The organism is Bradyrhizobium sp. McL0616 (assembly GCF_049993385.1).
GTDB lineage: Bacteria > Pseudomonadota > Alphaproteobacteria > Rhizobiales > Xanthobacteraceae > Bradyrhizobium.
In genome coordinates, this window is sequence record NZ_CP188255.1 from 3881767 (window position 1) to 3938481 (window position 56715).

At 63.1% G+C, this 56715-nt stretch carries 52 protein-coding genes (1 of these 52 only partly in view); 36 read left to right on the forward strand and 16 right to left on the reverse strand.

All coding sequences use genetic code 11. The features are described from left to right. The first annotated feature begins 94 nt into the window (after positions 1-94). Entirely contained in the window at positions 95-2710 is a 2616-nt protein-coding gene (locus tag ACPPVR_RS18785) for a tetratricopeptide repeat protein (protein ID WP_426615642.1), read from the forward strand. 532 nt (positions 2711-3242) lie between these two features. Continuing rightward, positions 3243-4844, forward strand: coding sequence for a porin (locus ACPPVR_RS18790; protein WP_426615643.1), 1602 nt, complete (start codon positions 3243-3245; stop codon positions 4842-4844). 177 nt (positions 4845-5021) lie between these two features. On the opposite strand, the gene ACPPVR_RS18795 is transcribed toward ACPPVR_RS18790, so the two are convergent. Beyond that, entirely contained in the window at positions 5022-5840 is an 819-nt protein-coding gene (locus ACPPVR_RS18795; RefSeq protein ID WP_426615644.1) for a YkgJ family cysteine cluster protein, read from the reverse strand. 279 nt (positions 5841-6119) lie between these two features. On the opposite strand from ACPPVR_RS18795, the gene ACPPVR_RS18800 reads away from it, so the two are divergent. After that, positions 6120-6791, forward strand: a complete 672-nt coding sequence (locus tag ACPPVR_RS18800) for a recombinase family protein (RefSeq protein WP_426616136.1) — start codon at positions 6120-6122, stop codon at positions 6789-6791. 578 nt (positions 6792-7369) lie between these two features. Here ACPPVR_RS18800 and ACPPVR_RS18805 read toward each other — a convergent pair. Both ACPPVR_RS18805 and ACPPVR_RS18810 read right to left on the reverse strand, forming a co-directional pair. Next, the gene (locus ACPPVR_RS18805) at positions 7370-8794 is read right to left on the reverse strand and encodes a hypothetical protein (RefSeq protein WP_426615645.1); all 1425 of its coding nucleotides are present in this window, start codon (positions 8792-8794) and stop codon (positions 7370-7372) included. Between the two features lie 343 nt (positions 8795-9137). Beyond that, on the reverse strand, positions 9138-10700 hold the full coding sequence (locus ACPPVR_RS18810) for a tyrosine-type recombinase/integrase (RefSeq protein WP_426615646.1): 1563 nt from the start codon (positions 10698-10700) through the stop codon (positions 9138-9140). 274 nt (positions 10701-10974) lie between these two features. Between ACPPVR_RS18810 and ACPPVR_RS18815 the strand changes: the two genes are divergently transcribed. After that, on the forward strand, positions 10975-12567 hold the full coding sequence (locus ACPPVR_RS18815; protein WP_426615647.1) for a porin: 1593 nt from the start codon (positions 10975-10977) through the stop codon (positions 12565-12567). 471 nt (positions 12568-13038) lie between these two features. Here ACPPVR_RS18815 and ACPPVR_RS18820 read toward each other — a convergent pair whose 3' ends face one another. Continuing rightward, complete coding sequence (locus ACPPVR_RS18820) at positions 13039-15414, reverse strand: transglycosylase SLT domain-containing protein (protein WP_426615648.1); 2376 nt, start codon at positions 15412-15414, stop codon at positions 13039-13041. A gap of 295 nt (positions 15415-15709) precedes the next feature. Here ACPPVR_RS18820 and dapA point away from each other — a divergent pair, with 295 nt between their 5' ends. The 4 genes from dapA to ACPPVR_RS18840 are packed head-to-tail and all read left to right on the forward strand — an operon-like array spanning position 15710 to position 18179. After that, positions 15710-16600, forward strand: a complete 891-nt coding sequence (dapA, locus tag ACPPVR_RS18825; RefSeq protein ID WP_426615649.1) for a 4-hydroxy-tetrahydrodipicolinate synthase — start codon at positions 15710-15712, stop codon at positions 16598-16600. A gap of 46 nt (positions 16601-16646) precedes the next feature. Beyond that, the gene (mscL, locus tag ACPPVR_RS18830) at positions 16647-17060 is read left to right on the forward strand and encodes a large conductance mechanosensitive channel protein MscL (protein WP_426615650.1); all 414 of its coding nucleotides are present in this window, start codon (positions 16647-16649) and stop codon (positions 17058-17060) included. 59 nt (positions 17061-17119) lie between these two features. Beyond that, complete coding sequence (smpB, locus tag ACPPVR_RS18835) at positions 17120-17593, forward strand: SsrA-binding protein SmpB (RefSeq protein WP_426615651.1); 474 nt, start codon at positions 17120-17122, stop codon at positions 17591-17593. A 4-nt stretch (positions 17594-17597) separates the two neighbouring features. Further along, the gene (locus tag ACPPVR_RS18840) at positions 17598-18179 is read left to right on the forward strand and encodes a peroxiredoxin (RefSeq protein WP_426615652.1); all 582 of its coding nucleotides are present in this window, start codon (positions 17598-17600) and stop codon (positions 18177-18179) included. A 55-nt stretch (positions 18180-18234) separates the two neighbouring features. Here ACPPVR_RS18840 and ACPPVR_RS18845 read toward each other — a convergent pair whose 3' ends face one another. Both ACPPVR_RS18845 and ACPPVR_RS18850 read right to left on the reverse strand, forming a co-directional pair. Beyond that, entirely contained in the window at positions 18235-18912 is a 678-nt protein-coding gene (locus ACPPVR_RS18845; protein ID WP_426615653.1) for a uracil-DNA glycosylase, read from the reverse strand. Next, positions 18893-19537: an NYN domain-containing protein gene (locus ACPPVR_RS18850; RefSeq protein WP_426615654.1), complete on the reverse strand. Its 645-nt coding sequence runs from the start codon at positions 19535-19537 to the stop codon at positions 18893-18895. The genes ACPPVR_RS18845 and ACPPVR_RS18850 overlap by 20 nt, the downstream gene beginning before the upstream one ends. 329 nt (positions 19538-19866) lie before the next feature. Between ACPPVR_RS18850 and rpoZ the strand changes: the two genes are divergently transcribed. From rpoZ to ACPPVR_RS18920, 14 genes are all read left to right on the forward strand, one after another. After that, the gene (gene rpoZ / locus ACPPVR_RS18855) at positions 19867-20259 is read left to right on the forward strand and encodes a DNA-directed RNA polymerase subunit omega (RefSeq protein ID WP_014494742.1); all 393 of its coding nucleotides are present in this window, start codon (positions 19867-19869) and stop codon (positions 20257-20259) included. A gap of 208 nt (positions 20260-20467) precedes the next feature. Next, positions 20468-22756, forward strand: a complete 2289-nt coding sequence (locus ACPPVR_RS18860; RefSeq protein ID WP_426615655.1) for a RelA/SpoT family protein — start codon at positions 20468-20470, stop codon at positions 22754-22756. A gap of 44 nt (positions 22757-22800) precedes the next feature. Then, the gene (locus ACPPVR_RS18865) at positions 22801-23553 is read left to right on the forward strand and encodes a pyridoxine 5'-phosphate synthase (RefSeq protein ID WP_426615656.1); all 753 of its coding nucleotides are present in this window, start codon (positions 22801-22803) and stop codon (positions 23551-23553) included. Then, positions 23550-23969, forward strand: coding sequence for a holo-ACP synthase (gene acpS / locus ACPPVR_RS18870; RefSeq protein ID WP_426615657.1), 420 nt, complete (start codon positions 23550-23552; stop codon positions 23967-23969). Before ACPPVR_RS18865 ends, acpS begins: the two co-directional genes overlap by 4 nt. A 249-nt stretch (positions 23970-24218) precedes the next feature. Further along, positions 24219-24983 (forward strand): signal peptidase I, encoded by a 765-nt coding sequence (gene lepB / locus ACPPVR_RS18875; RefSeq protein WP_426615658.1) that lies wholly within the window; start codon positions 24219-24221, stop codon positions 24981-24983. Further along, positions 24980-25816, forward strand: a complete 837-nt coding sequence (gene rnc / locus ACPPVR_RS18880) for a ribonuclease III (protein WP_426615659.1) — start codon at positions 24980-24982, stop codon at positions 25814-25816. The genes lepB and rnc overlap by 4 nt, the downstream gene beginning before the upstream one ends. After that, positions 25806-26732, forward strand: a complete 927-nt coding sequence (gene era, locus ACPPVR_RS18885) for a GTPase Era (RefSeq protein WP_426615660.1) — start codon at positions 25806-25808, stop codon at positions 26730-26732. Before rnc ends, era begins: the two co-directional genes overlap by 11 nt. 21 nt (positions 26733-26753) lie before the next feature. Next, positions 26754-27134, forward strand: a complete 381-nt coding sequence (locus ACPPVR_RS18890) for a hypothetical protein (protein ID WP_426615661.1) — start codon at positions 26754-26756, stop codon at positions 27132-27134. 43 nt (positions 27135-27177) lie between these two features. Beyond that, positions 27178-27930 (forward strand): DNA repair protein RecO, encoded by a 753-nt coding sequence (recO, locus tag ACPPVR_RS18895; RefSeq protein WP_426615662.1) that lies wholly within the window; start codon positions 27178-27180, stop codon positions 27928-27930. A gap of 125 nt (positions 27931-28055) precedes the next feature. Continuing rightward, positions 28056-28334: a hypothetical protein gene (locus tag ACPPVR_RS18900; RefSeq protein WP_426615663.1), complete on the forward strand. Its 279-nt coding sequence runs from the start codon at positions 28056-28058 to the stop codon at positions 28332-28334. A gap of 60 nt (positions 28335-28394) precedes the next feature. Further along, positions 28395-30656 (forward strand): DNA topoisomerase IV subunit A, encoded by a 2262-nt coding sequence (parC, locus tag ACPPVR_RS18905; RefSeq protein WP_426615664.1) that lies wholly within the window; start codon positions 28395-28397, stop codon positions 30654-30656. A gap of 254 nt (positions 30657-30910) precedes the next feature. Further along, entirely contained in the window at positions 30911-32458 is a 1548-nt protein-coding gene (locus tag ACPPVR_RS18910; protein WP_426615665.1) for an ABC transporter substrate-binding protein, read from the forward strand. A 4-nt stretch (positions 32459-32462) separates the two neighbouring features. Next, positions 32463-34013, forward strand: coding sequence for a GMC family oxidoreductase (locus tag ACPPVR_RS18915; protein WP_426615666.1), 1551 nt, complete (start codon positions 32463-32465; stop codon positions 34011-34013). Positions 34014-34877: 864 nt separating this feature from the next. Beyond that, complete coding sequence (locus tag ACPPVR_RS18920; RefSeq protein ID WP_426615667.1) at positions 34878-35306, forward strand: nuclear transport factor 2 family protein; 429 nt, start codon at positions 34878-34880, stop codon at positions 35304-35306. 154 nt (positions 35307-35460) lie between these two features. Here ACPPVR_RS18920 and ACPPVR_RS18925 read toward each other — a convergent pair whose 3' ends face one another. After that, positions 35461-35946 (reverse strand): hypothetical protein, encoded by a 486-nt coding sequence (locus ACPPVR_RS18925; RefSeq protein WP_426615668.1) that lies wholly within the window; start codon positions 35944-35946, stop codon positions 35461-35463. A 358-nt stretch (positions 35947-36304) separates the two neighbouring features. Between ACPPVR_RS18925 and ACPPVR_RS18930 the strand changes: the two genes are divergently transcribed. Beyond that, positions 36305-36706 (forward strand): DUF1622 domain-containing protein, encoded by a 402-nt coding sequence (locus tag ACPPVR_RS18930; protein WP_426615669.1) that lies wholly within the window; start codon positions 36305-36307, stop codon positions 36704-36706. 63 nt (positions 36707-36769) lie between these two features. Then, positions 36770-37516, forward strand: a complete 747-nt coding sequence (locus ACPPVR_RS18935; protein WP_426615670.1) for a hypothetical protein — start codon at positions 36770-36772, stop codon at positions 37514-37516. Between the two features lie 105 nt (positions 37517-37621). Here ACPPVR_RS18935 and chrA read toward each other — a convergent pair whose 3' ends face one another. Further along, positions 37622-39007: a chromate efflux transporter gene (chrA, locus tag ACPPVR_RS18940; protein WP_426615671.1), complete on the reverse strand. Its 1386-nt coding sequence runs from the start codon at positions 39005-39007 to the stop codon at positions 37622-37624. Next, positions 39007-39825 (reverse strand): chromate resistance protein ChrB domain-containing protein, encoded by an 819-nt coding sequence (locus ACPPVR_RS18945; protein ID WP_426615672.1) that lies wholly within the window; start codon positions 39823-39825, stop codon positions 39007-39009. The genes chrA and ACPPVR_RS18945 overlap by 1 nt, the downstream gene beginning before the upstream one ends. A gap of 194 nt (positions 39826-40019) precedes the next feature. On the opposite strand from ACPPVR_RS18945, the gene dmeF reads away from it, so the two are divergent. The 3 genes from dmeF to ACPPVR_RS18960 all read left to right on the forward strand — a co-directional run bounded on the left by dmeF (position 40020) and on the right by ACPPVR_RS18960 (position 42866). Next, positions 40020-40979 (forward strand): CDF family Co(II)/Ni(II) efflux transporter DmeF, encoded by a 960-nt coding sequence (gene dmeF, locus ACPPVR_RS18950; RefSeq protein ID WP_426615673.1) that lies wholly within the window; start codon positions 40020-40022, stop codon positions 40977-40979. A gap of 88 nt (positions 40980-41067) precedes the next feature. Next, positions 41068-41904, forward strand: coding sequence for an N-acyl homoserine lactonase family protein (locus ACPPVR_RS18955; RefSeq protein ID WP_426615674.1), 837 nt, complete (start codon positions 41068-41070; stop codon positions 41902-41904). An 83-nt stretch (positions 41905-41987) separates the two neighbouring features. Beyond that, complete coding sequence (locus tag ACPPVR_RS18960; protein WP_426615675.1) at positions 41988-42866, forward strand: DMT family transporter; 879 nt, start codon at positions 41988-41990, stop codon at positions 42864-42866. Here ACPPVR_RS18960 and ACPPVR_RS18965 read toward each other — a convergent pair. Further along, the gene (locus ACPPVR_RS18965) at positions 42863-43054 is read right to left on the reverse strand and encodes a hypothetical protein (RefSeq protein WP_426615676.1); all 192 of its coding nucleotides are present in this window, start codon (positions 43052-43054) and stop codon (positions 42863-42865) included. The two genes, ACPPVR_RS18960 and ACPPVR_RS18965, sit on opposite strands and share 4 nt — an antisense overlap. Before the next feature lie 31 nt (positions 43055-43085). Then, entirely contained in the window at positions 43086-44243 is a 1158-nt protein-coding gene (locus ACPPVR_RS18970; RefSeq protein ID WP_426615677.1) for an MFS transporter, read from the reverse strand. Between the two features lie 163 nt (positions 44244-44406). Here ACPPVR_RS18970 and ACPPVR_RS18975 point away from each other — a divergent pair, with 163 nt between their 5' ends. Further along, positions 44407-45666 carry an adenylate/guanylate cyclase domain-containing protein gene (locus tag ACPPVR_RS18975; RefSeq protein WP_426615678.1) on the forward strand — a complete coding sequence of 420 codons (1260 nt, stop codon included), beginning with the start codon at positions 44407-44409 and terminating at the stop codon, positions 45664-45666. Here ACPPVR_RS18975 and ACPPVR_RS18980 read toward each other — a convergent pair. Further along, positions 45663-46907 (reverse strand): MFS transporter, encoded by a 1245-nt coding sequence (locus ACPPVR_RS18980; RefSeq protein ID WP_426615679.1) that lies wholly within the window; start codon positions 46905-46907, stop codon positions 45663-45665. The two genes, ACPPVR_RS18975 and ACPPVR_RS18980, sit on opposite strands and share 4 nt — an antisense overlap. Positions 46908-47076: 169 nt before the next feature. Here ACPPVR_RS18980 and ACPPVR_RS18985 point away from each other — a divergent pair, with 169 nt between their 5' ends. Continuing rightward, positions 47077-48441, forward strand: a complete 1365-nt coding sequence (locus ACPPVR_RS18985) for an Nramp family divalent metal transporter (RefSeq protein WP_426615680.1) — start codon at positions 47077-47079, stop codon at positions 48439-48441. A 21-nt stretch (positions 48442-48462) separates the two neighbouring features. On the opposite strand, the gene ACPPVR_RS18990 is transcribed toward ACPPVR_RS18985, so the two are convergent. The 4 genes from ACPPVR_RS18990 to hemB all read right to left on the reverse strand — a co-directional run bounded on the left by ACPPVR_RS18990 (position 48463) and on the right by hemB (position 51667). Further along, positions 48463-48897, reverse strand: coding sequence for a hypothetical protein (locus ACPPVR_RS18990; protein ID WP_426615681.1), 435 nt, complete (start codon positions 48895-48897; stop codon positions 48463-48465). A 90-nt stretch (positions 48898-48987) separates the two neighbouring features. Further along, complete coding sequence (locus ACPPVR_RS18995; RefSeq protein WP_354137805.1) at positions 48988-49764, reverse strand: arginyltransferase; 777 nt, start codon at positions 49762-49764, stop codon at positions 48988-48990. A 119-nt stretch (positions 49765-49883) separates the two neighbouring features. After that, the gene (locus tag ACPPVR_RS19000; RefSeq protein WP_426615682.1) at positions 49884-50435 is read right to left on the reverse strand and encodes an RDD family protein; all 552 of its coding nucleotides are present in this window, start codon (positions 50433-50435) and stop codon (positions 49884-49886) included. Between the two features lie 170 nt (positions 50436-50605). Next, a complete protein-coding gene (gene hemB, locus ACPPVR_RS19005) occupies positions 50606-51667 on the reverse strand; it encodes a porphobilinogen synthase (RefSeq protein WP_426615683.1) in 1062 nt (353 codons plus the stop codon). A 136-nt stretch (positions 51668-51803) separates the two neighbouring features. Here hemB and ACPPVR_RS19010 point away from each other — a divergent pair, with 136 nt between their 5' ends. From ACPPVR_RS19010 to ribD, 7 genes are all read left to right on the forward strand, one after another. Beyond that, a complete protein-coding gene (locus ACPPVR_RS19010; RefSeq protein ID WP_426615684.1) occupies positions 51804-52307 on the forward strand; it encodes a DUF6163 family protein in 504 nt (167 codons plus the stop codon). Between the two features lie 435 nt (positions 52308-52742). Beyond that, positions 52743-53261, forward strand: a complete 519-nt coding sequence (gene ldtR / locus ACPPVR_RS19015) for a transcriptional regulator LdtR (RefSeq protein WP_007603420.1) — start codon at positions 52743-52745, stop codon at positions 53259-53261. A gap of 197 nt (positions 53262-53458) precedes the next feature. After that, the gene (locus ACPPVR_RS19020; RefSeq protein WP_426615685.1) at positions 53459-53692 is read left to right on the forward strand and encodes a hypothetical protein; all 234 of its coding nucleotides are present in this window, start codon (positions 53459-53461) and stop codon (positions 53690-53692) included. Positions 53693-53729: 37 nt separating this feature from the next. Then, a complete protein-coding gene (locus ACPPVR_RS19025; RefSeq protein ID WP_045007971.1) occupies positions 53730-53951 on the forward strand; it encodes a hypothetical protein in 222 nt (73 codons plus the stop codon). A gap of 271 nt (positions 53952-54222) precedes the next feature. Further along, the gene (glyA, locus tag ACPPVR_RS19030; RefSeq protein WP_426615686.1) at positions 54223-55521 is read left to right on the forward strand and encodes a serine hydroxymethyltransferase; all 1299 of its coding nucleotides are present in this window, start codon (positions 54223-54225) and stop codon (positions 55519-55521) included. Positions 55522-55550: 29 nt separating this feature from the next. Further along, the gene (nrdR, locus tag ACPPVR_RS19035; protein WP_007603426.1) at positions 55551-56033 is read left to right on the forward strand and encodes a transcriptional regulator NrdR; all 483 of its coding nucleotides are present in this window, start codon (positions 55551-55553) and stop codon (positions 56031-56033) included. After that, a protein-coding gene (gene ribD, locus ACPPVR_RS19040) for a bifunctional diaminohydroxyphosphoribosylaminopyrimidine deaminase/5-amino-6-(5-phosphoribosylamino)uracil reductase RibD (protein WP_426615687.1) crosses the window boundary here: on the forward strand, positions 56030-56715 show its 5' portion. 463 nt of this gene lie beyond the right edge of the window; the window shows 686 of its 1149 coding nt (coding positions 1-686); the start codon lies at positions 56030-56032; its stop codon lies beyond the right edge, outside the window. Before nrdR ends, ribD begins: the two co-directional genes overlap by 4 nt.

The window sequence follows — 56715 nt, forward strand, 5'->3', positions numbered from 1 at the left end:
CCTGGCCGGGGAGGCCGCGTTCCTATGCCTCCGCCGAACCGGTTGCTATGATTGACCAAGTGATCTGAGCGAGTGATCTGAGGGAGAAGCAGGCTTGGCGGGTGAATTGCAGACCAAATTTCGACGGGCTGTCGATGCCTTTCACGCCAATGATCTGGTCAAAGCGGAAAGAATACTGCAGCAGATCGCAAAGTCGGCCGGGAACATCTTCGAGGTCCAGCATCTCCTGGGCGTCATCAAGCTCGTGCAAGGTCGATTTTCGGACGCCGAACTCCATCTCAAGGCGGCGGTCGCGCTGAATGGAAGCAGCGACGAAGCGCTCAGCAATTATGGATATGCGCTCAAAGCCCTGAACCGACCGCAAGAGGCGCTCGCGTATTTTACGCGCGCATTGGCGGTCAATCCGCGCAATCCTCTGTCGTACTACAACAGGGGGTCGATACTTGCCGAGTTCGCGAGAAACTATCCGGAGGCGATCGACCAATTCGACAAGGCGATAGCCTTCAATCCGAACTTTGCCGACGCATATTCGAGCAAGGGCAATTGCCTCGAGAAGCTCAGGCGTTACGAGGACGCCCTCATTGCCTACGACAAGGCGTTGTCGATCAAGCCCGATCTTGAGGCTGCATGGCTTGGTCGCGGCAATGTCTTGCGCAATCTCAAGCGCTATGACGAAGCGTTCGCGACATACGACAAGGCGTCGTCGGTCAAGCCCGGTTTCGAGAATGCGTGGGTTGGTCGAGGCGATGTTCTTGCCGATCTGAAGCGACATGACGAAGCGTTTGCGGCGTACGACAAGGCGCTGTCGATCAAGCCTGATCTCGAGAACGCTTGGGTTGCCCGGGGGCATGTCTTCTGGAGCCTCAGGCGTTATGAGGAGGCATTGGCTGCATACGACAAGGCGCTGTCGATCCGGCCTGATCTGGAGAACGCGTGGCTTGGTCGGGGCAACGTGCTCTGTGATCTCAAGCGCTATGACGAAGCATTTGCTGCTTTTGACAAGGCACTGGCGATCAGGCCCGACCTTGCGGAAGCGTGGCTTGGCCAAGGCAATGTCCTGACCGAGCTCAAGCGTCATGACGGAGCGTTTTCCGCTTATGACAGGGCGCTGTCTATCAAGCACGATCTGGCAGAGGCATGGCTCGGTCGAGGCAACGTATTGTGGGGTCTCAAGCGCTATGAGGAGGCTCTTGCGGCCTTCGACAAGGCCCTGTCGCTCAAGCCCGATCTGGATGGCGCGTGGGTTGGCCGAGGCAATGTCTTCACCGATCTCAGGCGCTATGACGGAGCTCTTGCCGCTTATGACAAGGCAGCGTCGATCAGGCCTGACCTGGAGGGCATCGAGGGGTTGCGTCTCTATGCAAAGATGAATCTTTGCAATTGGGATGATCTCGACGAAGAGATCGGTCATTTGACGGCGGCAATACGGGCCGGGAAGGCCAATAGCTCTCCCTTTGCGTTGCTGTCGTTGACGGATTCGCCTGATGATCATTTGCGGTGCGCCAGGGCATGGGTGGCCGCAAAGCTCCCGCAATCATCGAGAGCGCATTCAAGAGGAATACCCCATCAGCACGACAGGATCCGAGTCGGATATGTTTCGCCGGATTTGCGCGAGCATCCGGTCGGGTATCTGACGGCCGGGGTCTTTGAGAACCACGACACTGATCGATTTGAGACCTACGCCTTTTCCATTGGTCCGGGCGACGACAGCGATCTGCGCAAGCGGCTTGAAAGGTCCTTCCATCGCTTTATCGATTGCCAGCACATGAATGACAGTGAGGTGTTGGAGGCGATCAGCGATGCGCAGATCGACATTCTCGTCGACCTTGCCGGTCATACGCAGAACGCCATGCTGCAATTATTCGCCTCCAACCCCGCTCCGATCGTCGTCAATTACCTCGGGTTCGCGGGAACCCTGGGGAGCAGGGAGCTGTCGAATTACATCATTGCCGATCACGTCGTGTTGCCGGATTCGAACAGCCAGTACTTTGAAGAGAAAGTCGTTCGGTTACCCGGCAGTTTCATGCCGCGCGACAACAAGGGGCAGGCAATTGGCGAAGCGCTGCCCAATCGGGCTGATCACGATTTGCGGCCGGAATGGACGGTGTTCTGTTGTTTCAACAATGCCTACAAGATCAATCGGTCGGTCTTCGGCTGTTGGCTGAATATCTTGAGGAACGTTGGGCAGTCGGTTCTTTGGCTGTCCGATGTCGGGGAAATCGCAAAATCGAATCTGCGAAAGGAAGCTCAAGCGGCGGGCGTTGATCCGGACCGTCTGGTGTTTGCAAAGCGCGTTGCATCATCGTCCGACCATCTGGCGCGCCATCGCCTTGCCGACCTTTTCCTGGATACGCTGCCATACAACGCGCATACAACCGCGAGCGATGCGTTGTGGGCCGGACTGCCCGTCGTAACGCAGATTGGAAATAGCTTCGCAGGACGCGTCGCGGCGAGCTTGCTCACCGCTGTCGGCTTGCCTGAATTGATCACGCGAACATCTGAGGAATATGAAGCCCTCGCCATCGATCTGGCGCTCGACAAGCAAAAGCTTCAGGGCATTCGCGAGAGGCTGCATGGGAACCGGCTGACGACGCCATTGTTCGATGCGGCGCTTTATACGAAGCACCTCGAGGCGGCCTACGAGGCAATGTATCGGCGATATCAAGCCGGATTGCCGCCGGATCATATCGACATTCAAGCTCTCCGGTGACGAAGGCCTTGATCCGAGCAGCCATCAGGCTTGACCGGCTGGTTCCGCGGCCGGGAGACGACAGACCGGTCGCATTGATCCTCCCTGCATCGATTCTCTGAACGGCGGCGCGCAGCGGTGAATCCCTCGGCGATTCCACGATTCGATCGGATCAGAACCGCCATGCCGCGTCTCCGCGCCGGCGGGACGATCGAGCCGGGAATTTCGCGAGCAAATGGAACTGGTTCTAAAACATTAATTAATTCAACGGCTTGCGCGGCTCGTTCGATCACATCTGCGTGTTATTTGTGCAACACCCGTCGGAAAACACGTTTCATTGGCCCGTTTCGGAGCGTTCTGTTGTTGTGTGTGCAAAGACGTTCGGTAATTGTGACCGGGCGACGGAGGGGGGCATCCCAAGGTCGTCCCGTTTAGGTCTTTCGCTTAAGTAGACCATCGTTACGAGGATGCGTTGATGTTCAACGTCTTTTCGCGGGTAGCTCAAACAGCTTTGTACGAAGGTTTGTACGGGGCTTCAACTTGGAGGTTTATCATGAAGTTTAAGGGCCTTTTGCTCGGTTCTGCGGCAGCACTGCTCGCCGTCGGCGGGGCACAAGCGGCTGATCTTCCCGTGAAGGCCAAAGCGGTCGAATACGTGAAGATCTGCTCGCTCTACGGTGCTGGGTTCTACTACATCCCGGGCACTGACACCTGCATCAAGCTGGGTGGTTACTTGCGCGCTGAAGTCGCGCTGGGCACCAACTCGGACTTCACCCTGAACCAGAACGTTTCGACTCAGGGCGACAACGGCGGTCGCAACCGTCTGACGAACTACTACACCGGTCGCGCTCGTGAAGACTTCAACATCGACACGCGCACCGCGACCGAATACGGCGTGGTCCGCACCTTCTTCGATGGCGTCTTCTCCTGGACGACCGGCAACTACGTCGGCACCGGCAGCGGCACCGGCACCACCGCCTACAGCGGCACGCTGGCTGCTGCCACGACTCCTGGTGCGACCACCACGTCGCTCTTCGGCTCGGGCGGTGGCTCGGTGAACGGCACCGACGGCAACACCTCGGCCGGTTCGCTCGGCGTGTACTACGCCTTCATCCAGTTCGCCGGCTTCACGATGGGTAAGGCCGTGTCGCAGTTCGACGCGCCCTGGACCAACTATCCCGGCAACAACTTCGACGGTCTCGTCGGCGGCAGCGGCACGGTCACTGGTATCCTCCAGTTCACCTACACCGCTGACTTCGGTCAGGGCATCACGGCGTCCTTCTCGGCGGAAGATCCGACCTCCTACATGCAGGCCGGCAACCTCAACATGTCCGGCGCGACCGCGTCCAGCGTCCTCGGTGCCTCCTACGGCTCCAACGCCATCGGCGGTTCGCGCTCTCCGAACCTCGTCGCTGCGCTCCGTGTTGACCAGGCTTGGGGTCTGTTCCAGGCGTCGGTCGCTGCGCATGACAACCACGTTGCCTACTACGGCCCGACCGAGCCGACTGGCCACCCCGACGACAAGTGGGGTTGGGCAATTCAGCTCGCTTTGTCGATCAAGAACATCCCGACTGGTGCGGGTGACACGATCAACATCTCGGGCGTCTACACCGACGGCGCGACTCGCTACAACTTCCAGAACCTCGCGGGCAGCAGCTACGTGATCTTCGGCGGCTCGAGCACGGCCTACCAGAGCCTCACCTACGCCTCGGCTCCGGACACTGTGTTCGTCACGGGTAGCTCGCAGGAAACCGTCAAGACCTGGGGCTTCCGCGGTGCTTACACCCATAACTGGGATCCGTACTGGAACACCTCGATCTACGGTGCTTACGCTGCTGCGCAGTTCGGCACCTTGGCCAAGACCACGCTTTGCGGCGCTGGTGGCGTGATCAGCTCCGGTGTCGGTGTTGTGGCTGGCGTGACGGCCTGTAACCCGGACTTCGCGGTCGGCCAGGTGGGTATCATCACCCGCTGGACCCCCGTCAAGAACCTGACGTTCTCGGCTGACCTTGCTTGGACCAATATCGACCAGAAGTATGCCGGTACCGTTACCCCGGCCGCTATTACCCCGGTTCCCGCCAAGCCGATCGCGACCTACGAGCTGAAGGATAACAACTCACTCGTTCTGCTCCTCCGCGCTCAGCGCAACTGGTAAGTTCGGTCTAACGACCTGACCTCCAAGGCCCTCGGCAGGAAACTGCCGGGGGTTTTGCTTTTCCGAAAAGGGGCTACAGACCTCCAAGACGCTCTCATTCTCGCACCGAGGCTTAACAACTTGGCCGTGGGTCGAGCGGCATACCCCGACTCACGGCGCGTTGGCCCCCGGCGAAGTTCATGCGTGATTGGACAAGCGGAGAAGGGCTGGGCGATAGGGCGGGTAGGGATCGTCATCCTGGTCCTCAGGAATAGCGCAAGAGCCAAATTCCTGCCTGATCCGATTGATCTCAGCGATGCGCTCGTGGAGCCGCTGCAAGTGCTCCGGCGAGCTCGCCCGCCAGAATCGGAACGTGTCGGCCGTGAGCGGCAGGAACGCCGTTCCTGATAGCGTCGGGTCGGGAACGACGGTGCGTCCGAGAAGCAGGAGCCGGTTGGCGCCGGAGACGACGAGGGTCGCGTATCCGCGGTTTCCGATCCGCCTGATCCCGTTCAGCGACCATTCGGCGAGCTTGCTGAAATACGGCTCCTCGCGCCAGCGATCAGGGCAATGGTCATCGACCGTCACGTTCACGGCGTCCTGGCTGAAATGCACGATGATGCCCGACTTCGCCGGGAACCAGTCGTCATCGAGATGGCCCTGCAGCCAGGCGCAGACGAATGAACGGCACATCTGCGGGCGGCGCTCGTAGATGGTGCATCCCGTGCCCGCCTGCCAGTGTTTGCAAAGCTGGTTCACCGGCTTGTCGACGGCGGCCACCTCGAGAATGTCACAGCAGGCATTGCAAGATCCGCACTGTCGGGTCGGCAGTGCCGTCTTCGGCAGGCCCGTCGCGCGAAAACCCTGGCCGTAGCGGACCAGCAGCTTCTGCTTCTCCAGCGCGTTTAAGGCGCGCTCAATCTTGAGACGGGACAGTCCGGTGGCGTCAATCACGCCCTTCATCGTCGTCGCGCCCGACTCCAGCGCCCGGACGACGCTTAGCATCGCCTGATCCATTTTTGTTGTTCTTTCTACTGTTATTGCTGAGCGCTCGATCCGCCTTGCACCATCCATGTGACCAACGAAAATCGCGAGTTTCTCTTTGAAGAAGCGCTCAACGCTCTATGCGGTAACCCGCCCCTTCTTTCGAAAAGTAGGCTACTTCCTGTTTCCCACAACTGAGCTATGAAGCCGTCAGCCATGCAAAACGGAATCGCAGGGATTCCTAAAGGCGCGTTGTCTATATCCTAAACGGACGTATAGGTCTTATACAAGCATCGCTTGGAGGACCCCGACGTGCCCGCAGCTCCCCTCATCACCTACATCCGCGTATCCACATCAGGCCAAGGCCGCTCAGGCTTGGGCATTGACGCCCAACGGCAAACCCTCGCCCATTTCGCGACTACCGAGGGATACGAGGTGGCCCGCGAGTTCGTGGAGGTCGAGACAGGCAAAGGCTCGGACGCGCTCGACCGCAGGCCGCAGCTCAACGCCGCATTGGCCGCCGCACGGAAGCTCAAGTGTCATTTAGCCGTAGCCAAGCTCGACCGCTTGAGCCGCGACGTGCACTTCATCTCCGGCCTAATGGCCCACAAGGTGCCCTTCGTAGTCGCTGAGCTTGGCCCCGATGTAGACCCGTTCGTCCTTCACCTGTTCGCTGCACTGGCAGAGAAGGAACGCGCGCTAATCTCGACTCGCACCCGGCAAGCCCTCACGGCGGCCAAGGCTCGCGGGGTCACCCTAGGCAACCCGAAGCTCCAAGTGGCCCGGAAGCGCGCCGTGGAAGCGGTTCAGTCCGAGGCAAACCGATATGCAGCCAACGTGCTCCCTATCATCCGAGAGGCGCAGAAGGCAGGGGCGAGCACGCTCCGGCAGATTGCCGATGCTCTCAATGCGCGGGGGATACCCACGGCGCGCGGCGGGCAATGGTATGCGCAATCGGTAGCGAACATTCTTGAACGAGCGTAGCCGGACCGGCGATCCGTCGTAGCCACCTCGGTGTTCAGCGCGCTTCCGTTCTGCTGTGCCGGAGACGGCGGCGGGCGCCCTCGGGTTGGTGGGCGAAAAAAAGGGGCCCCAATTTCACACCGGACCCTAAAGTCCCGATGTCCCCCACCCTGGCTTCGAAAATCGCGGCTCAAGGCCCGCAGACGTCTTCAGCTCGGGACTGCGGTGAGCCGAATGGGACCGCTGGGGCTCCGGAATGAGACGCCGGTTTCGGGGGCTTCCCGCTGCCCCAAAGCGCCTAGGGAGTCCACTGAGGCGACTTCGAGCCGACGCTAGAGCAAGTAGCCCTGACCCATGAAAAGGCACCAATGGACTCCGCTGAGTCACCTAGGGCCTTTTTTTGTCCGGTCGGGCCTACATCAGAGCACTCTGGGACCTAGCGATAAACTTTATGTGACGTATATCACACACACGGCCATCGCCAAACATTCATTCCACGTTACGGCATCGAACCCCGATGGGTATAGCTCAGGGGATGATCACCATAGAGGTACACCCACCATGGATATCCATGGGTACTATTTAGAGCCACGGGAGACCTACCAGTCCTCTGGGTCCACCTCGGGCTTCACTCTGGGTACCTTCCCAGTCTGAACACGGAAGTGATGGATCAGACTTTCCCTCGCCACCTTGTACTTGGAAACTGGGACTATGAGACTATCGTGCACGGGATAGCTCGGTGTCTGATGGTCGTGCTTGAGCGTCAGCATCGCTCCGATGATGGCTTCGCTCTCATGGTACATCAAATCAGCCCAGCTCATGGTCCGTCCTCTGATGGGACCGCTCAACCTGGCAAGCAGGGGGTGACGTTGCAACACTCTCTCGCCAATAGATTTCATGGAATACCTCTTTCTATCGAAGCCCGTCAGTTGCTTCGTCGCGAGCTGGTTCTGTAGGCTTTCGATCAAGTCTTCGCTCCACTTCCGAAGCGGCCTTCCAATGCTGAGAGAAGCGTTGATCCAGAACTTGGCTACCAGTCTATCGAGGTCCGTGGGCCCGAGGATGCCCCTGTAGGCGTCTTGGCCGAGGTCCAGTTGCTCATCGCACAAGGCGTAGAAGATGGTCAGGTAGGACGAGGATATGTCGAGTTCGACTACCCGCTCGCCGTCAATTCTTAGGTCTTGGCGGCTTGGCGTCTTCGATGCGGACAGTGACTGATAGCACGCCACTCCTTGGGGCTGCGAGTAAAGCCGACCGCCCTTGTCCCATTTGAAGCCTTCGCCGTAGTGATGGAATATCCTAACCCAGCCGAGGTGCTTGATGTTGCGCATGGGGTGCGTGAGCGTGTGCTTGGTGGAAAATGCGTTTAGTTCGGCGACCTGTTCGCGGAGCCTCGCAACACGTTCCGTGTTCGGTGTCAGCTCGAACGGCTGAGTGAGCTGGATCAGCTCGGAAGGCATCCTGAACTCGAACTTGAAGTGTTCCAGCACATTGGCGGGTGTGATGCCGTGTTCAGCGGCAATCTCAAGGAGCTTCGGTGTCGCTCGGTAGCGGGTCAGCTTGCCCGAGGTCGGGCCGGGGTTACCCATGGCCAGCATGCCGGGATAGCCCTTTTTCTCATCAATCAACTCCGCCTCAAGCCATGCCTTACAAACACCATCGAACATCGCCCACGGGACATCTTTGCGCCCAGTGTAGTCGCTCTTCCTCCGCGAGCACCTGATCCAGCCCTCGCTTCGCTCCGCTTCGACGGCGGCGAGTAGTTCGGCAACGAAGGCGCCACCTGTATTCGAATAGGGCTCCAGCGTCTTCTTGCGCACATAGCCTTTGCCTTTTGCCGATTGTGGCCTCGGGTAACGCTCGGCCAAGTCACCCATGAGCAAGAAGGCCTGCTCGCTGCTCGGTGTTGCACGGAGCGTTGCCAACGGCGCACTGTTGAGCGACTCGCGCTCCTCACGTGGTGTCTTCGGCGCCCACGCAGGTTGTTCGCGCGGCTCCCACTCCTCCTCGAACTCATCAGTCATCTTTGCTGGCATCCTGTGGCACGGTGCGATCCGAGCCCGTAAGCTCGGTCAATCATGTACGCACTGATGTTGATGCCGCAGCGAACAGCTACGCGGTCCATAGCGGATTCCAAGGCTTCCCCGCTGGCCCCAACGCGCTCCCAGAAGCGAGCCGCAAGATGCGATGGCGCGAACACTGCCCGCTCTCCCGCTCTGCACTTAGCGTGTGCGAGCTGAAGCACTGCACATATAAACGCGCAGATGATTTCGTTGGTCATGGTTATGATGCTTTCGTAGGTTTTCCAGCGCAACCCAATGCTTGCCGTAGCCCTTTGGTTACCTTGGTTGCTGCGTTTGATTGCGGTCAATCAAGTCTGTATCGAGGGAACTTCTTAAGGGCTTCCGCAAGGTCCTCGGGTGTCGGGGTGGTGTACTTTCTGCCGGTCGTTGCAGGAACATGGCCTGTGATCGCATCGCTATAGCGTTCATCAATGCCGACGCGCGCTGCTATCGTTTTGAAAGTGTGGCGCCACGCATGATTGGGGCTGATCTCTGGGTCGCTTACGCCCAAAGACCGCACCCACATGCCCACCTGTGACCTCATTCTCTCCGCTTGGTTCTGTCGTGGTTGATTGTCATCTCGCTGTGTTGTGCGGCCCTTCGGTTCATAGAACAGCGGAGACCCGCTGGCTTTGTGCACGAACTCAATGAAGCCTTGTTCGATGAGGTGTTCATGAAGCGGAATAGTGCGAGCCTTGCGCGTCTTTATTTTGCCCGCAGACGGCGTCAGCCTCGCAAACCAAAAGCCATCTCGCTGTTGTATGTCGGCGGCTCGTAGTTGAGTAATTTCGCCAGCACGCGCACCTGAATAAGCGCAAATCCAAGGCACCCAGCGGCGGGCTCGCTCGCTGTAGGCGTCAATGTCAGGGCAGAGGAGGGCGGCCGATAGGATTGTCTTGATCTCCGCTCTGTCGAACGCTTTGCCTTCTCGCTCAACGTTCTTCCGAGGCACGCTTATGTGCACCTCCGGGAAAGGATTACTGTCGATCAGTCTCTCTTTGACGCCCCAGGTGAACACCGTCTTCAGCGCTGTTCGCCAAGCACCTGCAACTGTGCCTGCCGAGCGCTCTTCGTTGACGAGACCTGTCATCCACGCCTTGGCCTCGTCATAGCTAATGCGACGTACATCGACGAAGCGGCGATCCGCTTCCTTGAACACCGTGGCCCACCTGTAAATCGTGCCTTCAGCCGGCTGCATCGCGTTTCTCCATGCGTTGAACAGCTCTAGCGCTTTCACGGGCACAACGGCGCTCACTTGCTCTAGCTTTGGAAACACGTCGGCATGCTTATCGGGGCTAAAGTCACCCCGAGCGAGCGCCTCCAACCGCTGTAACGCGGGCAGAAGATTGCCACTTACAGCGTCGATGAAGAGTTCTGCTGCGTCGGGTGTCAGGCTGAGATTCTGCTCCATCAAGAATGCCGCAGTTTCAGCCTCAAGCGCGATGGCGGGACGGATCTCCTCCTTAACCTCGGGTGAAAACTGCCAATCCCAGTCAGGATCATCCTCGGGGTGTTCCTCGTATTCGTCGGGGGCGTTAGATCCAATGACTTCCCAGACGAAGATGTCCGCCAAGGCTCGCCAATGCCCAGGCGTCTTCAAGTCTCGTTCGTGCCTCGAAAGGAACCATGAGTACCATTGGCCGGCCAAAGCATACGCTTGCTGCCGCGTAAGCGGCTGCGGCCCCTTGGCCTTGGCAGCCTTCAGGCTCGCGATACGTATTTCAATCTCTGCCAGCCACTCACCAAACCGAGCGCGGGCCTCGTGAGCGGATACGCCAGCATCGAGGTGGAACTTCTCTTCCCAGCCCTTTCCATAACGCGCGGCGTAGGCCTTTCGGACACCTTCGGGAATGACTTTGCGAGCCACGTAAGCCCCGGTGGAAGTCCTCGTCAGTCGGGTCATTTGAAACGCCATTTTGTACGATGCCTTGTAGATAGAAGCATCCAAATAGCGTTTTCAATCAGTAAGTTACTGATTTTCCAAGTCTCAGCTCACCGGAACTTCGGATCGCTTATGTCCCTCGCGTTCATGCGGGTGTGTCCGAAGACGCGAAGGTGGCCAAAGCGGTGATTTAAAGGGGGTTGGGGAATTGGCCGTTCGGGTCAGTGACCTTCCCTGAAGAGCAACTTGGAGGTTTAACATGAAGTTGGTTAAGAGCCTTTTGCTCGGCTCAGCGGCGGGTTTGATCGCCGTGGGCGGAGCGCAGGCAGCCGATCTCCCCGTGAAGGCCAAAGCGGTCGAATACGTGAAGATCTGCTCCCTGTACGGTGCGGGTTTCTACTACATCCCGGGCACCGACACCTGCATCAAGCTGGGTGGTTATCTGCGCGCTGAAGTCGCGCTGAACACCAATTCGGACTTCAGCGGCCAGTTCAGTTCGAACAACGGCAGCCGGAACCGTCTGTCGAACTACTACACCGCTCGCGCTCGTGAAGACCTCAACATCGACACGCGCACCGCGACCGAATACGGCGTGGTCCGCACGTTCTTCGATGGCGTCTTCTCCTGGACGACCGGCAACTACACCGGCACCGGCAGCGGCTTCGGCACCACCGCCTACAGCGGCACGATCGCTGCTAACACCAACCCCGGCGCGACCACCACGGGTCTGTTTGGCTCGGGTTCGGGCTCGGTCAACTCGACCGACGGCAACACCTCGGGCGGTTCGCTCGGCGTGTACTACGCCTTCATCCAGTTCGCCGGCTTCACCATGGGTAAGGCCGTGTCGCAGTTCGACGCGCCCTGGACCAACTATCCCGGCAACAACTTCGACGGTCTCGTCGGCGGCAGCGGCACGGTCACTGGTATCCTCCAGTTCACCTATACCGCTGACTTCGGCCAGGGCATCACTGCATCGTTCTCGGCGGAAGATCCGACCCAGTACATGCAGGCTGGTAACCTGAACGTGTCGCTCGGTGCGGCTTCGGCTGCCGGTCTCCCCGGCGGTGCATTCGGTGCAAACGCCATCGGCGGTTCGCGCTCTCCGAACCTCGTCGCTGCGCTCCGTGTTGACCAGGCTTGGGGTCTGTTCCAGGCGTCGGTCGCTGCGCATGACAACCACGTTGCCTACTACGGCGTGTCCGAAGCGACTGGCCACCCCGACGACAAGTGGGGTTGGGCGGTTCAGCTCGCTCTGTCGATCAAGAACATCCCGACTGGTGCGGGTGACACGATCAACATCTCGGGCGTCTACACCGACGGTGCGACCCGCTACAACTTCCAGAACCTCGCGGGCAGCACCTACTCGATCTTCGGTACCTCCGGCGCTGCCGGCGCTTACGGCAGCCTCGGCTACGCAAGCGCTCCGGACACGGTGTACACCAACGGCAGCAACCAGGAATCCATCAAGACCTGGGGCTTCCGTGGCGCTTACACCCATAACTGGGATCCGTACTGGAACACCTCGATCTACGGTGCGTACGCTCAGGCTCAGTTCGGCACGCTTGGAAAGACCGCGATCTGCGCGAGCTTCGTCGCAGCCCTCGCTCCGACCGCCGGCGCTGCTGGTTGTAACCCCGACTTCGCTGTCGGCCAGGTGGGTCTCATCACCCGCTGGACTCCGGTCAAGAACCTGACCTTCTCGGCGGACGTCGCCTGGACCCATCTCGACCAGAAGAACTCCGGCCTGATTACGCTCCCGACGCTCGCAGCTACCGCCAAGCCGTCGGCTGTGTACGAGCTGAAGGACCAGGACTCGGTTGTTCTGCTCCTCCGCGCTCAGCGCAACTGGTAAGTTCGGTCTAACGACCTGACGAGAGAGCCCCGGCGGGAAACCGCCGGGGCTTTTCTTTTGCCTAGTGATGCCTGGTCGCGGCCCCGGGACTGTTTGGACAAGCTGGAGCGTTGGGTGCTTCCGGTCTCTCGCTGCGAGTCGTGAGAGGCGGGCGCCAACCCCGAAGCGGATCAGGCGCGACACGGGATATTCGACCGCCGTCGCAAACCCTTGTGGTGCTCTGCGCCGGACGTCGCATCCATCCGCGCTGCACGCTAACTCCGCCCGACGCGCAAGCGGTCAGCCCTTGTCGATGACAGCCTGCAAAAGCACGCCGATCCGGCCGCGAAGCCCGCAGCTCTCAGGGCGTGCGCCTCGATAAGGCCCGCTTGAAGATCTCGTCCTAGCTCCAGGAGCTTCCGTTCAAGGAGAGGCCGGGCGCAGCCGTGGTGCTTGCCGCCGGTCCACAGCGAATCGAGGGGAGAGCAGCGTCTATTCCACGCTGCCGGCGCCGCGGCGCAAATCGGCCTCGATCTGCAACCGCGTGCCGCCGCCGAAGCGGGCGCGGTAGACTTGGAGGTTCTCCATGATCCGCTGCACGTAGTTGCGTGTCTCGGAGAATGGAATGAGCTCAACCCAGTCGACCGCATCGATCTTGGATTCGCGGGGATCGCCGTAACGGTCGATCCACTTCTTCACGCTGCCGCGGCCGGCATTATAGGCGGCAAACGTCATGATGTAGGAGCCGCGATAATCCTCGAGCAGCCCGCCGAGCTCGGCCGAGCCGAGCGTGGCGTTGTAGGCCGAATCGTTCTTCAGGCGCGACAGGTCGTAGGTCCCGCCGTGCCGCTTGCAGACATAGCGCGCGGCGTCGGGCGTCACCTGCATCAGCCCGTAAGCCTGCGCCGGCGAGACCACCGCCGGATTGAACGCGCTCTCCTGCCGCGCGATGGCATAGACGATGCTGCGCTCGACCTCGGGCCCGATCGGGGTGAACTGCGGAATGCCGTTGACGGGATAGGCGTAGAAGTCGAACGGCAGCCCGCGATTGAGTGCGGCCTTGCCGACCAGCAGCATGCCGCGCGCGTCGTTGTAGCGCTGGGTGAGCTCGCCGAGCCCGGTGAGGGCCTCGGGATCGCCGTTCTCGCCCATGTCGGCAAGCATCGGTATCGCGATCTCGCGCTCGTCGAGCTCGTACAGCAATTGCGCGGCGCGCACGATCTCGAGCCGCTCGGCGCCGCGGCCGCGCGGCTGGCTGTTGAGCTCGATCTGCGGCAGGCCGAGTTTTGCGCGCGCGAGCTGGCCGTAATAGCTCGTCGACTGCTCGGCTGCGCGGGCATAGGCGTTGCGCGCTTCCTGCTGGCGGCCTGCGGCTTCCGCCGCGCGGCCCTGCCAATAACCGGCTCGCGCCAGCGTGGTTGGATTGACGCTGCCGACGCCGATGCGGGCAAAGTGCTGGGCGGCAGAAGCGGGATCGTTGAGGAAGCGCAGCGCGATCCAGCCCGCGGTGAATTCCTGCTCGGTCTTGTAAATATCGCGCGTTGGCAAAGCTGCGTCGCGCGCGATCAGATAAGCGCTGCGGAATTCCTCGGTGTCGATCATCTTGCGTGCCAGCAGGCGCCGCTCGATCCACCATTCATCGAGATTGTAGAGCCGGTTCGGATCCTTCGGCGCCGCCAGCATCAGCTGGGCCGCTTCGGCAAATTTCTCCTCGCGGCGCAAGAGCTGGATCTTGCTGAAGATGAAGCCGGGATCGCTGTGCAATTCGCGCGGCACTTCTTCGAGCAGTGCGCGGGTGTTCGGCGCCTTCTTGAAGGAGGCGATGCGGGCCTTGGCGAGCGCGACATAGCCGGCGCCAAGGCGTTTTGCGGCGCGCAGCGCCGCCTCGGTCTCGCTGCCATAGAGCAGGGTGTCCATCCGCGCCTTCTGGTCACCCGGCGTCAGCAGCGCGCCGAACTGGTCGAACGCGTTGTTCTCGGTGTCCTCCGACATCGGATCGCTGCGCCAAGCCTCGCGCACCAGCCGCTCGGCATTGGCGCGGTCGCCGCGCGCCAGCATCGCCTTGGCGAGCGTGAAGCGGCCCTTCGCCGAGATCGGGGACTCGTTCTCGAACCACGACCACGCGACGGAGTCGTCACGGCGGTCGTCCCACATTGCAGCCTCGAGGCGGCGGCGCAGGAAGGTCTGCGACGGCCAGCTCGGATTGGCGGAGAGGAAGGCGCGGTAGCGCTCGACATTCGCGCCATTGTCCTCGCTGCGCAGGATGATCCATTCCGCGAGTTTTCGCGCAACCGGATCCGAGATCGAGGCGGCGTAATTGGTGGCGTCGCCCGCCTTGCGCTTGCGCACGAGCTCGATGACGGTCTCCAGGGTGTCCTTGTCGCCTTGCGACGTCGACGAGGTCGCAGCGACGGCGGCCGGCGTGACCGGCTTGCGCGGCGCGGCATGCTGGCGGGTCGCCGGAGCCAGCACAGGAGCTGCCACGGGTCTAGCGGCGGCAGGTGCGGTAGGTCTGACGGTGGCTGTGGCGGCGGGGGCAGGTGCGGTCTTTGGGGCCGAACCGCTGGCGGTCGGCGGCGATTTTGGCGCGGGGGCTGCTGCCGCAGGCTTGGGCTTGTCCTTCGCTGGTTCCTTTCCAGCATTCTTGCCGGCATCCTTGGAAGGTTTCTTCGCAGCATCCTTGGCGGGGGCGGCAGCCGTTCCCTTGCTCGTCCCCTTCGCTGTTCCCTTGGCTGTTTCCTTGGCCGATCCTTTGGCTGGTCCCTTCGCGGTGTCTTTGCCGGTCTGCTTCGCGGGTTCCTTGGTCCCGTCCTCGGTCGTCTCGTTGGACTTGGCCAAGGCGGCGCAGCCGATCGACAGCCCTGCCATCAGGCATAGAACCAGACCGGCGGATCGCCATGCGGCAAGAGGAAAGGAGGTCACGGCGTTACGTCGCCCCGAATCAGTCAAGTGGCTCAAGACCTATCTGTACAAGATCTGGCTGTATTTGATTGAATATGCGGACAAAATACCAACAGCCGCTTACCTCCGCCGGGTTTGCACCACCACCGCGGCAAAATCGCGGCCTAAACGGTGCGTCAGCCGGCGGCAGGTCTTTTACCGACGGGATAGACCCGATATGTATGGGGCTTGCTCTAAAACTCGCCGCGTACGGAGGAAGTCCATGGCAGCCAAGACGAAATTCCGGGGGTCGTTCACCGCCTTGGTCACCCCGTTCAAGAACGGCTCGCTGGACGAGGCGGCGTTCCGGTCGCTGGTCAATTGGCAGATTTCCGAGGGCACCAACGGCCTGGTCCCGGTCGGCACCACCGGCGAGAGCCCGACGCTCAGCCATGACGAGCACAAGAAGGTCGTCGAATGGTGCATCGAGGAGGCCAAGGGCCGCGTGCCCGTGATCGCGGGCGCCGGGTCAAACTCGACCAAGGAGGCGGTCGAGCTGGCCCAGCACGCCGAGACGGCGGGCGCCAACGCCGTGCTGGTGGTGACGCCCTACTACAACAAGCCGACCCAGGAAGGCATGTACCAGCACTTCAAGGCGATCAACGATGCGATCGGGATTCCGATCATCATCTACAACATCCCGCCGCGCTCGGTGATCGACATGTCGGTCGACACCATGAAGCGGCTGTGGGAGCTGAAGAACATCGCCGGCGTTAAGGACGCCACCGCCAGCATGGTGCGCGTGTCGCAGCAGCGCGCCGCGATGGGCGAGGATTTCAACCAGCTCTCCGGCGAGGATGCGACCATCCTCGGTTACATGGCCCATGGCGGCCATGGCTGCATCTCAGTGACGTCGAACGTCGCGCCACGGCTGTGCTCGGAATTCCAGGCCGCCTGGGCGAAGGGCGATCATGCCACCGCGCTGAAGATCCACGACAAGCTGATGCCGCTGCACAACAACCTCTTCATCGAGAGCAATCCGGCGCCGATCAAGTATGCAATGACGCTGCTCGGGAAGATGGACGAGACGCTGCGGCTGCCGATGGTGCCGGTGTCCGAGCCGACGCGCGTTGCCGTGCGCAGCGCCATGGTGCACGCCGGCTTGATCAACTAGGCCGCGTTCGTCACTTCATCGTCACAGGCAACGCAGGGGGACCAGCATGCTCAAGGAATTCCGCGATTTTGCCATGAAGGGCAATGTCGTCGATCTCGCCGTTGCGGTGATCATCGGCGCTGCCTTCGGTGCCATTGTGACGTCGATGGTCAACGACGTTATTATGCCGATCATCGGCGCAGCCACCGGCGGCCTGGATTTCTCCAACTATTTCGTCGGACTCTCCAGCAAGGTCACGCAGACCAATCTCGCCGATGCCAAGAAGCAGGGTGCGGTGCTGGCTTATGGCAGCTTCTTCACCTTGGTCGTGAACTTTGCCATCGTCGCTTTCGTGCTGTTCATGGTCATCCGCACCATGAACAAGTTCAAGCGTAAGGATGAGGCCAAGCCTGCGGAACCACCGAAGCCGTCGGCCGAGGTCGTGCTGCTGACCGAGATCCGCGATCTCCTCAAGAAGTGACGCGCGCGCTTCATCCGAACTGTTAGCTTACGCGCGTATCTCGATCAGGTTTGTCTGCCATGGCCAATAAGAACGAACGTCCTATCAAGGTCATGGCGGAAAATCGCAAGGCCCGCTTCAACTATGCGATCGAGGATACGATCGAGGCGGGCATTGCGCTGACCGGCACCGAGGTGAAGTCGATCCGCAGCGGCAAGAGCACGATCGCGGAATCCTACGCCGATTCCAAGAACGGCGAGATCTGGCTGATCAACGCCACCATTCCCGAATACCTCCAGGGCAACCGCTTCAACCACGAGCCGAAACGGCCGCGAAAACTGCTCCTGCACCGCAAGCAGATCAACAAGCTGATGGGGGCTGTCGACCGCGAGGGCATGACGCTGATCCCGCTCAAACTCTACTTTAACGAGCGCGGCCGGGCCAAACTGCAGCTTGCAGTTGCAAAGGGCAAGAAGCTGCACGACAAGCGCGAGACCGAGAAGAAACGGGATTGGAGCCGGGAGAAGGGCCGGCTGATGCGGGCAAGGGGATAGCGGGATGAATCAGAAAAACCTGCTTGAGGTCGATTGGAGCCAGATCCCCGCACCCGCGGATGACGGCGGCGCCGCGCATCTGAAAGGCATGATGTTGCCGGCGATCGGCCTGCTCGCGACCGACGACAATTCGGTCACGCTGTCGGCACTCGCCGGCCGTACCGTGGTGTTCGCCTATCCGCGCACCGGCGAGCCCGGCAAGATCTCGCTGGTCGACGATTGGGACATGATCCCGGGCGCGCGCGGCTGCACGCCGCAGACTTGCGCGTTTCGTGACCTGTTCGCCGAGCTGAAGGCCGCGGGTGTCTCACAGGTGTTCGGCCTCTCGACCCAAAGCAATGCATACCAGACCGAGATGGCGTCGCGGCTGCATCTGCCGTTCCCCGTCCTCTCGGACGAGAAGCTGGCGTTCACGCGCGCCCTCAATCTGCCGACCATGGAGGTCGCGGGCCTGACGCTGATCAAGCGCCTCGCACTGATCATCGACGATGCGAACATCACCCACGTGTTCTACCCGGTGTTTCCGCCCGACCGGAACGCCGGTGACGTGCTGGATTGGCTGAAGGCCAATCCAGGCAAGGGTTGATTATTTTGACGCGTTTTCTTTACGCGAACCGGTATCCACTTCGCTCGAAAACGCTCTAATCGAGGCCGGCCTTCACCTTCGCGAACACGCTTCGGAACATGTCCGGCGTCAGCACGCGGGTGTTCGTGTTGTAGCGGGAGCAGTGATAGCTGTCGTAGAGCTTGAACGCGCCGGCCTGATGCACCGCGCCGTGGCCGAAGGGGGCTTGCGAAGCTTTCAGCTTCAGCGGTTTGAGCACGGTGTCGTGCGCAATCCGCCCCAGCGCCACGATCGCGCGCAAATTCGGCATCGTCTCGAGATTCGCGGCGAGAAACTGGCGGCAGGTGTTGATCTCCACCGGCAGCGGCTTGTTCTGCGGCGGCACGCAATGCACGGCATTGGCGATCCGGCAGTCGACCAGCTTCATGCCGTCATCGGGCCGGGCCTTATAACTGCCCTTGGCAAAGCCGTATTCGAGCAAGGTCGCGTAGAGCAGGTCGCCCGCATAGTCGCCGGTGAAAGGACGGCCCGTGCGGTTGGCGCCCTGCATCCCCGGCGCAAGACCGACAATCAACAAACGCGCCTTGATATCGCCGAAGGGTGCAACCGGGGCGTTGTGCCACAGCGGCTCACGCACGCGGTTCGCCTCGCGAAAGGCGACCAGGCGCGGGCAGAGCGGACAGTCACGGTCCGGGACGAGGGTGGGGGAGGCCTGGTGGCTTAACCGGGCCGCCTCACTCCTCGAAGTCGTCATCGCCCCTCGGCGCCATCGTGGTCGCGCGCTGGAGGAACTGCGGAGCGTGGTGGCGTGCCTCGCGCTCGGTGCGATCGCGCGGGGCGGGGCGCTCGGACGGATCGCGGCCAAGCTTGGACTGCAACTCGACGAGGTCGGTGAAGACGTCGGCCTGGCGGCGCAGCTCGTCAGCAATCATCGGCGGCTGGCTGGCGATCGTGGAGATCACGGTGACCCGCACGCCGCGGCGCTGCACGGCCTCGACCAGGGAGCGGAAGTCGCCGTCGCCCGAGAACAGCACCATCTGGTCGATGTGCTCGGCGAGCTCCATGGCATCGACCGCAAGCTCGATGTCCATGTTGCCTTTGACCTTGCGGCGGCCGGAGGCGTCGATGAACTCCTTGGTCGCCTTGGTGACCACGGTGTAGCCGTTGTAGTCGAGCCAGTCGATCAGGGGGCGGATCGAGGAATATTCCTGATCCTCGATGATCGCTGTGTAGTAGAACGCCCGCAGCAGTGTCCCGCGGCTCTGAAATTCCTTCAGCAGGCGCTTGTAATCGATGTCGAAGCCCAGAGTTTTCGCCGTCGCGTAAAGATTGGCCCCGTCGATGAAGAGCGCGATCTTGTCGGTAGAGGAAGGTGACATTCAGTTTGCTCGCGTAGTGTTCGTGATAAATTGTTTATTGTTGGCGCGGCAGCAGCAAGCCGCGCAGTTCAAAGTCCTGCCGAAACCCGTCGAAACCGCAAACTCGGAGAAGTCGGGGCAATCAAGGTATAGTTATGGCGGACTCTCAATACACCCGGCGCGGCCCTCAACGGCAGCCCGGGAAACCACCCATCCCAGCCCCAATGTGGGGGTAGCAGAGCCGTTTGGCGAGGCCAAATCACAAATTGGCCTTGCGAAACCGCCCTGGTCCCTATAACTAGCCCCAATCATCCACATATTTCGTCCCACCTACAACGGAGCGACAGTCCATGGCTCGCGTCACCGTAGAAGATTGCATCGACAAGGTCGACAACCGGTTTGACCTGGTCCTGCTGGCTGCCCACCGTGCCCGCATGATTTCGTCCGGTTCACAACTAACGGTTGACCGCGATAACGACAAGAACCCTGTTGTATCTTTGCGTGAAATTGCCGACGAGACCATCTCGCCGGAGGACCTCCGCGAGGAGCTGGTGCACTCGCTCCAGAAATTCGTCGAGGTCGACGAGCCCGAGCCGGATACGGTGCCGCTGATCGGTTCCGCCGGCGCCAGCGTCGACGCGGACGATACCGAGGTTGCGGTTGAGCGCATGACTGAAGAGGAGCTCCTGAAGGGCCTCGAAGGCCTCGCGCCGCCGGAAGAGCAGCCCGAGGAAGACGAGTAATCGTCCCATCGCGATCGTTGACTTCTTGTGATCTTATCAAAGGCCCGAACCCGTGTTCGGGCCTTTGCTTTTGTTGGCGATTTCGTGGTTACCATAGCCTTGTCGGTTTGCGCCGCGCACCTGTCACCGAATTGATCGGACGCGCGCGCGATCGGAGCTAAGATGTATGCAACGGGCTGTTTCTTGGTCCGTTTGAAGGCAGGACGGCATGGTGTATCGACGCCGCAGACCAACGCAGATGCAGGGCGCAACCGAATCGGTTGCCGTGGCCCCGACTGCGTCGGTGGCACGGTCGGCGAAGCCGCGCGCGCGCATGATGCGCCAGTATGACCTCGTCGAGCGCGTTCGGTCCTACAATCCCAACACCAACGAAGACCTGCTGAACCGCGCCTATGTCTACGCCATGAAGGCGCACGGCTCGCAGACCCGTGCCTCCGGCGATCCGTATTTCTCGCATCCGCTCGAAGTGGCGGCGATTCTCACCGACCTGAAGCTCGACGATGCGACCATCGTCGCCGCGCTGCTTCACGACACGATCGAGGACACCGAGGCGACCCGGGCGGAGATCGACCAGATCTTCGGACCGGAGATCGGTGCGCTGGTCGAGGGCCTGACCAAGCTGAAGCGGCTGGAGCTGGTGTCGCGCGAAGCCAAGCAGGCCGAGAACCTGCGCAAATTGTTGCTGGCCATTGCCGACGATGTCCGCGTTCTGCTGGTGAAGCTCGCCGACCGCCTGCACAACATGCGCACGCTGGAATTCGTGCCGACGGAATCGCGCAGGCGCATCGCCGAGGAGACGCTCGACATCTACGCACCGCTCGCGGGGCGTATGGGCATGCAGGAAATGCGCGAGGAGCTGGAGGATCTGTCCTTCCGTACCCTCGATCCTGAAGCCTATTCGGTGGTGATGCAGCGGCTCGACGCGCTCGCCGAACGCAATCGCAATCTGATCGGCGAGATCGAGGCGCAGCTCTCCAACAATCTGCGCCACAGGGGCCTCGGGGCGCGGGTCTATGGTCGCCGCAAGAAGCCCTTCTCGATCTGGACCAAGATGGAGCGCAAGTCCGTCGGCTTCGAGCAATTGTCCGACATCTTCGGCTTCCGTGTCGTCGTCAACGACGTCGAGTCCTGCTATCGCGCGCTCGGTATCGTCCACACCACCTGGCCGGTCGTGCCGGGGCGTTTCAAGGACTATATCTCGACGCCGAAGCAGAACGATTATCGTTCGATTCACACGACGGTCATCGGTCCCGGCAACCAGCGCGCCGAACTCCAGATCCGCACCGAGGCGATGGACCAGATCGCCGAGCGCGGCATCGCCGCGCACGTGTTCTACAAGGAAGGCGTGGGCTCGCCGACCGAATTCCTCAAGCGCGAGTCCAACGCGTTTGCCTGGCTGCGCCACACGGTCGGCATCCTCACCGAGAGCACCAACCCCGAGGAATTCCTCGAGCACACCAAGCTTGAGCTGTTCCACGACCAGGTGTTCTGCTTCACGCCGAAGGGCAAACTGATCGCGCTGCCGCGCCATGCCAATGTGATCGACTTCGCCTATGCCGTGCATACCGACGTCGGCAACAGCGCGGTGGGCTGCAAGATCAACGGCAAGTTCGCGCCTTTGTCCTCGGAGCTCCAGAACGGAGACGAGGTCGAGGTGCTGACGTCGGAAGCGCAATCGGCGCCGCCGTCGGCCTGGGAAACGCTCGCGGTCACCGGCAAGGCGCGCGCCGCGATCCGCCGCGCCACGCGCACCGCCGTGCGCGATCAATATGTCGGCCTCGGCCGGCGCATCGTCGAGCGCCTGTTCGAGCGCGCCAAGATCGAATATGCCGACGACAAGCTCAAGGGTGCGCTGCCGCGGCTAGCGCGCACCTCGATCGAGGACGTCATGGCGGCGGTCGGCCGCGGCGAGATCAAGGCCTCGCACGTCGCGCGCGCGATGTATCCCGACTACAAGGAAGAGCGTGTCGCGCGCTACGGCATCAAGAAGGGGCTCGCCGCCAAGCTCAAGGAGAAGGTGACCTCCGAGCCGCCGCGCAGCCCGGTCGCGATCCCGATCCGCGGCATCAATTCCGACCTGCCGGTGAAGTTCGCGCCGAATGGCGGCGCGGTGCCCGGCGACCGCATCGTCGGCATCGTCACGCCGGGTGAGGGGATCACGATCTACCCGATCCAGTCGCCTGCCCTGAAGGATTTCGAGGAGGAGCCGGAGCGCTGGCTCGACGTGCGCTGGGACATCGAGGACTCGATGCCGCAGCGCTTCCCGGCCCGCATCAGGGTCGAGAACGTCAACGAGCCGGGCGCGCTGGCGCAGATCGCAACCGTGATCGCCGAGCACGACGGCAACATCGACAACATCAGCATGCAGCGCCGCTCGCCCGACTTCACGGAGACGACGATTGACCTCGAAGTCTACGATCTGAAGCATTTGAGCGCGATCCTGGCGCAGTTGCGCGCCAAGGCGGTCGTCGCCCGCGTCGAACGTGTTAATGGATAGGCGTCTTTCGTGTTCGCCTGTCTTCTGAATCTGTGAGCCTTGCAATGCCCGCTCTTCCGCTCCGCCTCGGCGTCAATGTCGACCATGTCGCGACCCTGCGTAATGCCCGCGGTGGCCGCAATCCCGATCCGGTGCGCGCCGCGCTGCTGGCGATCGAGGCCGGCGCCGACGGCATCACCGCGCATCTGCGCGAGGATCGCCGCCACATCCGCGACGATGACATGGCGCGCCTGAAGGCCGAGATCTCCAAGCCGCTGAATTTCGAGATGGCGGCGACCGACGACATGATGCGCATCTCGCTCGCCACCAAGCCGCATGCGGTGTGCCTGGTGCCTGAGCGCCGCCAGGAGGTGACGACAGAAGGCGGCCTCGATGTTGTCGGCCAGCACAACGCGCTTGCGCCTTACATCGCACGGCTGAACGATGCCGGCATTCGCGTTTCGCTGTTCATTGCGGCCGATCCGGCGCAGATCGAGATGGCGGCGCGGCTGCGCGCGCCCGTGATCGAGATCCACACCGGCGCCTGGTGCGATGCCGTGGTCGATGGCCACGCGGACAAGGCCGCGGCGGAGTGGCAGCGGATCGTCGCGGGGGCAAAGCTTGCAAAGGCTGCTGGCCTGGAGGTCCATGCCGGGCATGGGCTCGATTATGCGACGGCGGAGACAATCGCAGGCCTGCCGGAGATGATGGAACTCAACATCGGCTACTACCTGATGGGCGAGGCCCTGTTCGTCGGTCTCGCCGAGACGGTGCGCTGCATGCGCGTGGCCATGGATCGCGGCCGGAGCCAGGCATGATCATTGGCATCGGCTCCGACCTGATCGACATTACCCGTGTCGCCAAGGTAATCGAGCGCCACGGCGAGCGCTTCCTTGACCGCATTTTCACCGAGGCCGAGCGGGCCAAGGCGGCGCGGCGGGCCAAGAACGAGAAGATGGTGGTGGCGACCTATGCCAAACGCTTTGCCGCCAAGGAGGCCTGCTCCAAAGCGCTCGGCACCGGCATCCGGCAGGGCGTCTGGTGGCGCGACATGGGGGTGGTCAACCTGCCGGGCGGGCGGCCGTCGATGCGGCTGACAGGGGGCGCCCTGGCCAGGCTCCAGGCCCTGACGCCGGAGGGATTCGAGGCGCAGATCGACCTGTCGATCACCGATGACTGGCCGCTGGCGCAGGCCTTCGTCATCATTTCCGCTGTTCCGCTGGCCAAGCCCTGACGGCTTGGCGATAATTTTATAATTCGTATTAAAAATCAATGTCTTATGGGTTTTTGATGCGATCCTTGATTGCGTGGCCCCCGACAACCGTCTAAAAGTCCGCGAACGCAAATCAGCCTGGGCGAATTCGGCTTTACGCCGGAATTAGCCCTCACTATCAGAATCAGGACAATCTCCTTGCGCCGCGCAGCGATGGGCCGTTCGCGGGAGGAGGGCGCTCTGTGACCGCCGGTCGGAATTGAGAGAGCAATGAGCGTGACTTCGGGAACAAAAACTGAGAGCGGCGTCGGCGAAACGATCCGGGTCGTGATCCATGCTCTCCTGATCGCGCTCGTGATCCGCACCTTCCTGTTTCAGCCCTTCAACATCCCGTCCGGCTCGATGAAGGCGACGCTGCTGGTTGGCGACTATTTGTTCGTCTCGAAATATTCCTACGGCTATAGCCACTACTCGATCCCGTTCTCGCCGCCGCTGTTCTCGGGACGCATCTGGGGCTCGGATCCGAACCGCGGCGACATCGTGGTGTTTCGGCTGCCGAAGGACGATTCCACCGACTACATCAAGCGCGTGATCGGCCTTCCCGGCGACCACGTCCAGATGAAGGACGGCCTGCTCTACATCAACGACACGCCGGTCGAGCGGCAGCGCATGAGCGAATATGTCGGCGAAGATCCGTGCGGCTCCGAAGGCGGCGGCCTGTCCCGGGTGAAGCGCTGGAAGGAGACGCTGCCGAACGGCGTGTCCTACGAGACGCTGGATTGCGCCGACAACGGCTACATGGACAACACCAACGTCTACACCGTGCCGCCCGGCCATTTCTTCATGATGGGCGACAATCGCGACAACTCGACCGACAGCCGCTTCCTCGGCCAGGTCGGCTACGTGCCGCAGGAGAACCTGATCGGCCGCGCCCAGATGATCTTCTTTTCCATCGCCGAAGGCGAGCATGCCTGGATGTTCTGGCGCTGGCCGTGGGCGGTGCGCTGGAATCGTTTCTTCAAAATCGTCCGATGAAAGACGAAGCCAAGGACATCACGACCCAACCGATCGAGGCGCCAGCGGGCCCTGACGGCGAAGCTGCGACCAAGACGCTTGCGGGCAAGTCGTCTGCGAAGAAGAAGCGGGTGCGGAGCAGCAAAGCCAAGGCGGCTGACGCGAATGCGGCGCTCGAGGCGCGCATTGGCTATAGCTTTGCGGATCCGAACCAGCTGATCCAGGCGATCACGCATGTCTCGGCGCTGAAGTCCGGGCGCAAGCGCGGCGACAGCTACCAGCGGCTGGAATTCCTCGGCGACCACGTGCTCGGGCTCGTCGTCTCCGACATGCTCTATCACGCCTTCCCGAACGCTGATGAGGGCGAGCTGTCCAAGCGTCTTGCCGAGCTCGTGCGCAAGGAGAGCTGCGCCGACGTCGCCAAGTCGCTCGGTCTGCTCGATGACATCAAGCTCGGCTCGGTCGGCTCCAGCGCCGATGCGCGGCTGCGCAAGTCCATCCTCGGTGACGTCTGCGAGGCCGTGATCGGCGCAATCTTCCTCGACGGCGGCCATGCGGCGGCGGATGAGTTCGTCAAGCGCAACTGGACCGAGCGCATGCATAAGCCGCGGCGGCCGCTGCGCGATCCCAAGACCGTGCTCCAGGAATGGGCGCAGGGGAAGGGGTTGCCGACGCCGGTCTACCGCGAGGTCGAACGCACCGGTCCGCATCACGATCCGCAGTTCCGGGTCGCGGTGGACCTGCCGGGGTTGGCGCCGGCCGAAGGCATCGGCGGCAGCAAGCGCGCGGCGGAGAAGGTCGCGGCTTCAGTCATGATCGAACGTGAAGGTGTTGGCGGCGGCAATGACGGTTGAAGCAAGCGGCGAGGCCCCTGCCGCAACGCGCTGCGGCTTCGTGGCGCTGATCGGCGCGCCCAATGTCGGCAAATCCACGCTGGTCAATGCGCTGGTCGGGGCCAAGGTCACGATCGTCTCGCGCAAGGTGCAGACCACGCGCGCGCTGATCCGCGGCATCGTGATCGAGAACAACGCACAGATCATCCTGGTCGACACGCCCGGCATCTTCCTGCCCAAGCGAAGGCTCGACCGCGCAATGGTCTCGACCGCCTGGAGCGGGGCGCATGACGCCGACCTCGTCTGCGTGCTGCTCGACGCCAAGGCTGGGATCGACGAGGAAGCCGAGGCGATCCTCACCAAGGCCGCCAGCGTCAAGCACGAGAAGATTCTGGTGATCAACAAGGTCGATCTGGTCCAGCGCGAGAAGCTGCTGGCGCTGGCGCAGGCCGCCAACGAGCGCATGCCGTTCGCGAAGACCTTCATGGTCTCGGCGATCTCGGGCGACGGCGTCGACGACATTCGCGCGACGCTCGCCGAGATGGTGGCTCCGGGTCCGTTCCTTTACCCCGAGGACCAGATGTCGGATGCGCCGATGCGACATCTGGCGGCCGAGATCACCCGCGAAAAGATCTTTCGCAAGCTGCACCAGGAATTGCCCTACCAGTCCACGGTCGAGACCGACAAGTGGGAGGAGCGCAAGGACAAGTCCGTGCGCATCGAGCAGACGATCTTCGTGGAGCGCGAAAGCCAGCGCAAGATCGTGCTCGGCAAGGGCGGCGCCACCATCAAGTCGATCGGTGCGGATTCGCGCAAGGAACTCGCCGAGATCCTGGGCGTTCCGGTGCATCTGTTCCTGTTCGTCAAGGTGCGCGAGAACTGGGGCGACGATCCCGATCGCTATCGCGAGATGGGCCTGGAATTTCCCAAAGAATAACCAAGAAAAGATCGGTATTTGATGAGCGTGCCCCGCAACGTCCAGCGCTTCGAAGCGCTGCTCTATGCATCGCTGATGCTGGATGCCCTGTCGGTCGCGGTGCAGGACCGCACGCCCACCATCGAGATGACCGAGCAGATGATCATGACGGCGACGCTGCTCGCCGGCTGCATGATTGCGCTGCTGGTCTATTTCGTCTGGCTCGCCGCGCACTGGCGTAAGAACTGGCCGCGCTGGGTGTTGGCGGCAGCGCTGGTGCTGTCGGTGATCTCGCTCGGCCAGATCATTGGCGAGCGGGGCCTGGAGCTCGACAGCATCATCGAGATCGTCTCCTGCGTGTTGACGGTGTTCGGGCTGTACTTCTCCTTCAGCGGCGACGCGCAGGGCTGGTTCAACGCTTGAAGTCCGCCCCTACGGTCTCTCGAAATGCGCTAGACTTCCGCCCATGGAATGGACCGACGAAGGCATCGTGCTGGGCGTGCGGCGGCATGGCGAATCCAGCGCCATTGTCGAGCTGCTGACACGCGCCCACGGCCGGCATCTCGGCCTCGTGCGTGGCGGCGCTGGCTCGCGGATGCGGCCGCTTTTGCAGCCGGGGAACAGCGTCAGCGTGGTGTGGCGGGCGCGGCTCGACGAGCATCTCGGCACCTATGCGATCGAAGGCCTGAAGCTGCGCGCGGCCACGTTGCTGGGATCGTCGCATGGCGTCTATGGCGTCACCCATCTGGCCTCGATTGCGCGGCTCCTGCCGGAGCGCGATCCGCACGAGCAGATTTTGGCGCTGCTCGAACATTCTCTCGACGATTTCGACGACATCGGCAGCGCCGCCGTGCACGTCATTCATTTCGAGCTGGCCATGCTCGGTGAGCTCGGATTCGGGCTGGCGCTGGAAAATTGCGCGGTGACGGGCGAGACCGACGACCTGATCTACGTCTCGCCGAAATCCGGCGGAGCCGTGTCGCGCACCGCTGGTGAGCCGTGGCGAGACCGGCTGTTGCGATTGCCGCCATTCCTGCGCCGGGGCGAGGTGTACAGCGATCTCACCGACGAAGATCTCCAGGACGGGTTTCGGCTCACCGGCCTGTTCCTGCTGCGCCATGTGCTGGAGCCGCGCGGGCAGGGCCATTCCGACGCGCGCGCAGGCTTCATCAATGCCCTGACGAGACAGCAGGCCAAAACGGCGCTCCCAGCGCCATGAAAAGGGCATCAATTCCGGCGCCAGACCTGACGGGGCCTCCGCCCTGCCTCAGGACATGGCGCTTCCCGGAACGAAATCGGCCAGCTTGAGTTGGCCCGACAGGTTCCACAACGGGGATAGCCTAAATGTTGATCAAAGGATTTGCGCTGACCGCGGCACTCCTTGCTTTTGCGCCGGACGCGATGGCCGGCGAGCCGCAACCGGGCGTGTTTCGTCGGGCCTCCTGCACCGTGGTCCGGTACTATGTGGCGAAATATTCCGCTGCGGCCGCAGAGACATGGGCGCGATCCAAGGGCGCGACGGAGGCTGAAATCGAGGTGGCCCGGCGCTGCGTGGCCAACGCGCCGGTGACCGCTCAGGCCAAGGTCCAGCCGATCGTTACCGCCGGTTGGGCAGGGCAGTAGAAGCCCACGGGGAACCAATCCATCCTTGCCCGATTCGCTTCCACGGTTTAACCGGGCGGCATGGGAAAACGATTGATTCCGCCGGAAGAACCGGCCGAAATTCACGAGGTGCCGCTGCGGGACGCGCTGGAAGAGCGCTATCTCGCCTATGCGCTCTCCACCATCATGCACCGCGCGCTGCCGGATGCGCGCGACGGCCTGAAGCCGGTGCACCGGCGTATCCTCTACGGCATGCGCCTGCTCCGGCTCGATCCGGGCACGGCTTTCAAGAAATCCGCGAAAATCGTCGGCGACGTGATGGGTTCGTTCCATCCGCATGGCGACCAGGCGATCTACGACGCCATGGTGCGCCTCGCGCAGGACTTTTCCTCGCGCTATCCGCTGGTCGACGGCCAGGGCAATTTCGGCAATATCGACGGCGATAATCCCGCCGCCTACCGCTACACCGAAGCGCGCATGACCGATGTCGCGCGGCTCCTGCTCGACGGCATCGACGAGGACGGCGTTGAATTCCGTCCCAATTACGACGGCCAGTCGAAAGAACCCGTCGTGCTGCCCGGCGGCTTCCCGAACCTGCTCGCCAACGGCGCGCAGGGAATCGCGGTCGGCATGGCGACCTCGATCCCGCCGCACAACGCCGCCGAGCTTTGCGAGGCCGCGCTGCATCTGATCGAGAAGCCCGACGCGAAATCCAAGGCGCTGTTGAAGTGGGTCAAGGGCCCGGATTTCCCGACCGGCGGCATCTGCGTCGATTCCAAGCAGGCCATCGCTGAAGCCTACACCACCGGCCGCGGCTCGTTCCGCGTCCGCGCTAGATGGGAGCAAGAGGAGGGAAATCGCGGTACCTGGGTCGTCGTCGTCACCGAGATCCCCTTTCTGGTGCAGAAGTCGCGCCTGATCGAGAAGATCGCCGAACTGCTGGACCAGAAGAAGCTGCCGCTGGTCGGCGATATCAGGGACGAGTCGGCCGAAGACGTCCGTATCGTGATCGAACCGAAATCGAAGAACGTCGATCCGGCGCTGATGATGGAATCGCTGTTCCGGCTCACCGAGCTCGAAAACAAAATTCCGCTGAACCTGAACGTGCTGATCAAGGGTCGCGTCCCCAAGGTGGTGGGGCTCGCCGAGTGCCTGCGCGAATGGCTCGATCATTTGCGCGACGTGCTGATCCGCCGCACCAATTTTCGCAAGGTGCAGATCGAGCACCGGTTGGAAGTCCTCGGCGGTCTCCTGATCGCCTATCTGAACCTCGACGAGGTGATCAGGATCATCCGTACCGAGGATGAGCCGAAGCCGGCGCTGATGAAGGCGTTCAAGCTCACCGAGGTACAGGTCGAAGCCATCCTCAATATGCGGCTCCGGAGCTTGCGCAAGCTCGAGGAAATGGAAATCCGCACCGAGGACAAGAACCTCCGCAGCGAGCTCAAGGGCATCAACGCGTTACTCGCCTCCGAGCCCGAGCAGTGGAAGAAGGTCGCCGAGCAGGTCGGCAAGGTCCGCGACATGTTCGGGCCCAAGACGCCGCTCGGCAAGCGTCGCACCAGCTTTGCGGACGCGCCCGAGCACGATCTTGCCGCGATGGAGGAGGCCCTCGTCGAGCGCGAGCCGGTGACGGTCGTCGTCTCCGACAAGGGCTGGATCCGCACCATGAAGGGGCATGTCGAGGACCTCTCGGGCCTGACCTTCAAGCAGGACGACAAGCTCGGCTTGGCGTTCTTCGCCGAGACGACCTCGAAGCTGCTGCTGTTCGCCACCAACGGAAAATTCTACGTGCTCGACGTCGCAAAGCTTCCGGGCGGCCGGGGCCATGGCGAACCGATCCGCCTGTTCATCGACCTCGAGCAGGAGGCAGCTCCCGTCGCGCTGTTCGTCAACAAGGGCGGTCGAAAATTCCTGGTCGCGAGCCACGAGGGCCAGGGCTTCATCGTCAACGAGGACGATTGCGTCGGCACGACCAAGAAGGGCAAGCAGGTCCTCAACGTCGACATGCCGAACGAGGCGCGCGCGATCACCGAGGTGCTCGGCGACACCATCGCGGTCATCGGTGAGAACCGCAAGATGCTGATCTTCCCGATTGGCGAGGACGTGCCGGAGATGGCGCGCGGCCGCGGCGTGCGCCTGCAGAAGTACAAGGACGGCGGCCTCTCCGACATCGCCGTGTTCGAGGCCAAGGCGGGACTGACCTGGAAAGACTCTGCCGGCCGCGAGTTCTCGGCGACGATGAAGGAACTCGCCGAGTGGAAAGGCACCCGCGCCGACGCCGGCCGCCTGCCGCCGAAGGGATTCCCGAAGTCGAACAAGTTCGGGCGAGTGATCGGGTAGGGCGCAGGCCGTCGCCGCAACATCCGTGTCATGCCCCGCGAAGGCGGGGCATCCAGTACGCCGCGGCTTTTCCTGATCATCGCGCAGTCCCTGGAATACTGGATCGCCCGCTTTCGCGGGCGATGACACCGAAGTTGTGACGCGCAAACGCGTGGCAGATAGTCGTGAGCGCATACGTGCCTCTGCCGTATGGGCACGAACATTGCTTTTTCCTGGCGAACCGCAAACGGCTCGTCCAAAGGCAAAAGGCACCAATGTCCAAACTGAAGACTTTCATTCCGGCGCTGTTCGCGCTCGCGTTGGTGGCGGCGCCCGCGCATGCGGCAGGCAATCTCGTTGCGGTGCTTGAAGCGGAGATCGTCACGCTCGATCCGCATTTCTCGACGGCCTACATTTCGCGCACGTTCGGCTACATGGTGTTCGACACGCTGTTCGCGAAGGACTCCAAGGGCGACGTGAAGCCGCAGATGGTGCAGGACTGGAAAGTCTCAGCCGATGGCTTGACCTACAGCTTCACGCTGCGCGACGGACTGAAGTGGCACGATGGTCAGCCGGTCACCGCGGCCGATTGCGTGGCGTCGCTGCGGCGCTGGGGCACGCGCAGCGCGCTCGGCCGTCGTATTTTCGCCATCACGGCCTCGCTCGCGCCGACGGATGCCAAGACGTTCGTGCTGACGCTGAAAGAGCCTTCAGGTCTGGTCATCGACGCCCTCGGCAATCCTGTCAGCCCCGTCGCGTTCATGATGCCTGAGCGCATTGCCAAGACGCCCGGGGACCAGCGTATCACCGAGATCATCGGCTCCGGCCCGTTCGTCTACAGCAAGGCCGATCACCGCACCGGCGATCGCATGATCCTGAAGAAATTCACCGACTACGTGCCGCGCTCCGAGCCCGCCGACTTCCTCGCGGGCGGCAAGCGCGTCAACGTCGACACACTCGAGATCCGCGTCATTCCCGATGGCTCGACGGCGGCGTCCGCGCTCCAGGCCGGCGAAATCGACTTCATGCAGTACGCGCCGTTCGATCTGCTGCCGGCGCTGGAAAAGAACGCGCGCGTGAAGCTCGTCAATTTCACCGGCGGCAACATGTTTGCAGGCGCCTATCGCCTCAACGCCGCATCAAAGCCGTTCGACGATCCGGCGATCCGGCGCGTGTTGTGGAAGCTGGTTGATCAGCGCGAAGTGCTGGACGCGCTCGGCCTCGATGCCAAATACGCCGCACCTTGCGCGACGTTCTTCACCTGCGGCACCACCTACGACAGCAAGGCTGGCATTGAAGCTGCGGCAAGTCCGTCGATCGAGGCGGCGCGGGCGGCGCTGAAGGCGACGAAATATGCCGGCGAGCCCGTAGTCGTCATGGAAGCCAACGATCTCGAAGCCCCGCGCGTCTCGGCGCAGGTGCTGGCCGAGCGGCTGAAGCAGGCCGGGTTCAACGTCGACCTCCAGGTCATGGACTGGGCGAGCGTGCTGGCGCGCCGCGCCAAGAAGGAAGGCTGGAGCGTCTACGGCGTTCATGCCGGCGGGTTCGATCTCGGCTCGCCCCTGACCAACGTCATGGTCGCCTTCAATTGCGTCGACTTCACCGGCTGGCAATGCGATCCGCGCATCACGCCGCTGATGGAAGCCTTCGCCAAGGCGCCTGCCGAGGAGGATCGCAAGACAATCGCGGGCGAGATCCAGAGCATCATGTACGATCAGGCGCCGGCTATTCCGTGGGGCCAGTTTGCCCAGCCCGCCTATCGCGCGACTTTGCGCGGTCTGATACCGTCCGCCATCCCGGTGTTCTGGAACGTTGAGAAGTAACGCGATGTACGATGTCATTGTTGTCGGCGGCGGCTCGGCCGGCGCCGCTGTTGCCGCAAGGCTCTCCGAGGATCCCGCACGACGCGTGCTGCTGCTCGAAGCCGGTCTCGACTGGCGCGCCGACGAGGCGCCCTGGGAGGTGAGGACGCCCAATCCGATCCCGATCATCCACAAGCGCGAATACCAGGAGAAGTGGCAGTGGCCGCATCTGCTGACCCGCCGGGTGGCGGAGCAGGAGCCGCGCTTCTATTGGCGCGGCAAGGGGCTTGGCGGCTCATCGATGATGAACGGCCAGATCGCGATCCGCGGCGTTGCTGACGCGTTCGACGAATGGGCGGCCAATGGCTGCACCGGCTGGTCGGCCAAGGACGTGATGCCGCTGTTCTCGGTGATCGAGGATGATCTCGATTTTGGCGATGTCGAAGGACATGGCCGCGGCGGGCCGTTGCCGGTCTATCGCGCGCCGTCCGAAAAATGGGGCCCGATTGATCGGGGCCTGCGCGATGCGGCGCTGGCGAGCGGCTATCCCTGGTGCGCGGACGTCAACGGTCCGGACGGCGAGGGGGTGGCCTGCTATCCCATCAACAGCCGCGACAGCCGCCGCATCACCACCAATGAGGGTTATCTCGAGCCCGCGCGCGGCCGCTCCAATCTGGAGATCCGAGGCAAGGCGCTGGTCGATCGCGTGCTGATCAGCGATGGCCGGGCGACCGGCCTGCGCGTTCACATCGAGGGCCAGGGCACCAGCGAGATCAGCGCGCGCCAGATCGTGCTCTGCGCCGGCGCCATCCACAGCCCGGCGATCCTGCTGCGCTCGGGCATCGGACCTGCCGACGAGTTGAAAGCGATGGGGATCGCGGTCGAACGAGACCTACCGGTCGGTCGGCACTTCTTCGACCATCCGCTGTTTCGCGCAACCATTCAGCTTCACGAGAGTCTCCGGCCGACCGATCAGGACACCCGCCACACCAATTGCTGCGTGACCTATTCCTCTGGTCTCGCCGATGGCGGCAAGCGCGACATGATCCTGATCGCCTTCAACCACCGCGGCATCGGTGTGCCCGGGGCGATCGGCGCCGGGCTGTTCAACGCGTATTCGCGTGGTTCACTGAAACTGGCTTCGATCGATCCTGGCATCGATCCGATGGTCGAGGAGAATATGCTGGCCGATCCCCGCGACATGCTGCGCATGAAGGACGCGGTGAAACGACTGGCCGTGATCACGGCCCAGCCGGCGCTGGCCGGCATCGCCGACTGGATACGGCTGACCGACACCGACCTGACGCTGCCGCAGGCAGCAGCGTTGCCGGATCATGAGCTCGACGTGTTGCTGCGCCGTGAAACTGGAGACATCCAGCACGCTGCCGGCAGCTGCCGCATGACTGGCGTCAATGACGCCGATGGCGTGGTCAATCCTGACGGCACGGTGAAGGGTATCGCGGGCCTGCGCGTGGCTGACGCGTCGATCATGCCGTCGGACTGCCGGGCCAACACCCACTTCACGACGGTGGTGATCGGCGAGGCGATTGCGCGGATGATGATGCGGAAGTGCTAATCCGTCACGCGCGCTCCGCTCGCAATGACGGAGCAAGCGGCCAGGCCATCGGCCTCAAATTCACATTTCAAATAGCAGACACACCATCGCCTTCTCGCGGCGCATTGTGCCCGAGGTTTACTCTCCAATTCACGCCCGCTTTAAAGAAAGGGCGCGGGGAAGGCCGGGCGCCGGCTGGCACCCGCAGGTCCGTGCGCCATAGAAATGCACACGGGGTAGACCATAGGTTCGCCGGATCGTCCGGCCTTCCCTGCGCGGTGGTTTACGGCTTACTTCGTGCTCTCCCCGGGGAGCGATGCACTATTGCCCCCGTCGCGTTGCGGATGACTGATGCGCGCGCCCGGTCGGGCCGCCACATCACCGCAAGACTTGACGCACAGGCTCCGGGCGTCAGGACCACACGACTTCTTCGTCCGCGCACGTCTTCGCTGGGACTTCGGGAGCTGGCGTGTGCTCACGCCCGAAGCCATGCGAAGACGCTGTCGACGTCGTGTCGTTCGCGCGAAGACCATTGCTCACGGCCAAGGCCGCCCTGCAATGCCGATCGCGCCCGACGCCGTCGCGTCCATCGCACCTCGGCCCGCGGTTCGTGACGATCGCGATCCGCCCCTTGTCTCGGGCCAGGGTGTTTCGCTTGTACGACAAATCCGAATTTCGGTAAAGTGGAATATCTTGATTGATGGGGCTTGACAGGTCACGAGGTTCGGCAGTGCGGCTGTTTCTGCCCGACGGGCAATCGAGTTTGACCCAACTCGGACAATGGCTGTAGCCTGCCAGTGGCTGAACGTGCTTTGATGAATTGGGCCGAAATTTCCGGTGCAGGCTCGCGCAGCCTGCAACCACACCGATTATGGGGGGACCGCTATGCAGAGGCTGTTGGCCGTTTTTCTGATTGTCATTGGTTTGTCGTCGCCGCAACTCGCGAAGGCCGGACCGAACGAAGACGCTGCGGCGGCCAGATCACAGTGGGAGCAGGTCTACAATTCGGGCGATGCCGACAAGTTCGTCGCTCTCTATAGCAAGGATGCGACGCTTTTTGGATCGACTGCCCAGCTATTCTCCGGCTCGGAGGGCGTGCGTACCTACTTCAGCAAGCTTCCGCCAGGCATCCAGGCAAAGATGGGCGACCAACAAGCCATTGCGGTGGGATCAAATGTCCTTCTCAGCTCCGGTTTTGCGAGTTTCATCCTCAAAGACGGCACGGTGATCCCCTACCGTTTGACGCTCGCGTTGGTGAAAGTCGATGGCCAATGGCTGATCGCTCAGCACCACGGCTCGCCGGTCCCGAAATGAACTAGCGAACCAGGCCAGTCAGTTGGCCCGGAGCTGAAGAGCTGCTCATCGGAGTGAAGCGGACTCGCGATGCTTGCCGAGAGCTTCTTCAGCTCATGACCTCAAGCGGACTTGCCGACGTTCATCTCCGAGGTCCGGTTTTCCCGCCTGTCACCTAAAGCTTGCTCAGGATTTCGCACAACGCCCTGCGAACGGAGTCGTTCGTATAGGGGTCATCCGGGTGTGGTGCAGAGCCTTCTCTGTTGAAATGGGGCCGCTCGTCCAACCGTCGCCCCCATTCCACATCGGCTTCGCGGACAAGTTCTGCCAAATGATAATCCGAGGCGAGAACCTGTTTGCAGTAATCTGCCAAAGCAACCAGCGGCTGATCAAGGTTGTTGAGCAGCAGCGCGCTTTCCTTGAGCCGACGGTGCAGCAGCGCCTGCAAAGCTCCCGTCGAATCCGTGAGGTTGGTTCTCAGCCATGTCCCGATCGCCGTCTCGGCTTCTTGCCCTCTGGGGACCGCGGACCCGCCTTTCATCGCGCCCGGGCCAATCATCCGTCCCATGGCTTCTTGTGCAGTGAACTTTCGACTCTGGCGGATTTCGCGTTCAAGTTGGGCGTCCGCCTCGGAACGCTGCTTGTCCTGGTCATCGCTCATCGAATTTCCCCTTCGGCAAGGCAATGTCCGGAGTGGATCATCCCAACGCAGACGTGTTGCAGAGGTTAACGAATGTCCGCCTCAGTCAACTTGCCTGAAAAGAAATGTCACTCTTCCGAAGAGTCGCGCGGGGCAGCGCTACGTGCTTGATCTAGATCAACCGCGCCGTTCATCTGAACGAACAACTGCACCATCGCCCCTCTGGCCCAAACCCAAATTTGAAACCGTGCGTTGATCCTGATCAACGGTTCAGGTGGAAAGCAGCTACAACTATCTGCTCGGGAACTCTGCAAGCTCCATCATTCTCGGTAGCCGTGCCCGTCGCGGCGCATCGAAGCAGGCCATGGAAACCTGAAGCATGACTTCCGATATCGACCACTCGCCCTCTTTCGAGACTACTGCCAGCCAGTGGATCCATCTCGTCGGCGTTGGCATCGAGATCTTCGGCATTTTCGTCATCGTTGCCGGAATCATCTGGTCCAGCCGATACTTCCTTGGAAGTGCAGGCTCGTCGCGATACGATAGCTACAAGATCAGCATCGGCCGATCGCTCCTGCTTGGCCTCGAAGTATTGGTCGCGGCCGATATCGTCAAAACGATCGCCATCGAGTTGACATTTACGAGCCTCGGTCTGTTGGCCGGCCTGGTCCTGGTGCGCACCTTTCTGAGTTGGACGTTGGTGCTTGAGATAGAAGGCCGCTGGCCGTGGCAGCGAGACTTGGCCGCCACTGCTCAAATCGAACGCGAGGGCAGCGGATAGGTCGCCGTTTTGCTCAAAGAGCCAGACGAAGCTCCAAGCCTGGTTCGTTCAGGGGAGGCTACGATGACTGAGTTGCTGGTCGCAATAGGTCTGATAGCCGGTGTCATCGGCGCTCACGAGGTGGGTTTTTGGTTGGGTTCACTGACTCGCTCGGCCGATGAACCTTTCGATCGACAAGTAGCCCTCATTCGTGCATCGACCGGTGCTCTGGTTGCGTTTTTGGTTGGCTTTTCGTTTTCTGGGGCAGCGTCCCGCTTCGTGGACCGAGTAGACATCGTGGTGAAAGAGGCGAACGCGCTCGGTACCGCGTACTTGAGAGCTGACGCCATCGCCGAACCCCAGCGCGGTGAACTGAAGGCAGCGATAAAAGAGTATACTGCCGATCGGGTAGTATTGCTGAGCCGCGAAGGGCGCGACCAAATTGAGCCGTTGCTCGCGAAGATAAGCGCCTTGCACGAACGAATGTGGCGGTCCGCGCTTCTGGCCACTCGTGACAACGCACCGTTGATGGCAGTAGTTCTGCCGCCCATCAACGACGTCATCGACCTGCACTCGGTGCACCTGGCTATGGCAAGGAGGCATCTGCCGATTCCGATCATGACTTTGCTTTTGGGAACGGCGGCGATCAGCCTTGGTATCGTGGGCTTCGGCAACGGGCGCGTAGGCCGCCGGTTTTCTGTGCTCGACTCTGTTTATGGAGTCGTCTTGGCGGTCGCTCTATGGATGACTATCGACCTGGATTACCCGAGCATCGGCCTAATTCGAGTGAGCAATCTCGCGGTGGCGGAAACCTTGGCCGCAATGAAATAAGTATCGGAGACTTCGGCTTCCGGCCCAAGGCCGCCATGGAGCCCTGTCGGCTTCAACGTCGCTTCCAATAGCAAACCGGACGCGGCGGACCAATGTGTCCACGCCCTAAATCACCCCCACCATCCGCAACGCCACGCCCGCTGCGCAGCTACCCGCGAGCACCGTGAGCATGCCGAGCTTGAAGCGGAAGATCGCGGTTGCGGCCGCGATTGACAGCAGCAGTGCCGGCACATCGACGCTGGTCAGCACGGGCCTGTCGAAGGCGAACGGGAACGCATGCACCGGTACAGTTTCCCGGAACAGCGTGTGCAGCGCGAACCAGATCGAGAGGTTGAGGATGACGCCAACGACGGCGGCGGTGATCGCGCTGAGCGCGCCGGCGAGTCCCGTGTTGCCGCGCAGGCGTTCGATGTAGGGGCCGCCGACGAAGATCCAGAGGAAACAGGGTGTGAACGTGACCCAGGTCGCGAGCAGGCCGCCGAGCGTCGCCGCGAGCATCGGCGGCAGGCCGCTTGGATCGCGATAGGCGGCCATGAAGCCCACGAACTGGAGCACCATGATCAGCGGGCCCGGCGTGGTCTCGGCCATGCCGAGGCCGTCGAGCATCTCGTGCGGCTTCAGCCAGTGATAATGCTCGACCGCCTGCTGGGCGACATAGGCCAGCACCGCATAGGCACCGCCGAAGGTGACCAGCGCCATCTTTGAGAAGAACAGCGCGATCTGGCTGAACACGCTGGCCTGTCCGAGGCCCAAAAGCAGCGCGATCACCGGTGCGAGCCATAGCGCAAGCCAGAGCGCGCCGACGCGGATCGCGCGCGCGGTATCGGGGCGGACGTGATCGGGCACGGCGTCGCCGAGCATGCTGTCGATCACGGCGCTGCTGCCGCCATGGCCGTGACCGGCCGGGGCAAATTCCGGCCGACCGGTTCTCGCGCCGACATAGCCGATCACGCCGGCCGCGATGATGATGATCGGGAAGGGGACGGCGAAGAAGAAGATCGCGACGAATGCGATCGCGGCGAGCGCGATCATGATACGGCTCTTCAGCGCGCGCTTGCCGACGCGCACCACGGCCTCGAGGACGATGGTGAGCACGGCGGCCTTGAGCCCGAAGAACAGCGCCTCGACGAAGCTGACATTGCCGTAGGCGGCGTAGACGTAGCTCAGGCCCATGATGGCGATGATACCGGGCAGGATGAAGAGCCCGCCCGCCATCAATCCGCCGGCGGTCCGGTGCATCAGCCAGCCGACATAGGTCGCGAGCTGCTGCGCCTCCGGTCCCGGCAGCAGCATGCAGTAGTTCAGCGCGTGCAGGAAACGGCCTTCGGAGATCCAGTTCTTCTCCTCGACCAGAATACGGTGCATCACCGCGATCTGGCCCGCGGGCCCGCCAAAACTGAGGCAGGCGACGCGCAGCCAGACGCGAAACGCTTCACTGAAGCTGATGCCGTGACCGGCATCAGCTCCTGCTTGAAAGCTACGCGTATCCATTACGCCTTCGCCTTGTTGGTCGGCCAATTGTGGGTCTCGGTGGTGGCGTCGCGGCACCAGCGGTAAAAGGCGTCGTAGAGCAGCATGCCGGCCTCGAGCTGTTCGAGGTCGTCGTCATACATCCGCGACAGCCCGAGCGAGGCCGCGAGCAGGCCGGGGGCCTCCGGTGCGAGGTCGGGCCGGGCGGTGTCGGCGCCGCGCACCAGCGTCGCGAGCCGGAGCAGCGACGGCGTCGCAATCCCGAACTCCTCGATCATCACGTCGAAGGTGCAGAGTTCGCCACGGTGGCTCCAGAACACGTTCTCGATGTCAAAGGGAGCTGCGTTGAAGCGCTCGCCGACGGCGACCACTTCGGAGGGCGCGACGAACAGGAACACCGCGTCGGGATCGACGAAACGGCGGATCAGCCAGGGGCAGGCGATGCGGTCGACCTTCGGCCGCGCGCGTGTCACCCAGACGGTGCGGCCCTTGGAGTCGCGCGGCGGCAGCTTTGTCGCGTCCACCAGCGGCAGCTTTGCCGCCTTCCAGCCCTCGAAGCCGCCCTCCAGCGTCTCGGCCTGGACGCCGAGCTGCCGGAGCCACGCTGCGGTGCCCTGCGCGAGCTTTTCGCCCCGGAAGCACGAGACGATCGCGGAACGGCCCGCGAAGTCGCCGCCCCAGTCCGGAACGTTCTCGTGGCTGAGCTTGATCGAGCCCGGGATCAGCCGCCGGTCGGCGGCAAAATCCTCGTCCGTCCGCACGTCGATCAGGGCAGGGGCGTTCGCCGTGCCGATCAGCCGTGCCAATTTGTCAGCAGATATCGTTGTGTAGGAAGACATGATGCGCCCTCGTAAGATCAAACGGGACGCGATACTTGGGCATGTCGCCTCGTGGGGAGATCGCTCAAATCCCCATGAACGCCATTACAGCGAAACCACGCCGAGCTGTCAATCGGCTCGTTTCCTCGATTTTGCCCAGACGCCCCGCACGTCTATATTGCGGTCAACGGACCGGACCTTTCGGAGACTTTACGATGCATTCCCATTCGGTCGACCAATGGACCCACGACCACGCCTTCCTCGGCGACAAGCACGACGAGAACGAGCGGCGCACCTGGCTGGTCGTGGTTCTGACCTTGATCATGATGGTCGGCGAGATCGTCGCCGGCTCGCTGTTCGGCTCGATGGCGCTGCTCGCCGATGGCTGGCACATGGGCACGCATGCGGCGGCGCTCGGCATTGCAGCGTTCGCCTACCGTTTTGCGCGGCGGCACCTGGGGAATTCGCATTTCACCTTCGGCACCGGCAAGTTCGGCGATCTCGCCGCCTTCTCCAGCGCGATCATTCTGGGATTGATCGCGGTCGAGATCGCCTATGAGAGCGTGCTGCGGCTGTTCACGCCGGTGCCGATCGTCTATGGCGAGGCGATTGCGGTGGCAGCCCTCGGCCTTTGCGTCAATCTCGCCAGCGCGTGGCTGTTGCGCGGCAGCCATGATCACCATCATCACGGTCATGATCACGGCCACGGCCATGCCCATCATGATCACGATGATCACCATCACCACCAACATCACGACAACAATCTTCGCGCGGCCTATGTCCACGTCATGGCGGATGCCGCGACCTCGGTACTGGCGATCGGCGCGCTGGTCGTGGCGATGTATTCGGGCTGGGTGTGGGCGGATCCCGCCGTCGGCCTGATCGGCAGCGCGGTGATCGCGAGCTGGGCGTTCGGGCTCGTCAATAGCGCGGGCGCGGTGCTGCTCGACGTGCGCGCGGACGAGAAGCTGGAGCGGACCATTCGTATCCGCATGGAAGTCGGCGATGACCGCGTCACCGATTTGCATCTCTGGCGGGTCGGTCCCGGCCATTGCGCCGTGCTGGTCTCGCTGGTGTCGGACCAGCCGAAGCAGCCGGCCGTCTACAAGAAGCGCCTCGCCGGGCTGAAGGGGCTCAGCCACGTCACCGTCGAGGTCGAGACCTGCCCGCATTAACGTGATCGGCGGGCGCGGAATTCCGCGGCGCGGCCGGGGTTGATCCCCGGTCGCAGCATTCCCCCGCTGCAAGGAGGCACCAAGGATCATGCCAGGGATCATGAAGATCACGCTCGCTCTCGCCGTCGCCGCGCTCGCGCTGTCCGGCCATACGGCCGTGGCACAGTCGGAAAAGCCCGGGGTCGAGAAGCTCTACATCCTCAATTGCGGCGAGGGCGTTGCCGGCGACATCGGGCGCTGGTCGCCCGGGGTGAACGAAGGCCAGTCGATGGATTTCGTCGACAGCTGCTATCTCATCAAGCACAAGCAGGGCTGGTTCCTGTGGGACACCGGCATCCCCGACGCGGTAGCGTCGATGCCGAACGGGCTTGCGCCTGCCGATCCCAAGGCGGTCACGTGGCGGCGGCCGAAGACGCTCGCAGCCCAGCTCGAGCAGATCGGCGTCAAGCCCTCCGACATCAAGGCGATGGGCGTCTCGCATACCCATCCCGATCATATCGGCAATGTCGAGATGTTCCCGCAGGCGACCCTCTACGTGCAGAAGGCCGAATATGACTGGCCCGGCACAAACAACGAGCCGCGCTTCAAGCCATCGCATCCGGTCGAGCTGTTGAGCGGCGACAAGGACGTGTTCGGCGACGGCAGCATAACCGTGCTGTCGACGCCCGGCCACACGCCGGGACACCAGTCACTGCTGGTGAAATTGCCGAAGACCGGCGCCGTGGTGCTGTCCGGTGACGCCGCCCACTTCAAGAGCAACTGGGAGAACCGCCGCGTTCCCGTCAACAATGTCAGCAAGGACCAGTCGCTCGCCTCGATGCAGAAGATCGCCGAGACGCTCGGCAAGGAGAAGGCGCAGCTCTGGATCAATCACGACAAGGCCCAGCGCGACAGCCAGAAGATGTCGCCGGAGTTTTACGAGTAGCATTCCGCAACGACCCTGCTGCCACCAGGGTGGCAGCAGGGGTGTGCTATCGCCCCACCAATGCTCCGGAACAGGAGACGATTGTGGGGGAATGGCTCGGGGTTGCGATCGCGCTGGCATCGAGCAGCATCGGCGGCACCGCCGCGGCGGTCACCCGCTATCTCGTCGTCGGCGCCGATCCAGTCCTGCTCGCGATCCTGCGCTGGGGGATCGGCTTTCTCTGCCTCTTGCCGTGTGCGCTGCTGCTCTGTGTGCGCTGGCCGCAGCGGTCAGACTGGCCGGCCGTAGCGCTGCTCGGCATCTGCTTCTTCGGCCTGTTCTTCATCCTCTACAATATCGCGGTCTCCTACACGACCGCGGCGCGCGCCAGTCTCGCGCTGGCGACGTTGCCGCTCCACACCATGGTCGTCGGCGCAATTCTCGGCGTGGAGCGGCTGACACTGCGCAAGATCATTGGCGTCGGCATCGCCATGCTCGGCGTGGCGGCAGCGCTGGCGGCGGGCCTTGCGCAGAGCCCGCCCGGGGCATGGCGCGGCGAATTGATCATGACCGGCGCCGTGTTCTGCATGGCGTTCTACAACGTGCTGTCGCGCCCGCTGATGCAGCGCTCTAGCGCGCTCGGCTTTCTCACCGTCGGCATGGGCGCGGGTGCCGCCGTCCTGGTGATTGCGGGCCTGTTGAAGGGCAGCTTTGCGGCGTTCGATCACTTCACGACGGCGCAGTGGATTGCCGGCATCTATCTCGGCGCCGGCGGCGGTGCACTCGCCTTCATCCTCTGGGTCATGGCGCTGGCGCGCGCGACGCCGACCCGAGTTGCCAATACGATGACGGTCAATCCGATCGCGGCCACCATGCTGGCGGCGCTGCTGATCGGCGAGCCGATCACGCCAAACCTTCTGATCGGGCTGGTTGCGGTGTTCGCCGGCATCTGGATCGCGACCAGCGAAACGAAGAAGGCCTAGCTCCGTGGCGCGGTCACCGCGGGCGGGCTCGCGTCCGGTGTCTTCTTCGGCTTCAGACTGCCGGCGTAGAAGGACACCAGCCAGACCAGGATGATGGCGAGGAGATAGACGCCCCAGGCCTGCGGCGGCGTCACCGCCCAACGCAAGAGGCCTTTGAACGTGCGGGGCGGACGGTTGTCTTCGGTCATGGTCCGCTTGTGCGCGAAAGCCGCCGCGCGGTCAATCCGGCCGCGGCGCCGCGCGGATCAGGAACAGCGCCGCCAGTGCCGAGAGGCTGAGCGCTGACGAGACCATCAGCACCTTGGTCCCCATGACGTCGATCAGCAGGCCGAAAGCCAGCGGCGCCACCGCCTGCGCCATCCGCGCCGGCGCGCCGATGACGCCGAGGCGGTAGCCAAAATCCTTCGGGCCGAAGATCGACAGTGGCAGCGTGCCGCGCGCGATCGTCAAAATGCCGTTGCCCGAGCCGTGGAGCAGCGCAAAGGCGCTCGCGGCGGGGGCGCCGAAGATGGCAACGACGGCAGCTCCGATCGGGTGGGTGAGGCAGGCGAGGCGCGTCGACCACAGTGGATGGAAGCGGCTGAGAAAGCCCGCTTCGAGAATGCGCGCCACCACCTGCGCCGGTCCGATCAGCGCGCCGGCCGCGATCGCTTCGACATGCGTTGCGCCCATGGTCTCCAGAATGCGCGGGAAATGCACGGCCATGGCGCCGGTGACGGTCCAGACCGCGGCGAAGACGAAGGCGAGCAGGATCATGGTGCGGTCGAGCGGCACATGCGGCTTTTCCGCCGTTGCTGCCGCCGGCTTGGCGCCCTTGATCGCCGGCAGCACCAAGAAGTTGAGCGGCAGGCCGATCAGGATGTTGGCGGCCGCCCAGGCAAAACAGGTATCGCGCCAGCCGATATGGGCAAGCCCCCAGGCGGTGAGGGGCCAGCCGACGGTCGAGGCAAAGCCCGCCATCAGCGTGATGCCGGTGATGGGCCTGCGCGCCTCGGTGCCGTAGATGCGGCCGAGCGCGGCGAAGGCGGCATCATAGAGCCCCATCGCCATGCCGAGGCCGAGCACGAGCCAGGCGATTGCCATCACCGTCACCGATTGCGAGACGCCGAGCAGCACCAGGCCGGCCGCGATAGTCAGGTTCGAGGCCGACAGCACCTGCCGGCCGCCGACGAGATCGATCTGCCGCCCGATCCGCGGACCGAGCATGGCCGAGATCACCAGCGATGCCGAGAACGCGCCAAAGATCCAGTTCGAGGAGACGCCGAGATCGTGCGCCATGGGATCGGCGAGAAGCGCCGGCAGATAGTAGCTCGAGGCCCAGGCCAGGGTCTGCGTGGTGCCGAGTGCCAGGATGATCGGAAGCTGGCGCTGGCTCATATCCCGTTGTTTCTGGTCGGCGGTGTCATCGGTTGCATTTGCAGCCCGCGGCGCGCGCGCGTCAACCGCGTCCGCGGCATATTCGACCTGCTGCGGGCGGGAGCCTTGGTTGCGCGACGCCGCGCGGCCTTTCGCTCGTCACGAATGCACGCCATAATGGCGCATGCAATTGACCTCGCGCCTCGCGCTGATGAACTGGCTGACCGGCCAGGGGCTCACGGGCCTGCCTGAAAACGAACTGCTCCGCGGGTTCTGCGAGCGCTGCCGCGCCGAAGGGCTGGAACTCTCGCGCGGGCTCGTCATCATCGACACGCTGCATCCGATCTATGAGGGCCGCGCCTTCCGCTGGAGCGACCGTCCCAGCAACGAGGGCGACGTGGTCGAATACGGCTCGACCGCCGAAGGCGACGCGGCCAAGAACTGGCGCCGCTCGGTGTTCTTCCACATGCTCGAGCACGGCCAGGACGAGATGGTGATCGACCTTGCCGACGCGCCGTCGATGGATTTCTCGCAGATCGGCGAGCTCGCCGAAAAGGGTCACCGCCACTATCTCGCCTTCGTGCATCGCTTCGGCGAGAATGGCGCGCTCGGCCTGATGGACTGCCTCTATTCCTGCTGGACCACGCGGCGTGAAAGCGGCTTTTCCGAACCAGAGCTTGTCGCGCTGCGCGATCTCGTGCCGGTGCTGGGGCTCGCGGTCAAGTCGGCGCAGCAGGTCGACATCGCGCGCACGCTCGGCCGCGTCTATCTCGGCCGCGGCGCCTCCGAACAGGTCTTGGGCGGGCGCATCTCGCGCGGCGTCACCGAGCGCATCAACGCCGTGCTGTGGTACTCGGATTTGCGCGGCTCGACCGGGATCAGCGAGAGCATCGGCCCCGACGAGATCATTCCGTTCCTCAACGACTATGCGCAAGCCGTGATCGACGCGATCCACGACGCCGGCGGCGACGTGTTGAAACTGATCGGAGACGGCGTGCTCGCGATGTTCACCGGCGAGGACATGGCGCATGCCCGCCGCGCCGGGCTCCGCGCCGAGCATCTGTTTCGCAAGAACGTCGCGGCGTTGAACGCGCGCCGGGAAGCCGATGGCCGGCCGACAACATCGGCCTATATCGGCCTGCATGTCGGCGAGGTCTTCTACGGCAATATCGGCAGCGAGGACCGGCTCGATTTCACGGTGGTGGGCCCGACCGTGAACGAGGTCAGCCGCATCGCCTCGATGAGCCGCTCGGTCGATCGCGAGCTATTGGCGTCGGCGGAATTCTACAAGGGCCTCGACGCCGCCGGCCGCCGCTATCTCGTCTCCACCGGCCGCTACGCGCTGCGCGGCATCGGCCGCGCGCAGGATCTCTACACGCTCGATCCGGAGGTCGACGTGAGCGAGCCGGTGACGGGGAGTTACGAGCGGTATCTGGCGGGTTAGCCCCGCGCCGCCGCGCCGTCCCCCACCATGTCCGGCTGCCGATCCAATGCCACCGCCGGCGAGAGCCAGATCACCAGTGCCTGCACGCCGAACACGGCGGCCGCGAGATAGAGGCACGCTTCCGCACTGTAAAACCCGCCGACGATCGCTCCCAACGCCGAGCCGAGCGGGCGGGCACCGTAGCTCATGATGTTGATGGCGGAGACGCGACCGAGCAGCCGCGGCGGCGTCACGGACTGGCGCAGGGTCGTCGTCGAGATCACCCACAGGATCGGTCCGACGCCGAGCAGGAAGAAGCTCAGGCCCGCAAGCCAGGGCGAGGGGATCAGCACCGTCAGCGCCATCACCACGGATGCGACGAAGCCGGTGACCGGGCCGAGGCCGACTACGGTGCCGAAGGCGATGCGCTTCATCACGCGGGTCGCGAGCAGCGCGCCGATCACCATGCCGACGCCGTACATCGTCAGCACCGTGCCGACGCCGGCCGCAGTCAGGCCGAGATGGCGCACGGCGTAGGGCACGAACACCGCGATCTGCAAGAACCAGCCGGTGTTGAAGATGAACTGGGTGATGAACACCGGCCGCAGCAGCGCGTGGTGAAATACGAAGGCCGCGCCCTCGCGGATGTCCTGGAACGGATGACGCCGCGGCGAAGGCGTGCGTGCGGGTTCGTAGATGCCGGAGAGCAGTACCACCGCGATGGCCGACAGCGCCGCGGCAAAGCCGAAGGCCGGGCTCGCGCCCCACCAGCCGACCAGTGCGCCGCCCACCGCAGGGCCGCTGGCGAAGGCAATGGTGCGCGCAAGCTCGATGCGCGCATTGGCAGCCGGCAGCAGGTCCGAGTTCACCAGCGAGGGCACCAGCGCCGGCGCGGCCACGCTGTAGACGACGGTGCCGCACACGGCCGTGAAGCCGAGCAGCGCCAGCAGCGACAGATTGAGTGCACCGAGCGCGAGCAGCAGCACGATGGCGGCGAGCGCGGCGGCCCGCAGCGCCTCGGCGCCCGCCATCAGCGAGCGGCGGGAGATGCGGTCGGCCAGCAGGCCGGCCGGGATGGCGAACAGAACGAAGGGCAGGGTCAGGGCTGTCTGCAACAGGCCGGTCTGGCCCTCGGCGACGCCGAGCGTCAGCACCGCAACGATCGGGGCTGCGGCGAGCGCGACCTGCTCGGCCGACTGCGCCGCGAGGTTGGACCAGGCGAGGCGGTTGAAGGTGTCGGGAAGGTGCGGGGCATTTGACATGGCTCATTTCCTGCAAAGTCGGGTTCGCGCCAGTGTTCGCCTCCGACGACGGCCAAACCCACCCGCTTCCCGACAGCGCCGGGCCTAACCGGGCCGAGGCGGGAACCGACGCGGCTAGATGCAGTTGCAAATGAGTTGCAATAAGGTCGAACTCCGGTACTGTGCGAGCATGGATGCCCGATCGCCCGATCTGACCCAAGATGTGACCCAAGACGCCGACGGCTGGCGCGCCGACGCGCCGACCACCAAGAGCCTGGCCGAGGTGAATGCCTCCGTCGCAGTCCCAACGGCCGGGGTGTGGTGGCGGCGGCTGCTCGCTTTCGTCGGACCGGGCTATCTGGTGTCGGTCGGCTACATGGATCCCGGCAATTGGGCGACCGACCTCGCCGGCGGATCGAGGTTCGGCTACACGCTCCTCTCCGTCATCCTGCTCTCGAATTTGATGGCGATCCTGTTACAGGCGCTGGCAGCACGGCTCGGCATCGTCACCGATCGCGACCTCGCGCAGGCCTGCCGCGCGACCTATTCGCCGGCAACGAACTTCATGCTCTGGCTCGCCTGCGAGGCGGCGATCGTCGCCTGCGATCTGGCCGAGGTTATCGGCACCGCGATTGCGCTGAAGCTGTTGTTCGGCATTCCCCTGATTGGCGGCGCGCTGCTTGCTGCACTGGATGCCTTCCTGCTGCTGCTCCTGATGAACCGCGGCTTCCGTTTGCTCGAAGCTTTCGTGATGGCGTTGCTTGCGGTGATCGCGGTCTGCTTCGCGGTCCAGATCGTGGCCGCGGCTCCGCCGGTCGCAGATGTCCTGCACGGCTTTATGCCGAAGGCCGAGATCATCACCAATCCTGAAATGCTCTACATCGCGATCGGCATCATCGGCGCGACGGTAATGCCGCATAATCTCTACCTGCATTCTTCGATCGTGCAGACGCGTGCCTATGAGCGCAACGACGAGGGGCGTCGCGAGGCGATCAAATGGGCGACGACGGACTCGACCATCGCGCTGATGCTGGCGTTGTTCATCAATGCCGCGATCCTCGTGGTCGCCGCCGCGACCTTTCACAAAAGCGGCCATTCCGACGTCGCCGAGATCGGCCAGGCCTTCGAGCTGCTGTCGCCGCTGCTCGGCCTCGGCATCGCCTCGACGCTGTTTGCGATTGCGCTGCTCGCCTCGGGCCTGAACTCGACGGTGACGGCGACGCTCGCCGGCCAGATCGTGATGGAGGGCTTTCTCGATCTGCGCTTGCCGAGCTGGGCGCGCCGCCTCCTGACGCGCGGCATCGCCATCGTTCCGGTGATCATCGTCACCGCGATCTATGGCGAGCGCGGCACGGCGGATTTGCTGGTGTTCAGCCAGGTCGTGCTGTCGATGCAATTGCCCTTCGCAGTCATTCCGCTGGTGCGCTTCGTCTCGGATCGCCGCAAGATGGGCCAGTTCGCGATCCCCGCATGGGTCACCGCGCTAGCGTGGATCGTCGCGGGCGTGATCGTGGTGCTGAACGTGAAGCTGCTGGTGGATGCGCTGTTCGGGTGAAGGTGCTCGGAAGCGCGACAGCTAGCAGAGCCCGCTCATGTGCTTGAACTTCCAAAGCGACGGCAGTCCCTGTGGGCTGGTTTTCGGCACGTAACCCCGCAACGTCGTCTTCGGTCCTTTCTGCTTGAACTCCTCGATCCCGCATGACGTCGGACCCTCGTACACGCGCACTGTCACGACGTAGAAATCGGGGAGAACGTCCTCGATCGTGGCCTCGGACTCGATGTCGGCATTTGGACGCCGCCACGTGTGAATGATCTTGCGGCCAAGCTCGGGCTTGTCGAACAGGAGAACGTTGGGAGCGAAGAGGTCCGAGACCTCACCAGCCTGATTGACCTGCTGGCCGTAATCCTTGAGGAAAGTCGTGAGCTTTTTGGAAGGAGGCACGATCTCAATGCAGCGACCGTAATAGTCGTTGTAGCCTGCGTTGCAGGCATGGGCCTCAACGTTCGCCATGAGGATCAATGCAGGTAGGGCGAGGAGGGTAGATAGCATCGACGGCGTAGGTGTGCCTCTGCTCGCAGCGCGACGTCCACGCACTGTCCCTTAATCCTGCGGCTCGGACGCGGCATCCCCCTGCGCGTCGATGCGCAGCCAGCCTGATGGTGCCAGCCGCTGCTGCGGCAGGAAGCGGGCCTTGTAGTCCATCTTCTTCGAGCCCTCGATCCAGTAGCCGAGATAGACATAGGGCAGGCCTTGGCGGCGGGCACGGGCGATGTGGTCGAGGATCATGAAGGTGCCCATCGAGCGGCTGACCTGGCCCGGCTCGAAGAACGAATAGACCATCGACAGACCGTCGCTGAGCACGTCGGTGAGCGCGACCGCAATCAGCTCCTCGCCGCGGCCGGTGATGCCGCTGTCGGGGCCGCGCTTGCGGTACTCGATGATGCGGGTCTCGACATGGCTGTCCTCGACCATCATGGCGTAGTCGAGCACGGTCATGTCGGCCATGCCGCCGTGGCGGTGGCGGGAGTCGAGATAGGCGCGGAACACCGAATATTGCTCGGAGGTCGGCACCGCGCTGCGCTGCTCGCCGACGATGTCGGCGTTGCGCGCCATCACCTTGCGGAAATTGCGGGAGGGGCGGAACTCGTTGGCGACGACCCGGACCGAGACGCAGGCACGGCACTGGTCGCAGGCCGGCCGGTAGGCGATCGACTGACTGCGGCGGAACCCGCCATGGGTCAGGAGGTCGTTGAGGTCACCGGCGCGCTCACCCACGAGGTGCGTAAACACCTTGCGCTCATGCCTGCCCGGCAGATACGGGCAGGGCGAGGGCGCCGTGAGGTAAAATTGGGGGGTGTCGCGCGAGTGCTGGGTCAAGGGACGTCGTGGGCCTCCAAAGTGGGTCTCAGCATCGCGCTACGAAAGCCTCCGGTCAATTGCTCTGCTCGGCAGGTCAGATCAGACAGCTTAGCCGGTCCTGGTTGATAGGTTCTTGATCAGGTGGTTCTGGCCGCCTGAGACACGGGCACCCGAACGGAATTGTTGATGATGACCGTTCCCAGCACGAAATCGTGCAGCAGGCGCCGGCGGCCATTGAACAGTCCGACCAGAACGACGAAGGGGGACAGGAACGACACCGTCACCCAGAACAGCACGGCATGGGTCGCGCCGAGCACGAAATAGCCGGGCGCGCCGTACCAGGTGCGCAATTCCAGATCCATCACCCGCATCCCGATCGTCGCGGACGAGGGACCGCCGATGCAGGCGCCGTAATAGACGATGGCCCAGACCACGGAGGCCGGCCAGGCCAGCCAGAACAGCGCCCAGCCGATGCCGAGCGTGACCACGCCGAACACGGCGATGAAGAGGTATCCGAGGATCACCGGAACGGAGATCACGACCATGTCGATCAGGAACGCGAACGCGCGCCGCGTTGCCACGCCGCGGAACAGCTCCGGATGCAGATAGGGATCGTAGGCATGGGCCGCGCCGTCACTGCGCCAGGCGCCCGACTGACCGCCTGAATTGCCCGAGTCCGAATACGACATCGTCCGTCCTCCCAGGGAAAACTCCCGTGGCAGGACATGGGAACATGCCATCCCCGTGCCAAGGGCGCGCTGGTGGTAACAAGCCGAAATATTCCGGCGATTCCGCGGCGGCTGGAGATGTGAGGGTGGTGCCGGGCGCCACACTCCCGGTGTCGTCCCGGCGAAGGGGCTTACCCCTGCGTCCGCAGCTTCTCCGCTGCCTTCGGCGCAAAATAGCTCAGCACGCCGTCGGCGCCGGCGCGCTTGAAGGCGAGCAGGCTCTCCATCATCGCGCGCTCGCCGTCGAGCCAGCCATTGTTGGCGGCGGCCGCGATCATCGCGTATTCGCCGGAGACCTGGTAGGCGAAGGTCGGCATCGCAAACGTGTCCTTCACGCGCCGTACCACGTCGAGATAGGGCATGCCGGGCTTCACCATCACCATGTCGGCACCCTCTGCGATGTCGAGCTCGACCTCGCGCAGCGCTTCGTCGGTGTTGGCGCTGTCCATCTGGTAGGTGCGCTTGTCGCCGGTGAGCGTCTTGGCCGAGCCGATGGCGTCGCGGAACGGGCCGTAGAAGGCGGAGGCGTATTTGGCCGCATAGGCCATGATCTGCACGTCAAGCAGCCCCGCGTGATCCAGCCCCTCGCGGATCGCGGCGACGCGGCCGTCCATCATGTCGGACGGCGCGATGATGTCGCAGCCGGCCTCGGCCTGCACCAGCGCCTGACGCACGAGAACAGCGACCGTCTCGTCGTTCAAAATCTTGCCGTCGGTGATCAGGCCGTCATGGCCGTGGCTGGTGAAGGGATCGAGCGCGACGTCGCAGAGGATGCCAAGATCGGGAAACTCCTTCTTGATCGCGCGCACCGCCTGGCAAACCAGATTGTTCGGGTTGGTCGCCTCCGAGCCTTCCTCGTCGCGCAGGGTCGGGTCGGTATAGGGAAACAGCGCGATGCAGGGGATGGTCAGCTTCATGGCGCGCTCGGCGTCGCGCACGGCCTGGTCGACGCTGAGGCGCTCGACGCCGGGCATCGAGGCGATCTGCTCGCGCTTGTTGTTGCCGTCGATCAGGAACAGCGGCCAGATCAGATCGTCGGTGGTGAGCACGTTCTCGCGCACCATGCGCCGGGCCCATTCGGCCTTGCGGTTGCGGCGCGGGCGGATGGTCAGATCGAGGGCAGGGGAGGCGCCCGTGCCGGTCCCGCGCGCGACCTCGCGCAGTTCGATCGGACGTCCGTATTTGATCGCCATCACTCTTCCTCCGGCTGGAATTATTCTTATACCAGCTCGCATGGTTCCCGTCACCGCGGCTTGACCTGCCGCAAGGCAGAATTGAAGTGACTTTGCAGGCGATTGATTTTGCGGGGCGAACCAGCCAGAAGGGGGCATGTCCGATATCTCCACCCGCGATGCGGCCCGCGACAGCGCCAACGCCAGGGACGCCGCCCGAGACAATGCCAGGGACAATGCCATGTCGGTGGCGGCGATCTCGTCGGAGCGCCCGGAGTCCGACGACAATGTCTGGACGCGCCGGCTGGTGCTGTTCCTGCGGGTGATGGCGCTGCTGTCGATCCTCAAGGGTCTCTATCACTGGGCGCAAGTGACGGGCTTCGTCGGCGGCGAGGACGAGGCGTTCGAAAACCAGTCGATGGCCTGGCAGGCCTCGACCATCTACTTTGCCGTGATCGAGCTCGTCGCCGCCGTCGGTCTCTGGCTCGCCACGCCCTGGGGCGCGGTGGTGTGGCTGACGACCGTGGTCTCGATGGCGGTGATCGAGCTGATGTTCCCGGGGATCTATGGCGGCAGCCTGGTCGTCGTGGGTGTCGAAGCCTTTATGCTCGCCGCCTATCTCGCACTCGCCTGGATGGCCGCGCGCGAACGGCCGCCATAGCGCTCGCGCAGGCATCTTGTAGGATGGGTTTCGCTTCGCTTGACCCGATCCCGCGATCTGTTCAGCTCCGGGACATTTGAGGTTTCACGCGCGCTTGGTTGACGACTCGTTGCGTAAAATTCGAGGTAACTTTTCGTTGACCTAGCGCGATCCGCCACAGCTGTTACGCGCGCGTTTCGAAACGGGGCGGGGCTGTTCTGGAATGCGACACAATGGTCGGACGGAGGGTGAACAAGACCTTGCGACGGTCAACAGAGGGTTGCGAAAAGTGCTTGTGGCACAGGCTTAATCAGCAATTCACTGTCTTAAATTCATGATCTCTTTATTCTCTTATTTAAGCCGATCTTCAAACGCCTCCCCTTAAGTTGCACCTATCAGACGGGACACAAGTTTCGTCGAATGAGTGTCGATAAAAACGACAACAGGGGAAGTGTCATGATGAAAGCCGTCGCAACTGCGGCAGATACCGCGGAACGCGTCTCCGGCCAGCAGGGCTCGGTGCAGACGCTCTATCTGGAAGCTCTGACTCTGGTGGAGCGGCTGCATCGCCGTCTCCTCGACGTGATCAAGGACGAGTTCGATCGTCGTGGCCGCGCCGACATCAATTCCGTGCAGGCGCTCCTGCTCTATAACATCGGCGACAAGGAGCTGACCGCGGGCGAGCTGCGCACGCGCGGCTACTATCTCGGCTCCAACGTCTCCTACAATCTGAAGAAGCTCGTCGAGCTCGGCTTCCTCGATCATCAGCGCTCGCGCGTTGATCGCCGCTCGGTGCGCATCCGCTTGACCCCGCAGGGCCAGGAAGTCCGCCGCATCGTCGACTCGCTCTACCAGAAGCACGTCAAGACCGTTGAACAGGTCGGCGGCATCTCGGGCGAGGAGTTCTCGACCCTGAACAAGTCGCTGCACCGCCTCGAGCGGTTCTGGACCGACCAGATCCTGTATCGGCTCTGAGTTTTTAAGAAGGACGAAGGCCAAGCCGGCCCAACAAGACCGGCGAGCCTCGCGAGCGTACCTCACTTCCCCAAGCGCGCCGGCCCGGCTTCTCTCCGGACCGGTGCGTTTTGTCGTTTTGCAGTTGCGAAAAAATCAGCCCGCCGAGCGGAACCAGTTCCCGGCGCCGTGGTTATGTCCTCGGATCGGAGGATGCGATGCTGGTCGAACGCGGGTTGCACGCTGTGAACGTCGAGCTCGTAAGCGATGCCTATGCCATCGCCGCGAATTACCTTCGCCGCTCCGGCGCGATCCCCGACACGCTCGTCACAAATGAGCGCCTGCTCGAGATCATCATCAAGCTGATCCAGCGCAGTGAATTCAATAAGATCAGGCTCGCCAACAAGGCGATCGCCAGGTTCGAGGCCCAGTTCGGTGCCAGAGCTGCCTGATCAAAACTCCCAACATCCAAGAGAACCAGAGGGTGCCATGGAAGCCGCCATCGACCGCATCATGCAGACCTATGATTTGCTCGCAAACCGCACCTCCGCGGCGAGCGCAGAGGCGCGGGCCAAGGTGACGAACTACCTCAACACGTTGATGGAAGCCGGCGAGAAGGACACCCACAGGTTGACGGTTTGCGGGCTGACCTATCTGCGCCAGCTCGACGGTACCGTCGACCCGGTGAAGGCGGGGTACACCGGGCTGTAGAGGCACGCCGGCCACCACCAACGGGCCCTGATTGGGCGTTTAAGGTCCGAAGCGGACCCTTCAGGAAGATCAGAGCGCGGGCGGTTCCATAGGACCGCCCGGTCGCCTGTTTGCTTCCATCCCCACCATATCTGGCATAAATATCAGGCCTGACCCGCAAATGCTTGGCCGGGGGCGGCTGATGTGGTAGATCGCGCTCGCCGCTTCCGATCACCACACCAGACCCGCCCGTAGCCCGCCAAAAGGCTGCGGCGGTGGAGATATTCGCAAGATGACCTTCGCCAAAACCGCCTCCGCGCCCGATTCGTTTTTCACCGCCGCGCTCGACCAGGCCGACCCGGAAATCGCCGCCGCCATCAAGGGTGAGCTCGGCCGGCAGCGCCATGAGGTTGAGCTGATCGCCTCCGAGAACATTGTCAGCCGAGCCGTGCTGGAAGCGCAGGGTTCGGTGATGACCAACAAATACGCTGAGGGTTATCCGGGCGCGCGCTACTACGGCGGTTGTGAGTGGGTCGACGTCGCCGAGAACCTCGCGATCGATCGCGCCAAGAAGCTGTTCGGCGCGAAGTTCGCCAACGTGCAGCCGAACTCCGGCAGCCAGATGAATCAGGCCGTGTTCCTGGCGCTGCTCCAGCCCGGCGACACCTTCATGGGCCTCGACCTGTCGGCCGGTGGCCATCTCACCCACGGCTCGCCCGTCAACATGAGCGGCAAGTGGTTCAAGGCCGCGCACTACACCGTGCGCCGCGAGGACCAGCTTATCGACATGGATGCGGTGGCCAAGCAGGCCGAAGAGGTCAAGCCGAAGCTGATCATCGCCGGAGGCTCGGCCTATTCGCGCGCTTGGGACTTCAAGCGTTTCCGCGAGATCGCGGACTCGGTCGGCGCGTATCTGCTGGTCGACATGGCGCATTTCGCCGGCCTCGTCGCCGGCGGCGTGCATGCTTCGCCGGTGCCGCATGCGCACGTCACCACCACCACGACGCACAAATCGCTGCGCGGCCCGCGCGGCGGCCTGATGCTGTGGAATGACGAGACGCTGACCAAGAAGCTCAACTCGGCGATTTTCCCGGGCCTCCAGGGCGGCCCGCTGATGCACGTGATCGCGGCCAAGGCGGTCGCCTTCGGTGAGGCGCTGCGTCCGGACTTCAAGGTCTACGCCAAAAACGTCGTAGAGAACGCCAAGGCGCTCGCCGAGACGCTGAAGAGCCACGGGTTCGATATTGTCTCCGGCGGCACCGACAACCATCTGATGCTGGTCGACCTGCGGCCGAAGGGCCTGAAGGGCAATGCGTCGGAGAAGGCGCTGGTTCGCGCGGCCATCACCTGCAACAAGAACGGCATTCCGTTCGATCCCGAAACACCGTTCGTCACCTCGGGCCTGCGCCTCGGTACCCCGGCTGCGACCACCCGCGGCTTCGGCGTTGCCGAATTTCAGCAGGTCGGGAGCATGATCGCCGAGGTCCTGAATGCGATCGCGCAATCTTCCGACGGTAAGGCGCCGCTGGTGGAAGCCGCGATCAAGGAACGGGTCAAGGCGCTCACCGATCGGTTCCCGATCTATCAGTAAGGTCCAAGTAAACCGGTCAAGGTAAACGGATGCGCTGCCCGAACTGCAACAGTCTCGATACGCAGGTAAAGGACTCGCGTCCGACCGAGGACTCTTCCGTGATCCGCAGGCGACGCGTGTGCGTCGCCTGTAATTTCCGCTTCACCACCTTCGAGCGCGTGCAGCTGCGCGAGCTCACCGTGATCAAGCGCAACGGCCGCCGCGTGCCGTTCGATCGCGACAAGCTGATGCGCTCGGTGTCGATCAGCTTGCGCAAGCGCCAGGTCGAACCGGAGCGGGTCGAGAAAATGGTTTCCACCATCGTGCGCGAATTGGAAACCGGCGGCGAGGCCGAAATCTCCTCCGAGGTGATCGGTGAGACCGTGATGGAGCATCTGCGCACGCTCGACGATGTCGCTTATGTTCGCTTCGCCTCGGTCTACCGCAATTTCCGCGAGGCCAAGGATTTCGCCGACGTGCTCGGCGAGCTCTCCGGTGAGGAGGAAGCGCGGCTCGCCGCGATCCGCAAATGATCTTCCGGATCCTGGAAGATCAGTTCGCGCAGAAGGCCCGCGATTCGAAAGATGCCGATCGTCGCTTCATGGAGCTTGCGCTGGCGCTCGGCCGGCGCGGGCAGGGGCGCACCTGGCCCAATCCCGCCGTCGGCGCGGTCATCGTCAAGGACGGTGTCATCGTCGGGCGCGGCTGGACGCAACCTGGCGGCCGTCCGCATGCTGAGCCCGAAGCGCTGCGGTGGGCCGGCGAGGCGGCGCGGGGCGCCACGCTCTATGTCACCCTCGAGCCATGCTCGCATTTCGGCAAGTCGCCGCCCTGTGCCGACGCGGTGATCGCGGCCGGCATCAAGCGGGTGGTGGCGGCGATCGAGGATCCCAATCCGGACGTCGCGGGCCAGGGCCATGCGCGGCTGCGCGCCGCCGGCATCACGGTGGATGTCGGCCTGTGCGCGGCTGAGGCCGCCTTCGATCATGCCGGGCATTTCCGCCGCATCCGCGACAAGCGTCCGCATGTGATCCTGAAACTTGCGGTTTCGTCCGATGGCAAGATCGGCGCAGCGGGCGGCAAGCCGCTCGCGATCACCGGCGAAGCGGTCCGCAACCGCGTGCATCTCCTGCGTGCGCAGAGCGATGCGATTTTGGTCGGCATCGGCACGGTTCTGGCGGACGATCCGATGCTGACCTGCCGCCTGCCGGGCAT

Bases quoted from the DNA above. Each gene is read 5' to 3' on its own strand.
- ACPPVR_RS18850 (WP_426615654.1), bottom strand. From the start codon at position 19,537: ATGTCACCTTCCTCTACCGACAAGATCGCGCTCTTCATCGACGGGGCC.
- ACPPVR_RS18990 (WP_426615681.1), bottom strand. From the start codon at position 48,897: ATGGCGAACGTTGAGGCCCATGCCTGCAACGCAGGCTACAACGACTAT.
- ACPPVR_RS18805 (WP_426615645.1), bottom strand. From the start codon at position 8,794: ATGACTGATGAGTTCGAGGAGGAGTGGGAGCCGCGCGAACAACCTGCG.
- ACPPVR_RS18930 (WP_426615669.1), top strand. From the start codon at position 36,305: ATGACTTCCGATATCGACCACTCGCCCTCTTTCGAGACTACTGCCAGC.
- ACPPVR_RS18820 (WP_426615648.1), bottom strand. From the start codon at position 15,414: ATGGCAGGGCTGTCGATCGGCTGCGCCGCCTTGGCCAAGTCCAACGAG.
- ACPPVR_RS18915 (WP_426615666.1), top strand. From the start codon at position 32,463: ATGTACGATGTCATTGTTGTCGGCGGCGGCTCGGCCGGCGCCGCTGTT.
- glyA (WP_426615686.1), top strand. From the start codon at position 54,223: ATGACCTTCGCCAAAACCGCCTCCGCGCCCGATTCGTTTTTCACCGCC.
- smpB (WP_426615651.1), top strand. From the start codon at position 17,120: ATGGCCAATAAGAACGAACGTCCTATCAAGGTCATGGCGGAAAATCGC.
- lepB (WP_426615658.1), top strand. From the start codon at position 24,219: ATGAGCGTGACTTCGGGAACAAAAACTGAGAGCGGCGTCGGCGAAACG.
- ACPPVR_RS18920 (WP_426615667.1), top strand. From the start codon at position 34,878: ATGCAGAGGCTGTTGGCCGTTTTTCTGATTGTCATTGGTTTGTCGTCG.
- ACPPVR_RS18975 (WP_426615678.1), top strand. From the start codon at position 44,407: ATGCAATTGACCTCGCGCCTCGCGCTGATGAACTGGCTGACCGGCCAG.
- ACPPVR_RS18935 (WP_426615670.1), top strand. From the start codon at position 36,770: ATGACTGAGTTGCTGGTCGCAATAGGTCTGATAGCCGGTGTCATCGGC.
- ACPPVR_RS19010 (WP_426615684.1), top strand. From the start codon at position 51,804: ATGTCCGATATCTCCACCCGCGATGCGGCCCGCGACAGCGCCAACGCC.
- chrA (WP_426615671.1), bottom strand. From the start codon at position 39,007: ATGGATACGCGTAGCTTTCAAGCAGGAGCTGATGCCGGTCACGGCATC.
- rnc (WP_426615659.1), top strand. From the start codon at position 24,980: ATGAAAGACGAAGCCAAGGACATCACGACCCAACCGATCGAGGCGCCA.
- ACPPVR_RS18985 (WP_426615680.1), top strand. From the start codon at position 47,077: ATGGATGCCCGATCGCCCGATCTGACCCAAGATGTGACCCAAGACGCC.
- ACPPVR_RS18945 (WP_426615672.1), bottom strand. From the start codon at position 39,825: ATGTCTTCCTACACAACGATATCTGCTGACAAATTGGCACGGCTGATC.
- ACPPVR_RS18925 (WP_426615668.1), bottom strand. From the start codon at position 35,946: ATGAGCGATGACCAGGACAAGCAGCGTTCCGAGGCGGACGCCCAACTT.
- ACPPVR_RS18910 (WP_426615665.1), top strand. From the start codon at position 30,911: ATGTCCAAACTGAAGACTTTCATTCCGGCGCTGTTCGCGCTCGCGTTG.
- ACPPVR_RS18845 (WP_426615653.1), bottom strand. From the start codon at position 18,912: ATGACGACTTCGAGGAGTGAGGCGGCCCGGTTAAGCCACCAGGCCTCC.
- ACPPVR_RS18790 (WP_426615643.1), top strand. From the start codon at position 3,243: ATGAAGTTTAAGGGCCTTTTGCTCGGTTCTGCGGCAGCACTGCTCGCC.
- hemB (WP_426615683.1), bottom strand. From the start codon at position 51,667: ATGGCGATCAAATACGGACGTCCGATCGAACTGCGCGAGGTCGCGCGC.
- ACPPVR_RS18865 (WP_426615656.1), top strand. From the start codon at position 22,801: ATGCCCGCTCTTCCGCTCCGCCTCGGCGTCAATGTCGACCATGTCGCG.
- era (WP_426615660.1), top strand. From the start codon at position 25,806: ATGACGGTTGAAGCAAGCGGCGAGGCCCCTGCCGCAACGCGCTGCGGC.
- ACPPVR_RS18970 (WP_426615677.1), bottom strand. From the start codon at position 44,243: ATGAGCCAGCGCCAGCTTCCGATCATCCTGGCACTCGGCACCACGCAG.
- ACPPVR_RS18955 (WP_426615674.1), top strand. From the start codon at position 41,068: ATGCCAGGGATCATGAAGATCACGCTCGCTCTCGCCGTCGCCGCGCTC.
- ACPPVR_RS19025 (WP_045007971.1), top strand. From the start codon at position 53,730: ATGGAAGCCGCCATCGACCGCATCATGCAGACCTATGATTTGCTCGCA.
- ACPPVR_RS18890 (WP_426615661.1), top strand. From the start codon at position 26,754: ATGAGCGTGCCCCGCAACGTCCAGCGCTTCGAAGCGCTGCTCTATGCA.
- recO (WP_426615662.1), top strand. From the start codon at position 27,178: ATGGAATGGACCGACGAAGGCATCGTGCTGGGCGTGCGGCGGCATGGC.
- mscL (WP_426615650.1), top strand. From the start codon at position 16,647: ATGCTCAAGGAATTCCGCGATTTTGCCATGAAGGGCAATGTCGTCGAT.
- ACPPVR_RS18815 (WP_426615647.1), top strand. From the start codon at position 10,975: ATGAAGTTGGTTAAGAGCCTTTTGCTCGGCTCAGCGGCGGGTTTGATC.
- nrdR (WP_007603426.1), top strand. From the start codon at position 55,551: ATGCGCTGCCCGAACTGCAACAGTCTCGATACGCAGGTAAAGGACTCG.
- ACPPVR_RS18860 (WP_426615655.1), top strand. From the start codon at position 20,468: ATGGTGTATCGACGCCGCAGACCAACGCAGATGCAGGGCGCAACCGAA.
- ACPPVR_RS18900 (WP_426615663.1), top strand. From the start codon at position 28,056: ATGTTGATCAAAGGATTTGCGCTGACCGCGGCACTCCTTGCTTTTGCG.
- dmeF (WP_426615673.1), top strand. From the start codon at position 40,020: ATGCATTCCCATTCGGTCGACCAATGGACCCACGACCACGCCTTCCTC.
- ACPPVR_RS18965 (WP_426615676.1), bottom strand. From the start codon at position 43,054: ATGACCGAAGACAACCGTCCGCCCCGCACGTTCAAAGGCCTCTTGCGT.
- ACPPVR_RS18795 (WP_426615644.1), bottom strand. From the start codon at position 5,840: ATGGATCAGGCGATGCTAAGCGTCGTCCGGGCGCTGGAGTCGGGCGCG.
- dapA (WP_426615649.1), top strand. From the start codon at position 15,710: ATGGCAGCCAAGACGAAATTCCGGGGGTCGTTCACCGCCTTGGTCACC.
- acpS (WP_426615657.1), top strand. From the start codon at position 23,550: ATGATCATTGGCATCGGCTCCGACCTGATCGACATTACCCGTGTCGCC.
- rpoZ (WP_014494742.1), top strand. From the start codon at position 19,867: ATGGCTCGCGTCACCGTAGAAGATTGCATCGACAAGGTCGACAACCGG.
- ACPPVR_RS19020 (WP_426615685.1), top strand. From the start codon at position 53,459: ATGCTGGTCGAACGCGGGTTGCACGCTGTGAACGTCGAGCTCGTAAGC.
- ACPPVR_RS18980 (WP_426615679.1), bottom strand. From the start codon at position 46,907: ATGTCAAATGCCCCGCACCTTCCCGACACCTTCAACCGCCTCGCCTGG.
- parC (WP_426615664.1), top strand. From the start codon at position 28,395: ATGGGAAAACGATTGATTCCGCCGGAAGAACCGGCCGAAATTCACGAG.
- ACPPVR_RS18840 (WP_426615652.1), top strand. From the start codon at position 17,598: ATGAATCAGAAAAACCTGCTTGAGGTCGATTGGAGCCAGATCCCCGCA.
- ACPPVR_RS19000 (WP_426615682.1), bottom strand. From the start codon at position 50,435: ATGTCGTATTCGGACTCGGGCAATTCAGGCGGTCAGTCGGGCGCCTGG.
- ldtR (WP_007603420.1), top strand. From the start codon at position 52,743: ATGATGAAAGCCGTCGCAACTGCGGCAGATACCGCGGAACGCGTCTCC.